Genomic DNA, 57671 nt, shown 5'->3' with positions numbered 1-57671 from the left:
TCTGTGGCGGCGAGATCCGCACCGCCGATCTCGCCGCCCGCAACCTCTTCTGGTGCCCGACCTGCCAGCCGCAGCGCCACCGGCCGTAGCGAGAACCGGGCTCCGGCCGAGACAAGTACAAGAACAGCAAGAACAGCAAGAACAGCAAGAACAGCAAGAACAGCAAGAACAAGGAAAAGAAGAGGTACCACCAACGTGTTCGACGACCTGGGCGCGCTGTTCGCCGTAGCCGCCGCTCTGGCGTTCCTCGTCCTCTACCTCCTCCCCGCGCTCCTCGCCTTCTGGCGGAACGCGGAGAACCGCTGGCTGGTTCTGGTCGTCAACGTCCTCTTCGGCGCCAGCGTCCTCGGCTGGTTCCTCGCCCTGTACCTGGCGACCCGTAAGCCGAAGGAGCCCCGCGGGGCGCGGGCGGGCGGTCCGGAGCCGGTCTAGAAGCCGTGCGACAGCCACGGTGCGAGGGCCGAGCCGAACGCCAGGCCCGCCTCCGCCGCCGCGCCCTGGCGCAGTTCACGGACCCGGCCCGCCGCGGTGAGCTGGGTGAGGGGGACGCCGCCCAGGTAGAGGGAGCCCAGCTCGCGGGTGGAGAGGGCGAGGTCGGCCGGGGTGTCGTCGTCGACGCGCTTGCAGGAGGCGCCCTTGGGGTCGCCGGTCAGGCGCCAACGGCCCTGGTTCCAGGGGCAGAAGGTGTCCGCCACGTCCAGGACGACGTCGATCGGGGTCTGGTACGTGCGGGCTTCGAGGGCGGCTCCGAGGTCCACCAGGCGTACGTACAGCGAATCCCGGGTCCGCAGATCGCAGCGGCGCACGTCCGTGACGAGCTGGGCCAGCGGGTCGTCCACCGGCCGGTTCAGGGCCAGGACCGTCGACGTCAGGTCGATGCCGAACAGGAAGCGCCACAGCGCCGCGTACGCCGCCGGGTCCAGGGCCTCCACGTCCTGCACCTTGACCGTGCCCTTGGGGCCCCGGGCGTCCCACTCGGGCTTGACCGCGTAGAACGCGAAACCGACGACCTCGCCGTCGCGCTCGGCGAGCACGCACTGCTGCGGCGACGCGCCGTTGCGGTCGGACGGCGGGTCCAGGGTGATCAGGCGCTCCCAGCCGGGCCGCCGCGCCATCATGCCGGGGCGGCCGGGCACCCGCTGCGCGTACACCGCCTCACAGGCGGGCAGGGCCTTGGCGGGCGTCTCGTAGCGCAGCCGTACGTCGTCGGTGCCCGGCGGGACGGACAGGCCGACCCTGGCCTTGTCGATCTCCATGCGGTGCTGGAACGAACCCGCCCCGTACCCGAACCGGCCGTAGATCTCGGGCTCCGACGCCGTCAGGACCGCCACCGCCTCGCCGCGCTCCCGCACGTCGTCCAGCTGGCGCCGCATCATCGCCGTGAGCAGGCCGCGCCGCCGGTGCGTGGCCGCCACGCTCACCATCGTCACGCCCGCCGTGTGCACCACGGCGCCGCCCGGCACGGACATGCGGAAGCTGAACGCGCCGGCCGTGCCCACGCAGGCCTCGCCGTCCCAGGCGCCGATCGAGCGCTCGCACTCGGTGAGGTCGCGCCACAGCTCGCGCTCCTCAGGAGCCTCGGGCACGCCGCCGAAGGCCACGTCCAACGTTTTGTACCACTGCTCCCAGTCGCCCTGGCTCAACTCCCGCAATTCTGCTGTCATATGCCATGCCTACCAGGGCTCCAAGGGCGCGGCGAATTGTTTTCCGCGTACCGGAACGCGCGTGTGGACGCTGGGTGTGGAGATACGGGTGAGGTGCCCCTGAAGGGGGACAAGAGGTACCTCCCGTGCGAAGTGCCTGGCCCGGTGGATAGGGTCCACGAGCAATGGCGGTAAGACGAGAAGGGCGCGAGCGGCGCGAGCAGCGTGCGCGGCGTGCCGAAGCCGAGACGTTCCCGGCCCGCATGAAGAAGCGGCTGCACCGGGCGCGCATAGGGCTGCGCAAATCCGGTGTCGACTACTTCCGGGGCGACGGCTCCGACTGGGTGGCGCTCGCCGCACTCCTCTTGACCGTCCCTGTCATCACCGCGTGCACGATCGTCAACCCGGTGTGGTTCTCGCCCGCCGCGCTCGTGCTGCCCATCGTCGCGGGCGGGCTGCTCCTGCGGCCCTCCAGCCTCCTCGGTCTGTACGCCGCCTCCGCGGCCGCCCTCATCGTGGAGTCCGTGCAGCTCGGCCCCTACACGGAAGGGCCCGCCCGGGTCACCCCCGGCACCGTCCTCGCCGTCGCCGCCTGCGGCTTCTTCGGGCTCCTCATCGCCCAGTTCCGCAGCCGCGTCGGGGTGCCCTGGCGGGGCGGCGGAACCATGCTCTTCGACCTGCGCGAGCGGATCCGGGTGCAGAGCAAGCTCCCCAAGCTGCCGCGCGGCTGGCACCGCGAGATGGCCCTGCGGCCCGCCGGGGGCCAGTCCTTCTCCGGCGACTTCGTCGTCGCCGCCCGCACCAACGGCGGGCGCACCCTCGAAGTCGTCCTCACCGACGTCTCCGGCAAGGGCATGGACGCCGGGTCGCGGGCGCTGCTCCTCTCCGGCGCCTTCGGGGGCCTCCTCGGCTCCCTGCCGCCGCACGCCTTCCTGCCCGCCGCCAACGGGTACCTGCTGCGGCAGGACTGGGACGAGGGCTTCGCCACCTCCATCCACCTCGTCCTCGACCTGGAGACCGGCGACTACGAACTGCTCTCCGCCGGGCATCTGCCCGCCCTCCAGCTCAGCGCCGGGACCGGGCGCTGGGAGGAGAAGTCCGGCGAGGGGCCCCTCCTCGGCGTCTACGACGGCGCCCAGTTCGACCCCGTCAAGGGGTCACTGCGGCCCGGCGACGTCCTCATGCTCTTCACCGACGGCATCGTCGAGGCCGCCGACCGCGACATCGCCGAAGGCATCGACCGGCTCACCGGCGAGGCCGACCGCTACGTCCCCGGCGGCTTCCACGGTGCCGCGTGGCACCTCATCGAGGCGGTCGCCAAGGACGTCAACGACGATCGGGCGCTGCTGTTGATCTGCCGCGACGCGTGACCTGGCCGGGGGCCTTGGGAGGGTCCCCGTGCGGGTGGGCCTGGGGCGCCCCCGTTATCGGCGCTGCGCGCCTCGTCCTCAGTCGCCGGACGGGCTCTCTCCCACCCACCCGCCCAACCTTCCCCGGGGCCACCCGAAAGCCCGGCACCCCCTGGACATTTCAGCCCGTCATGGGGGTACCCCCCGCTCCTCAAGAGCTTGGGGGAGTTTGAGGACGAGGCGCGGAGCGCCGATTCGAGGGAGGACCGTCCCACCCGGAGGGGACGTCTGCCCCCGGGGTCCAGGGGCGGAGCCCCGGTTTCGTGAAGGGGCGGGGTGGGGGAAACCCCACCCATATTCGGCGGGCCGCCTCATGGTCGCGGACACCCCGCACTCCGTACGTTCAATGCATCGACCACGCAGGAACGACGGAAAGGCCACACGCCATGGGGCTGCGCAAGAAGAAGCAGCGGCAGCGACACGAGTCCACCAAGGACCAGCCCGCGGCCACGGACCGCACGGCGTCCGACTGGGCCGTGGAGCTGCGCGCGGTGCGCCGCCAGTACGGCCGAGGCTCCGCCGCCGTGCACGCCCTGCGCGGCATAGACCTGGCCCTGCCGCGGGGCAGTTTCACCGCGGTGATGGGCCCGTCGGGCTCGGGCAAGTCCACGTTCCTGCAGTGCGCGGCGGGCCTCGACCGCCCGACGGACGGCAGCGTCCGCCTCGGCGGCACGGAGATCACGGGGATGAGCGAGAACAAGCTGACGGCCCTGCGCCGCACCCGCCTGGGCTTCGTGTTCCAGGCGTTCAACCTGCTCCCGTCGCTCACGGTCGAGCAGAACGTCCTGCTCCCGATGCGCCTCGCCGGCCACCGCCCGGACCGCCGCAGGGCGGCCGAGATGCTGTCCCGGGTGGGCCTGGGCGACAAGGCCGGGCGCCGCCCGGGCCAGCTCTCCGGCGGCCAGCAGCAGCGCGTGGCCATCGCCCGCGCCCTGGTGACCGCACCGGACGTGATCTTCGCGGACGAGCCGACCGGCGCCCTGGACACGACCACGGCGGGCGAGATCCTGAACCTGCTGCGCTCGGCCGTGGACGGCATGGGTGCCACGGTGGTCATGGTCACGCACGACCCGGCCGCGGCGGCGCACGCCGACCGCACCCTGTTCCTCGCGGACGGCGCCATCGTCGACCATCTGGAGAGCGCGTCGGCGGCGCGGATCGCGGACCGGATGACGACGCTGACGAGGGCCGCGGCCCCCGCGTACGCGGGAGTGGCGGCGTGAGCTTCGTACCCAACGGGCTCGCCCGCGCGGCCGTCCGTTTCAAGCCCGCCGCGTTCGTGGGGACGTTCGTCGCCCTCGCGATGGCCGCCTTCATCGTGTCCGCGTGCGGCATCCTCCTGGAGACCGGCCTGCGCGCCTCCGTACCACCGGTGCGCTACAAGGACGCGCCCGTGGTGGCCGCCGCCGACCAGAAGTCCCACTTCGAGACCGGCAGCGGCGACAGCCGCAGCGACAACGGCGCCCCGGTCACCGACCGCGCCCGCCTCGCCGACTCCCTGGTGGCGAAGGCGGCTTCGGCGCCCGGCGCGCGTACCGCCGTCGCCGACGTCACCTTCCCCGTCAAGCAGGGGAACAAGGAACTGACCGCGCACGGCTGGGGCGCCACCGCCTTCACCGGCGAGAAGCTGACCGCGGGCCGCGCGCCCGGCGCCGGGGACGTGGTGCTCGCGGGCACCGGGGCCCGCGTCGGCGACCGCGTCACGCTCACCACGGCGGACGGCCCGCGGGACTTCCGGGTCTCCGGCGTCGGCGGCGGCGAGGCCCCGACGGCGTGGTTCACGGACTCCGAGGCGATCCAGGTCTCCGGGCACCCCGGCCGCGTCGACGCCATCGCCGTGCTGCCCAAGGACGGCGTCACGGACGCCACGCTGAAGTCCCAGGTCGCCAAGGCCCTCGGCGACAAGGCCGAGGTGCACACCGGTGACGGCCGCGGCGGCGCCGAGGACCCGGGCCTCACCGAGGCCGAGGAACTCCTCACCGGCCTCGGCGGCTCCTTCGGCGGCATCGCCGCGATGGTCGCCGTGTTCACCGCGGCCGGCACCGTCGCCCTCTCCGTGGGCCAGCGGGCCCGCGAGTTCGCGCTGCTGCGCGCCATCGGGACGACCCCGCGCCAGATCCGCCGCACCGTCGCCACGGAGACGCTCCTGGTGGCCCCGCTCGCGGGCGCCCTCGGCTGCCTGCCGGGCATCGCCCTGGCGAGCTGGTGGTTCGGGCAGCTCAAGGACAAGGACGCGGTCCCCGAGGCCGTCGACCTGTCCGTGTCGTACATCCCGATGGTCGCCGCCGTCGGCACCGCCATCATCACCGCCCTGTTCGCCGGAATGATGGCCGCGCGCCGCCCGGCCCGCATCAAGCCGGGCCAGGCCCTGAGCGAGGCCTCCGTGGAGCGGCTGCGGCCCGGCTGGATCCGTACGCCCCTCGGGGCCGCGGCGGCCGTCGGCGGCGTGGTCCTCGCGGGCGTCGCCGCCAACACCAGCGGCGACGACGCGGCGAACGCGGCGCTCGGCGTCGTCATGCTCTTCATGCTCGCGGTGGCGCTGCTCGGGCCGCTGGTGGCGCGGGCCTGCGCGGGCCTGTTCGGCCTGCCGCTGCGCGGCGCGAGCGCCTCCGCCGCGCTCGCCGCGGCCAACTCCCGCAGCAACGCCCGCAGGATGGCGTCCGCGATCACGCCCATCGTGCTCGCGATGGCGTTCGCCTCCACGCTCGTCTTCATGCACACCTCCGAGGAGAAGGTGGCGGAGAACCAGCAGCGCGACGGCATCACGGCGGACCACATCGTGGCGTCGAGGACGGGCTTCGACGCGGCGACGGTACGCGAGGCCACCGGACCCGGCGGCGGCTCCGCCGTCGGCCTCCTGAAGACCTCCGTGCTGCTGCCCATGGGCTCGGGCGGCGACCGCTATCTGCAGTCGGCCAGCACACAGGCCGTCACCGGCACGGCCGCGAACCTCGCCAAGGTGCAGGACCTCAACGTCGAGTCCGGCCGGATCGACCTCGGCAAGGGGAAGGTCGCCCTGGACGCGAACCTCGCCCACAACGCCGACCTGAACGTCGGCGACCGCGTCGAACTGCGGCTGCCCGACGGCACGAAGAGCCGGCCCGAGGTCGTCGCGACGTACGAGCGCGGGCTCGGTCTGTCCCAAGTGACCCTGGGCGGCGCCGAGATGAAGCGTCACGTCACGTCGGCGTTCGACACGGAGATCTGGACGAAGGGCTCCTCCGCCGCGGCGCTGAAGCACCTGACGTCCCAGGGCACGGTCCTCGACCGCGACGACTACACCACCGCCCAGTCCAAGGACCGCGCGGTGCAGGCCTGGGCCAACACCACCATGGCGGCCGTCCTCGGCGGCTTCGCGGCCGTCGCCGCCGCCAACACCCTGGTCATGACGGTCCTCGACCGGCGGCGCGAGCTGGGCACGCTGCGGCTCATCGGCTCCACCCGGCGCCAGGTCCTGCGGATGGTGCGCTGGGAGGCGCTGCTCGTGACCTGCGCGGGCGTCGTCATCGGCACCGCCATCGCGCTGGCCACGCTGGTCCCGATGATGAAGGGCCTCACCGGTGAGGGCCCCTACATCCCGCCGCTCCTCTACGCGGCCTTCGCCGGGTCGGCCGTGGTGCTCGGCCTGGTGGCCACGGCGGTGCCCGCGCGGGCGGCGCTAGGGTCCTCGACATGACGCTGATGACCCTGGCCGAGGTGGAGGCGGTGGCCCGGCGGGCGCACGCCGGGCAGACGGACAAGGCGGGGCGGCCCTACGCCGAACACCTGGCGGCGGTCGCCGCCGGGACGCGGGCGCGGGGCGGCTCGCGGGAGCAGATCGCGGCGGCGTGGCTGCACGACGCGATCGAGGACGACGCGCTGACGCCGGACTGGCTGGACGCGGCGGCCCTCGCCCCGGCCACGAAGGCCATCGTGCTGGCCCTCACCAAGCGGCCCGGCGAGGCCCCGGAGGCGTACGCCGCCCGGATCCGCGCGACTCCCGGCGCCGTCCTGGTCAAGGAGGCCGACCTGGCCCACAACGCGGATCCGGGCCGTCTCGCCGTACTGGACGAGACGACCCGGGACCGCCTGACGGCGAAGTACGCGCACATGCGGGCGCTGCTGTCGGGGCGCTGAGGAGCGAGGGAGCCCACGGGCCCGGCGGTGAGGACCTCACCGCCGGGCCCGTGGGCGTCAGCGTGCGGAACCCCGCTCGCGGGCCAGCGCGGCGGCGTCGCGGCGGAAGGCCCACTCCATCCTGGGCTCCATCGCGAAGCGGAACATCCGCTGGACCGGTGGCGTGCACAGGAGCGTCACCACGGCGCCCGCGATCACCGTCACGACCACCTCGCCGGCGGGCTCGTGCAGCCACGGGTTGGCGTCGAACCAGCCCCAGAAGCGGGATCCCTTGGCGAGGAAGCCGTGCAGCAGATAGCCGTACAGCGTCCCGGCGCCGAGCACCGTGAACCACATCTTGCGGCGCGGCACCCAGGCGAAGAAGCACGCCGTGAGCAGCACCGAGCAGCCGAACAGGGCCAGCGTCATGACCACGCCGACCCACCACGGGACGCCGAGCTCCTGGGCGCTGTCGCGCCGGTAGAACCACACGGACGTCATCTTCGGGGCGGCCCAGTAGGCGAGCGCCACCGCGCACGCGAACACCGGCACCGACAGGACGCGCACCTCGCGGCGGCGCACCAGTTGGAAGTGCTCGGGCTTGATGAACAGGCCGAGCACGAAGAACGGCATGAACTGCAGGACCCGCTGGAGGTCCAGGTCGTCGCCGATGTCGGGCGAGACCACGGCGAGCACGGCGATGGCCAGGGCCAGCGGCACCGGCCAGCGCACGATCTTCCACAGCGGGGTGGTCAGCCGCCACACGAACAGGGCGATCAGGAACCAGGTCAGGTACCAGGGGTCGAGCAGGCTGATCGGCTGCGTCGGATCGTCGTCGGCCCACCGCTTGAAGAAGGTGTACGCCACTTCGAAGATCACGTACGGCACGGCGACGCCGGTCACGAGCCGCTTGAGCCGGTCGGGGCGCATGTCGAAGCTGCGTGAGAAGTAGCCGGAGATCAGGATGAACGCCGGCATGTGGAAGGTGTAGACGGTCATGTACAGCGCTTCGGCGGTGCGGCTGTGATCTGTCAGCGGCTCCCACGCGTGGGCCATCGCGACCAGCACGATCGCCAGGTACTTGGCGTTGTCGAAGAACGCGTCGCGCTGCTTGGCGGGCTTCCCGGCCGTGTCGGCGGGGCGGGCGGTGGCGGGAACCGCGCGAGTGGGGGAGTGGGGGGTTCGGTACGCGGGGGGAACGGGTGGGGCGGAGTGGCGGCCGGCCTGGCGGGGGGTGGCCGTGGCCGCGGCGGACTGGGGGACGCGGGGGCCCGGCATTCCGGGGACCGGCTCCTGCCCAGCGGACTGCAGGGGAGGCAGCGGCGCCCGGTGCCGCCCGTGCGGCTGAGCGGAGTTCGTCACAGGCCCTCCCACCAGGAGCTCGGTGAGACGATCCGGGACCGCACTGCGCCTGCGGGGGTCATGGCAGCGTGGAACATCTGAGGCACCCTAGCGTCGCCCCGGTGTTCCCGTAAAACCCTCAACTCATTCATCCCGTTCATCGCTCCGTGTTCCCGTCGCGTCTTCTGTCTCGTTTCCGGCGCCACGCCCGCCGGTTGTTCATCAACACCGTTCATCACATCCATCGGAACGCCATCCGGGCTCCATCGGACTTTCCATATTGGTGGCGCGGATACCCGCGTTGCACGATGGCTAACTGTCCGATAGGTCAGCATTCACACCGCTTAAATCGTGCATAACGCCCGCGGGCGACTCTGGTGAAATGTCCGGTTGATCGGTGCGTGGCGGGTTATGAGGCCTCGCCCGATGTGCTCTCGGCAACAATTCGAATTCCTGTGACCTGCTTGTGCGTACGCGGCCGGGCGCGCGGCGCCGGAAGATGCCGCGCCGACGTCCCCGCGGTGACTGGCCATGGAAACGATCAAGTCGAAATTCGCCGTCCGGTGGACGCGTCGAATTCCCGTACGCATGGCCCGGGTTGGCGCGCGCCGCGCGCGCCCGGGGCCCTCCCGGCACTCGCGGAACACCCGCGCCACTGGTCAAGGCTTGGCCGACGATGTGTCACCGGCCGCATAGCGGGGTCCTGTTGGTGGCACGATGGTTCTGGCGGGGGAGTGCGGGTCGTACCCCCCGGGCGGGAGAGCGACCGACCTAGGGTGTGATCTGTGTGGCCATTTCGCTGTCAGTGGTGCTGCTGTTGGCGATCGTCCTTGTCATGATGGTGCGTCAGGGAAACATCAAGGTTTGGCCCGCCATCGTCGCGGCACTCTTCGGCTTCGTGCTCGCCTCGACGGGAATGGCCGACGACATCCAGGAACTCCTCGACTCGCTGGCCGAGACCATCGGGGACATACAGTTCTGACGGTGCGCGGCGGACGGGGGGTCCTGATCGGATGGCGATACGGGAAACCGATCCACCACGGATCGGCGGCTATCCGGTCGAGGACCGGCTCGGCTCGGGCGGAATGGGCGTCGTCTACCTCGCCCGCTCCGCCTCCGGGCGCCGCCTCGCGGTCAAGGTCGTCCACGGGCAGTACGCCGACGACCCGGAGTTCCGCGCCCGCTTCCGCCGCGAGGTGGCGGCCGCCCGCCAGGTCAGCGGTGCCTTCACCGCACCCGTCGTGGACGCCGGCGCCGACGCCGCGCGCCCCTGGATGGCCACGCTCTACATACCCGGTGAGGACCTCGGCACCCACGTCCGCCGCGAGGGCCCGCTGCCCCCGGACCGCCTCCTGGAACTCGCCGCCGGACTCACCGAGGCCCTGCGCGACATCCACCGCGTAGGCGTCGTCCACCGCGACCTCAAACCGGCCAACGTCATGCTGGCCGAGGACGGCCCCCGGGTCATCGACTTCGGCGTCTCCCGCGCCGCCGAGGCCCTGGCGGCCGACGCCCTCACCCAGACCGGCCGCGTCATGGGCACCCCGCCCTACATGTCCCCGGAACAACTCACGTCCCCCCGCGACGTGGGCCCCGCCTCGGACATCTTCTCCCTCGGCTCGGTCCTCACCTACGCGGCCACGGGCCGGGGGCCGTTCGACTCCGCGTCCCCGTACGAGACCGCGACCGGCGTCGTCGAGTCCGCCCCCGAACTCGACCGCGTCCCCGCCGAGTTGCGCCCCTTCGTCACCCAGTGCCTGGCCAAGCACCCGAAGGAACGCCCCACGCCGGACGAGCTGTTGGCGCTGCTGCGGGGCGAGCCGGTTCCGCCCCGACCGCCGCAGACACCGGACGCGGCCCGCCCCCGCAGGCGCCGAAGGCTCCTGCTCGCGGCGTCGGTGGGCGGTCTGTTGCTCGCGGTGCTCGGGGCCTGGACGGGCGTCCGCCTGCTCGACGGCGGTACGCCGTCCAGCGACCTTCCGGCCGGGTGGCAGTCCTGGCAGGCCAGGGTCGAGCTGGCGCCGGAGAGCATGGCCTCCGCGTCCTTCACGCGCTGTGTCGCCGCGGGCGGAGGGCTGGTGTGCGCGGGGGACGACGTTCAGGCCGCGCGCTTCTCGCTGGCCACGGGCAAGGTGGGGTGGAAGCAACCCGTCAACGGCACGGACCCGGAAGGAATGTGGAGCGGCCTCGGCAACATCATCGGCATGTCGGCCGACCGCCGACAGGTGTACGTCTACCGGAGCTACGAAACCAAGAAGCCCTCGGACACCGTCGTCGCCCGGTACGAGATCCAGGCGCGCGACGTCCGTACCGGCGAACTGCGGTGGAAGCACACCACCACGCACGGCGAGAGCGCCCTGGCCCCTGACCCTGCTCCCGACATCGGGGGCGCGGCGGCCACGAAGCACGGCATCCTCGCCCTCCACGGCGTCGAGAACAGCGCCTACGCCCTCATCGTCCCCGGCCGTGACAAGCCTGTCTGGCGGCGCGAGCTGCCCGCGGAACAGGGCTGCAGCGTGCGGGCGGCCGGAGGCCAGGGCTACTTGGTCTGCGTCCCCGCAGGACCGGATGGCGCCGCCGTCACGACCCGCGTCTCGCCCGTCGATCCGCGTGACGGCAAGCCGCTGTGGACCGCCGAGGCCCGCGGGGAGCTGTACTTCGTCGGCCGGGCGGGCAACGACCTCGTGTTCGTCCGCGAGCCTCAGGGGAAGAAGCGGCAGCACCACTCCGTCGTCGTTGTCGAGCCGTCCTCCCGCCGTGCCCACACCGTCCGCCTGTCCCGCCCCCAGGGTGCGGACACGCGCCTCCACCTCGTGAGCGGCACGCTCTACTTCGTCTCCGACAACGGCAGCGTCAGCGCCTTCGACCCGGGCACGGGTCGCAGGCTGTGGAGCCGCACCTCCTCCGTGGATTTCCCCGGCCCGCCCCTGGCCGCTGGCTCCCGTCTCTACATCGCCTCCCCGACCGGCCGGCTCGCGGCCCTGGACCGCTCCAGCGGCGAGGAGATCTGGGCCCGCTCCGGCCGCCGCCTGCCCCCGGGAGAGTTCGACCACGACCCCAAAGGGGGCGGGGCTCCCCTGACCCTCGTGGGCGATGCCCTGTACGTCCCCTACGGCGTCCGCTCCGTGTACACCGTCGACGTACGCGACCCGTGACCCGCGCCCTCGTGGCGCACGGCACGAAAAGGCCCCCGGCCCGGCGCGCAGGCGAGAACCTGCACACCGGGCCGGAGGCCACAGAGCGGGCGACGGGAATCGAACCCGCGTAGCTAGTTTGGAAGACTAGGGCTCTACCATTGAGCTACGCCCGCACAGCTCGCGCAGCGACCTCTCGCAGGTCAGCGTGCGCGGCACGGACAGCATCGTAGCGGGTCCGGGCGGTGCGCCGCACACCCCCATTCACTCCCGTTCAAGCGGGCGCCGCACTGCCTGCGGGCATGTACCCTACGTGTCGCACCGACGGGGTGTGGCGCAGCTTGGTAGCGCGTCCGCTTTGGGAGCGGAAGGCCGTGGGTTCAAATCCCGCCACCCCGACCAACTGGTTCCCCCGCATCCGGTGGCCTGTTTCCCGGCGGGGGCCGAACTCCGCACGGCCCCGGTGGTCCGTTGTCCAAGATCGCATTGTGGGTCGGCTCCCGCGTGCCGTTACTATGCAAGCTGCGTGCCCGTGTGTCTCTCAACCGGGCAGAATCCAAGAAGTCAGCCCACAAGGAGACCGAACCGTGAAGAGCGCCGTGGAGACCCTGAACCCGACCCGGGTTCGGCTCACTGTCGAGGTGCCCTTCGAGGAGCTCAAGGACAGCCTCGACGCGGCGTACAAGAAGATCAACCAGCAGGTCACGGTGAAGGGCTTCCGCAAGGGCAAGATCCCGGCCCGCGTCATCGACCAGCGGTTCGGCCGCGGTGCGGTGCTGGAGGAGGCCGTCAACGACGCCCTCCCGAAGTTCTACACCGAGGCGGTCAACGAGGCCGAGCTCAACGTCCTGGGCCAGCCCGAGGTGGACATCACCGAGCTGAAGGACAACGAGACCCTCAACTTCACCGCTGAGGTCGACGTCCGTCCGACCATCGAGATCCCGGACTACTCCGGCATCGAGGTCGAGGTCGACGCCGTCGAGATCGCCGACGAGGACGTCGACAAGGCCGTCGAGGAGCTGCGCGAGCGCTTCGCCTCCACGTCCCCGGTCGAGCGTGCCGCCGAGGACGGCGACGTCGTGACGATCGACCTGGAGGCCAAGGTCGAGGGCGAGGTCCTGGAGGACGGCGTCGCGTCCGGCGTCTCCTACACGATCGGCTCCGGCGAGCTCCTCGAGGGCATCGACGACGCCGTGAAGGGCCTGGAGGCCGGGGCTGAGGCCACCTTCACCTCCGAGCTCAAGGGCGGCTCCGCGGCCGGCAAGGAGTCCGAGGTCACCGTCAAGGTCACCCAGGTCGCCAAGCGTGAACTGCCGGAGCTGGACGACGACTTCGCGCAGCTGGCGTCGGAGTTCGACACCCTCGACGAGCTGAAGGCCGACAGCCGCAAGCGCCTGGAGACGGCCCGTCAGTTCGACCAGGCCACCCAGGCCCAGGAGCGCGTCCTGGAGAAGCTCCTCGAGCTGGTCGAGGTGCCCGTCCCCGAGAAGCTGCTCGAGGACGAGATCCGCACCCGCAAGCACAACCTGGAGCACCACCAGCTCGGTCAGATGGGCCTCGACCTCGCGAAGTACCTGGAGATCCAGGGCAAGACCGAGGAAGAGTTCGACGCCGAGACCCGTGAGCAGGCGGTCAAGGGCATCAAGACGCAGTTCGTCCTCGACGAGCTCGTCAACAAGGAGAAGCTGAACGTGAACCAGGAGGAGCTCACCGAGCACCTCATGCGTCGCGCGCAGTCCTCCGGCATGAGCCCCGACCAGTTCGCCCAGGCCGTCGTCGAGGGTGGCCAGGTGCCGATGCTCGTCGGCGAGGTCGCCCGCGGCAAGGCGCTTGCCGTCGTCGTCGAGGCCGCGACGGTCAAGGACACCAACGGCGAGGTCGTCGACCTCGACGACGAGGACGAGGAGGCCCCCGCCGCCGAGTCCGCCGAGGCCCCGGCCGAGGCCGCCGCCGAGTCCACCGAGGACGAGGCCAAGGCCTGATCCCCGGAGATCGAGCCTGACTCCTCCGCTGTACTTCCTGTACGCCGGAAGGCCCCCGCACCGCGTCACCGCGCGCTGCGGGGGCCTTCGGCGTACCCGGGCCGCGTCCCCCGCCCTCCGAAGCGTTGCCTCACTGCGGGCTGCGGGTGCTTGGGGTGGAGGCGGGGCTGGGCCGGGAGGTCACCCGAAATGGTGGGGCCCCGAGGGTGCCCCGGGGACGGCGGAAACGGGCGGGCGGGTGGGAGAACCGCCGCGGAGCGGCGGGGACGGTTGCCGCCCCCGGCCAGGGCCGCCCAGGCCCCTCCGCCCCCCGGACTAGGGGCGATCACCGCGCCCGCCCAAGGCGCCCCCGCCAGACCTTGCGCTGCCAGCGAACAGTTCAGGAACCGGGATGGCGTTGTCCCACCTGCGCGTTAGGGTCCATGAATACGGGGGCAGTGGAGTCCTTGCCCCCGGGACGAAGATGCGAGACGGCCGGAGCCGTCAGAGACGAGCAGGTGGATACGTGACGAATCTGATGCCTTACGCAGCCGGTGAGCCGTCCATCGGTGGTGGCCTCGGCGACCATGTGTACAACCGACTGCTCGGCGAGCGCATCGTCTTCCTCGGCCAGCAGGTCGACGACGACATCGCGAACAAGATCACGGCGCAGATGCTCCTCCTCGCGGCCGACCCGTCGAAGGACATCTACCTCTACATCAACAGCCCCGGCGGCTCGGTGACCGCCGGCATGGCGATCTACGACACCATGCAGTACATCCCGAACGACGTGGTGACCATCGGCATGGGCATGGCCGCCTCCATGGGCCAGTTCCTGCTCACCGGCGGCACCGCGGGCAAGCGCTTCGCCCTGCCGCACACGGACATCCTGATGCACCAGGGCTCCGCCGGCATCGGCGGCACCGCCTCGGACGTCAAGATCCAGGCCGAGTACCTGCTGCGCACCAAGCAGCGCATGGCCGAGATCACCGCCCGCCACTCCGGCCAGACGGTCGAGGCGATCATCCGCGACGGTGACCGCGACCGCTGGTTCACCACCGAGGAGGCCAAGGAGTACGGCCTCATCGACGAGATCATCAGCGCCGCTTCGGGTGTTCCGGGCGGCGGCGGCACGGGGGCCTGACCAAGGCACCCCCGGGCCCCCGGCACCGGCCCCGCGCAGCGGCGGCCACCGGGAGCGGCCCCAGCCGACCAAGCCACGCTCACACCAGGACGGAACGCCTCAGATGAACACCTTTCCCGTCAGCGGTCAGCCCTCGGGCCTGCACACCGGCCCGCAGGTGGACAACCGCTATGTGATCCCGCGCTTCGTCGAGCGCACCTCGCAGGGCGTGCGCGAGTACGACCCGTACGCGAAGCTCTTCGAGGAGCGCGTGATCTTCCTCGGCGTCCAGATCGACGACGCCTCCGCCAACGACGTCATGGCGCAGCTCCTGTGCCTGGAGTCGATGGACCCCGACCGGGACATCTCGGTCTACATCAACAGCCCGGGCGGCTCCTTCACGGCGCTCACCGCGATCTACGACACGATGCAGTTCGTGAAGCCCGACATCCAGACGGTCTGCATGGGCCAGGCGTCCTCCGCGGCCGCCGTGCTCCTCGCCGCGGGCACGCCGGGCAAGCGCATGGCCCTGCCGAACGCCCGGGTCCTCATCCACCAGCCGTCCGGCGGCACCGGCCGCGAGCAGCTCTCCGACCTGGAGATCGCGGCCAACGAGATCCTCCGGATGCGTACGCAGCTCGAGGAGATGCTGGCCAAGCACTCCACGACGCCGATCGAGAAGATCCGCGACGACATCGAGCGCGACAAGATCCTCACCGCCGAGGACGCGCTGGCGTACGGCCTGATCGACCAGATCATCTCCACCCGGAAGATGAACAACGACTCGGTTCTCTAAAGTCTCGTCCGAGCCCCGGGCGAGGCCGCCTGCCGGCCTCGCCCGGGGCGTCGCAGCACCATCCGCCCACCCCTCGACGCGGCCCATGCGGAAGCGAACCGCGCCAAGGGGGGCCCGAACGGGGGGCCAGGCAAGGTACCGTCGGATACAAGGCACCAGGAGCCGCTGCACCAACGGCGTCTCCCAGGCGAAGGGGAAGCACACCGTGGCACGCATCGGTGACGGCGGCGATCTGCTCAAGTGCTCGTTCTGCGGAAAGAGTCAGAAGCAGGTCAAAAAGCTCATCGCAGGCCCCGGCGTGTACATCTGCGATGAGTGCATCGATCTCTGTAACGAGATCATCGAGGAAGAACTCGCCGAGACGAGCGAGGTCCGCTGGGAGGAACTGCCCAAGCCCCGCGAGATCTACGAGTTCCTCGAGGGGTACGTGGTCGGTCAGGAGCCCGCCAAGAAGGCGCTCTCCGTCGCCGTCTACAACCACTACAAGCGCGTCCAGGCCGGGGAGAACGGCGGCGCGCAGGGCCGCGAGGACGCCATCGAGCTGGCGAAGTCCAACATCCTGCTGCTCGGCCCCACCGGCTCCGGCAAGACGCTGCTCGCGCAGACGCTCGCCCGCATGCTGAACGTCCCCTTCGCCATCGCGGACGCGACGGCGCTCACGGAGGCGGGCTATGTCGGCGAGGACGTCGAGAACATCCTCCTGAAGCTCATCCAGGCCGCCGACTACGACGTCAAGAAGGCCGAGACGGGCATCATCTACATCGACGAGATCGACAAGGTCGCCCGCAAGAGCGAAAACCCCTCGATCACGCGCGACGTATCGGGTGAAGGCGTCCAGCAGGCCCTGCTCAAGATCCTTGAGGGCACGACGGCCTCCGTCCCGCCGCAGGGCGGCCGCAAGCACCCGCACCAGGAGTTCATCCAGATCGACACGACGAACGTGCTGTTCATCGTGGGCGGCGCCTTCGCGGGCCTGGAGAAGATCATCGAGTCGCGGGCGGGTGCCAAGGGCATCGGCTTCGGCGCGACCATCCGCTCCAAGCGGGAGCTGGAGGAGAAGGACCAGTTCGAGGACATCATGCCGGAGGACCTGGTGAAGTTCGGGATGATCCCCGAGTTCATCGGCCGCCTCCCGGTCATCACGTCCGTGCACAACCTGGACCGTGAAGCGCTCCTCCAGATCCTGGTCGAGCCGCGCAACGCCCTCGTGAAGCAGTACCAGCGCCTCTTCGAACTCGACGGCGTGGAGCTGGACTTCGAGCGCGAGGCTCTCGAAGCCATCGCGGACCAGGCGATCCTGCGCCAGACCGGCGCGCGCGGCCTGCGCGCCATCATGGAGGAGGTCCTCCAGTCGGTGATGTACGAGGTGCCGTCCCGCAAGGACGTCGCCCGTGTCGTCATCACGGCGGACGTCGTCCACTCGAACGTGAACCCGACGCTGGTGCCGCGCGAGGTGCGGGGCCCCGGGGCGGGCGAGCAGAAGTCCGCGTAGCGGATACGGACAACGCCCGAGGGCGCCCGGCGAGTTGACCTCGCCGGGCGCCCTCGTGTCGTACCGCCCGCTGCTCCTTCTCGACTACTTCTCGACGCGTACGTCGCGCAGCAGCCGCGCGGTGACGTCCAACGGAAGGCCCTTGCCGCCGAAGCCGTCGGGTGTGAACTCCCATGGCTCGCCGACGAGTTCGACAGGCGCGTCAGCGCTCGACGCGGACTTCCCCGCGGAGCTTCTTCGTCGTGGCGGCGGCGTCGTCGAGGGACACGGCCTCGCCCGCCTTGGTGTCGCGGGCGTCCATGGGCATGACGAGGGCGGCCGTGCTGCGGTCGGCCCAGGCGCACACGGGGGCGCGGAGCACCGTGCGGCCGCCGGGGGCGGCGGTGGCGCGGCCCTCGGTCCGGGTCTCCTGGCACTTGACGACCACGCCGCCCGCGCCGAACTCCTGAGGCTCGCCGATCATCGTGCTCTTCTCGCCGCCCTTGCCCGGCTTCCTCGCCTTGGCCGCGAGGTCCGCGAACAGCGCGTCGACGGTCTTCTCCGGATCGTCGATCGTCCCGTACACGCCGGTGTACTGGATCAACCCGGCGCTCAACGCCTCGGCCCTCCTGCCGGAGCCGTACACCGCCTGAACCGTCTTCCCACCCCGCACCCCGAAGCCCGCGGGGTCTTCGAGGGGAGCCGAGGTAATGCCCTTGACCTGCGCGTACCCGTCCAGCACGGCCTTCGGCGCGATCAGCTTGTGCGGCCCGTCGCCCGTGACGGCCGCCGAACCCCCGCCCCCACCCGAGCCGCTGTCCCCGCCGAAGCCGACGCACGCACCGACGCCGAGCAGGGCGACGACGCCGATCCCGGCGACGGCGGCCACGGTCTTCCCGCTGCTCACTTCCGGTCCTCCCCCTGAGGCATGCGAAGGGCCCGGCCGGAGCGACCGGGCCCTCGCTGGTGTCCGAACGGACGGATCAGAGCTTGACGCGCGCGTCCTTGCGGAGCTTCGCGGTCTTCTCCGCGGCGTCCTCCAGGTCGGCGGACTTGCCTGCCATGGCGCTGGCCACGTCGATGTTCACGGTGAAGCCGATCGTGCTCTTGTCGCCCCAGATGCAGACGGCCGCGGACACCTCCTTGGGTGCCGAGGCCTCGGTCGACCCGCTGGTGTCGGCCTTCATCTCCTGGCACTTCATGACCGCGCCGTCGAGCGAGGACGGGTTGTACGACTTCGGGTCACCGACCACCTTCGCCTTCGGCCCGCCGCTGCCGCCCTTGCCCTGCTCCTTCTTGGCGTTGGCGAACATCTTGTCCACGACGCTCTCGGGGTCGTCGATCTCGCCGTACACGCCTCCGAAGTTGAGGGACTTGAGTGAAAGCGGGTTGTCCTCGGCCCCGGACTGGTAGTCCGCCCCGACGTCCTTGGCGTTCTTGACCCCGGCCTTCTCGGCCTTGTCGGTGTTGATGCCGCCGAGTCCGCCGCCGGAGCCGGCCTTCTTCTTGAACTCGCCGTCGATGACGGTCTCGGGCGTCGTCAGCTTGTGCGGGCCGTCGTCCTTGACCTTCGCGGAGCCGCTGTCGTCGCCGCCGAGGACGAAGTAGGCGCCGACGCCGATGGCGGCGACGACTGCGACCGCGCCGATGATCATGCCCGTCTTCTTGCCGCCGCCTCCGCCGGGCGGGGGCGGCGGCATCTGGCCGTAGGGGGCCTGGGGCTGCTGGCCGTAGGGGCCGGGCTGCTGCGGCTGGCCGTAGGGCGGCTGCTGGGGCGGGACGCCCTGCGGGGCCTGCTGGGGGTAGCCGTAGCCGGGCTGCTGGGGCTGCTGCTGCGGATAGCCGTAGCCGGGGCCCTGGGGGCCGGGCTGCTGGCCGTAGGGGCCTGGCTGCTGCGGCTGGCCGCCGCCGTAGGGATCGGGCTGTCCGCCGTACGGGCCCGGCTGGTTGTGGCTCATGCGTGGGTTCCCCCTTCGTGATGCGGTGCTGCGCGCACCATCGTGACGGAAGCGGGCCCCGGCCGCGACGGCCGGGGCCCTTGCCGGTGCGCGGTGCGCGCCTCGGCGTCAGCGCTTGACGCGGACTTCCTTGCGGAACTTGGCCGTCTTCTCCGCGGCCTCGTCCAGGTCGGCGGCCTTGCCGCCCATGGCGCTCGCCACGTCCGCGGTGACCACGACGCCGATCGTGCTGTTGTCGCCCCAGATGCAGGTCGCCATCGACATCTCCTTCGGGGCATCGCTGCTGCCCGTCGATGCGCCCGAGCCCATGGCGTACTTCATCTCCTGGCACTTCATCATCGCGCCGTCGAGGTCGGACGGGTTGTACGACTTCGGGTCGCCGATGACCGTGACCTTCCGGCCGGTGCCGCTGTCGCCGCTCTTCTCGGACTTCTCCTTGGCCGAGGAGAACATCTTGTCGACGACCGCCTCGGGGTCCTCGATGTCGCCGTAGACGCCGTTCAGCTGGAGGATCTTCTGCCCGAGGGGGTTCTCCTGGGTGCCCGCCATGTACTGGGCCTTGACCTCGGTGGGGTTCTTCACCCCGTACTCCTCGGCCTTGGCGATCTCGTCGGACGACATGTCGCTGCCGGAGTCGCTGTTCGGCTTCTTGTTGTAGTCCGAGAGGACCGTCGCGGGCGTGGTCAGCTTGTGCGGCCCGTCGTCCTTGACCGTGCCGGAGCCGCTGTCGCTGCCGCCGAGGACGAAGTAGGCGCCGACGCCGATGGCGGCGACGACTGCGACCGCGCCGATGATCATGCCCGTCTTCTTGCCGCCGCCTCCGCCGGGCGGGGGCGGCGGCATCTGGCCGTAGGGGGCCTGGGGCTGCTGGCCGTAGGGGCCGGGCTGCTGCGGCTGGCCGTAGGGCGGCTGCTGGGGCGGGACGCCCTGCGGCGCCTGCTGGGGGTAGCCGTAGCCGGGCTGCGGCGCCTGCTGGGGGTAGCCGTAGCCGGGCTGCGGGGCCTGCGGCGGCTGGCCGTAGGGGCCAGGCTGCTGCGGCTGGCCGCCGTACGGCCCGGGCTGCTGCGGCTGCTGCCCGCCGTACGGGCCCGGCTGGTTGTAGCTCATTACTGGGGTTCCCCTCGAACGCCTGAGCGCGCCCACATTTTCCCGCGCGCTTATGTGTTCCCAACATCCTCACCGACGCGAGGACCCTAGTGAGCCCCGGGGAGCCAACCGTTACTGAAGATTCTGGTTTCGGGACCACTCTGTGACACCCCTAAACTGGGCGCGTGACCGAGAACGCTCAGCAGCAGCCCCCAGCGACCGTCCCCGAGCTCCCGACGCAGTACGCGCCGTCCGAGGTAGAAGGGGCGCTGTACGAGCGCTGGGTAGAGCGCGGTTACTTCGACGCGGACGCGAGCAGCGAGAAGCCGCCGTACACCGTCGTCATCCCGCCGCCGAACGTGACCGGCAGCCTGCACCTGGGCCACGCCTTCGAGCACACCCTCATCGACGCCCTGACCCGCCGCAAGCGCATGCAGGGGTATGAGGTGCTGTGGCAGCCGGGCATGGACCACGCGGGCATCGCCACCCAGAACGTCGTCGAGCGCGAGCTCGCCAAGGAGGGCAAGTCCCGCCACGACCTCGGCCGCGAGGCCTTCGTCGAGCGCGTCTGGCAGTGGAAGGGCGAGTCCGGCGGGCAGATCAGCGGGCAGATGCGCCGCCTCGGCGACGGTGTCGCCTGGTCGCGTGAGCGCTTCACCATGGACGAGGGCCTCTCCAAGGCCGTCCAGACGATCTTCAAGCGGCTCTACGACGACGAGCTGATCTACCGCGCCGAGCGCATCATCAACTGGTGCCCCCGCTGCCTGACGGCGATCTCCGACATCGAGGTCGAGTACCAGGACGACGACGGCGAGCTCGTCTCGATGAAGTACGGCGAGGGCGACGAGACCATCGTCGTCGCCACCACCCGCGCCGAGACCATGCTCGGTGACACCGCCGTCGCCGTGCACCCCGACGACGAGCGGTACAAGCACCTCGTCGGCAAGCTCATCAAGCTCCCGCTCACCGACCGCTCCATCCCGGTCGTCGCGGACGAGCACGTCGACCCGGAGTTCGGCACCGGCGCCGTCAAGGTGACGCCCGCCCACGACCCGAACGACTTCGAGATCGGCCAGCGCCACTCGCTGCCGAACATCGCGGTGATGGACGAGCACGCCATCATCACCGTCCCCGGCCCCTTCCAGGGCCTGGACCGCCTGGAGGCCCGCTCCGCGATCGTCGGCGCGCTGCGCGCCGAGGGCCGCATCGTCGCCGAGAAGCGGCCCTACTCCCACTCGGTCGGCCACTGCTCGCGCTGCAAGACCACCGTCGAGCCGCGCCTCTCCATGCAGTGGTGGGTCAAGGTCGGCCCGCTCGCCAAGGCCGCCGGTGACGCGGTCCGCGACGGCCAGGTCAAGATCCACCCGCAGGAGATGGAGAAGCGCTACTTCGACTGGGTCGACAACCTCCACGACTGGTGCATCTCGCGGCAGTTGTGGTGGGGACACCGCATCCCCGTCTGGTACGGCCCGAACGGCGAGATCGTCTGCGTCGGCCCCGATGAGGAGCCGCCCACCGGCGAGGGCTGGACGCAGGACACCGACGTCCTCGACACCTGGTTCTCCTCCGGCCTGTGGCCGTTCTCCACCCTCGGCTGGCCCGAGAAGACCGACAGCCTCGCGAAGTTCTACCCGAACTCCGTCCTGGTCACCGGCTACGACATCCTCTTCTTCTGGGTCGCCCGGATGATGATGTTCGGCCTGTACGCGATGGACGGCACCCCGCCGTTCCACACCATCGCCCTGCACGGCATGGTCCGCGACCAGTTCGGCAAGAAGATGTCGAAGTCCTTCGGGAACGCGGTCAACCCGCTGGACTGGATGGACAAGTACGGCTCGGACGCCCTGCGCTTCACGCTCGCCCGCGGCGCCAACCCGGGCGTGGACGTGCCGATCGGCGAGGACTGGGTGCAGGGCTCCCGGAACTTCGCCAACAAGATCTGGAACGCCACCCGCTTCGCCCTCATGAACGGCGCCACGGTCGAGGGCCCGCTGCCCGACGCCGCCGAGATGTCGGCCACCGACCGCTGGATCCTCTCCCGCCTGAACACGGTGGTCGCCGAGGTCGACGGGCTCTACGAGGACTACCAGTTCGCGAAGCTCTCCGACGCCCTCTTCCACTTCGCCTGGGACGAGGTCTTCGACTGGTACGTGGAGCTGTCCAAGACCACGTTCATGGCGGGCGGCCCGGCGGCCGAGGTCAGCAAGCGCGTCCTCGGCGAGGTCCTCGACGTCACGCTGCGCCTCCTGCACCCGGTCGTGCCGTTCGTGACGGAGACGCTGTGGACGACGCTCACCGGTGGTGAGTCGGTGGTCGTCGCCGACTGGCCCAAGGACAGCGGCTTCCGGGACGCGGGCGCCGAGAAGGAGATCCTCTCCCTCCAGGACCTCGTCACCGAGGTCCGCCGGTTCCGCGCCGACCAGGGCCTCCAGCCCGGCCAGAAGGTCCCCGCCCGCCTCACCCTGGACGGCACGCCGTTCGCCCCGCACGAGGCCGCCGTCCGCCAGCTCCTGCGCCTCCAGCCGGAGGGCGAGTCCTTCGCGGCGACGGCGACGCTGCCGGTCGCGGGCGCGAGCGTCGCCCTCGACCTGTCCGGCACGATCGACGTGGCGGCGGAGCGCAAGCGGCTCGCCAAGGATCTGGCGGCCGCGCAGAAGGAGCGCCAGCAGGCCGAGGCCAAGCTCGGCAACGAGGCATTCTTGGCGAAGGCTCCGGACCAGGTGGTGGAGAAGATCCGTACGCGGCTGAGCAAGGCGATGGAGGACATCGCGCGACTGGAAGACCAGCTGGCGAAGCTGCCGGTAGCCTGACGCAGCGGCCTCTCCGCTCACGCGGAGGTGATCCGGACCTGGCGGCCGCCGAGAGGGACAAGGCTCAGTGTTCCCCGCCGACGCGGGGGTCAGAGGGCGCCCGGAACCACTTCGGTTCCGGGCGCCTTCGTCTTCGAACCGCCGCCGTCCGCGTGCCCCGCCCGGTCAGGCCTCCGTGGCCACCGGCCCCGTCCCCACGGACTCCGCGTTGCGCCGCGTCTTCGCCCAGCCGTTGCGGCCCCGCAGCAGGCGCAGGAACCCGCGCGCCGACACGATGAACACGTGGTACGCGTACACCCACAGGGCAAGACCCCACAGCAGGCCGGTGAGGCGGGAGCGGTCCGGGGCGAAGTCGCGGCGGTAGAGCGGGCCCCAGGCCACGAACGGCAGCACCGACAGGGCGCACAGGACCAGGATCAGCGGCCAGTTGCCGAGGAACGCGTCCCGCATCGAGCCGCCCGCGACGACCGCGCCGAGCAGCAGCACGCTCAGGACGAGCGTCGCCACGTGCGCGAGGGGCTGCATGAACGTGTACAGGGTCTCCAGGACGCCGCGGCCCGAGTAGTGCCGGGAGCCGACGATGCGGGGCGCGTAGCGCACGCACTGCAGGTTGCCCTGGGCCCAGCGGGTGCGCTGGGTGAGGAAGCGGCGGGCGCGCGGCAGGCCCTCCTGCGAGACGTGGGTGTCCGCGATGTGGGCGACCCGGTAGCCGCCGAGGATCATGTGCAGGCCCAGCTCGTAGTCCTCCAGGAGCGCGTCGCGCTGCCAGGGGCGGCGCTCGGCGGCGGCGATGCGGTCGAGCGCGGTCAGCCGCGTGAACTGGCCGTTGCCGCCGAGACCGACGGAGCCCGTGCGGCCGCGCAGGAGCTGCATGCCCGCGTTGGACACCGCGAACTCCATGTCCTGCATCCGCACCAGCAGCCGCGCGAAGGCGTTGGCGACGCGCCCGTGCTCCGGCAGCGGACGCCGCTCGGTGACATTGCGCATCCGTACGCTTACCTGCACACCGCCGGTCTCCGGGTCGCCGAAGCCGGTGTCGCCGCTGACCCGCGCGAGCGCGTCGGGGGCGAGGCGGCCGTCGGCGTCGACGACGCACACGACGGCCCGGGAGCGGTCGGCGGTCGCGGGCAGGAAGTCGTTCAGGGCCGCGTACGCCGAGTTGAGGGCCGCGCCCTTGCCGACGCGGGCGTCGGGGCGGCGGCGCGAGACCAGGTGGACGTGGCTGTCGCCGTCGGCGAGCGCGGTCACGACGGCCGCGGTGGTGTCGTCGCTGTCGTCGTCGACCACCCACACGTGCGCGGCAGGGAAGTCGGTGCGCAACTGGGTGACGGTCGCGCCGATCACGGTCTCCTCGTCACGGCACGGCACGAAGAAGTGCCAGTCGAAAGCCGCGGGGTCGCCGTCCGGGGCGGGCCTGCGGCGCGTGTAGGCGTGCCGGGCCCCGGCCCAGTACAGGAGGAAGCAGGCGAGGAGGAAGAAGGGCAGGGCGTAGAGCAGGTGGTGGGGGGTGAGCACGGGGTCCTCGGGGGTGTTGTGTGTGGGGGCGTGGCGGACGGCGAGGGGGCTGGGGTCTGTCTGATGGGTCGGCCCGCGTCGCGCCATCAGGCGGGCTCCGGTCTGTCCCGGCGAGCGGGGGTTCCTGTCCGGCCGGGGGAGGATTGTGAGCCCGTCCGGCGATTGAGGACGAGGCCCGGAGGGCCGAAGAGGCGGGGGGGAGAGGGGGCGCAGCCCCCAGTCGAGCGGTCGGTCAGGCGGCGGCGGAGAGGTGGCCCGCGGAGTGGTCGGGCCGCTGCCCCGCGGCCACCGCGCCCAGGAGGGCCACGATGCGCTGGGACGCGAGGCCGTCGCCGAAGGGCGAGGGAGTCTCGGCCAGACGGCCGAGGCCGGCGTGGCCCTCGGCGAGCCACCGCCGGACGCCCCGGCCGATGCCCCGCCCGGGGGCGACCAACTCGGCGAAGCCGGAGTCCATCGCCTCGGGCCGCTCCGTGGAGCGGCGTACGACCACGAGCGGGCGGCCGAGCACGGTGGTCTCCTCCTGGACGCCCCCGGAGTCGGAGACGAGCACGGCCGCGTGCCGGGCGAGCGCCAGGAACTCCCCGTACCCGAGCGGCGGCAGCACCGTGAGCGCGGCCAGGAGGTGCCCGAGCCCCGCGGCCTCCAGACGGGCCTTCGTGCGGGGGTGGACGGCGAAGAGGACCGGCAGGTCGGCGGCGAGCGCCGCCAGCTCGGTGAGGATCGCGCGCAGCGCGGCCGGGTCGTCGGTGTTCTCGGGCCGGTGCACGGTGGCGAGGAGGTAGCGGTCGGGGGTGACGCCGTGCGCGGCGAGCAGCGCGGCGCGCTCGTCCTCGGCGGGCAGGTGCTCCTGTACGGCCTCGACGACGGTGTTGCCCGTGACGGCGACGCGTCCGGCCGGGACGCCCTCGGCGCGCAGCAGCTCCCGGTTGTCCTCCGTGGCCGCGCACAGCACGTCCGCGAGCTGGTCGATCACGACGCGGTTGTGCTCCTCGGGCATGGCCCGGTCGTGGCTGCGCAGGCCCGCCTCCACGTGCACCAGCGGGATGCCGCGGGAGTTCGCCGCGAGCGCCCCGGACAGGGAGGCGTTCGTGTCGCCCTGCACCACCACGGCCAGCGGGGGCTCGGCCGCGAACAGCGCGTCGAGCTGCGTGAGGGCGGTGGAGATCTGTACGGCTCGGGGCTTGCCGCCGACGCCTTCGAGGAGGGTCGGCTCGGGCAGGCCCAGCTCGGTCAGGAAGCGGCCCGAGAGGTCGGCGTCGTAGTGCTGGCCCGTGTGGACCAGGTGGGCGGCGGGGCCGAGGAGGCGGACCAGGTGGGCGAGCTTGACCAGTTCGGGGCGGGTGCCGAGGACGATCGCCACGGAGCGGTGGGGGAGGGGAGGGGTGGGCAGGTGGGTCACCGGGGTGGCGGGCGTCACGGGGTGGGCTCCTGGCGGGTGTGGGGTGCGGCGGACTTCAGGAGCGTGGGGGGTGTGGGTTGCCGGGGTGGGGTGTCTTCGGTTGCTCTCCGGTTGCGAGCCTTCGGCCGAGGCCGGTTCGGGGCGAAGGCCCTGGCCTGTTGGTCCCGGTGGGGTGGGACTTTCGGCCCCTGGGCCCTGCCGGGGGCTCCCCAACCCCGCCCCTTCCCGAAACCGGGGGCTGCGCCCCCGGACCCCCGCTTGTCGGCGCTCCGCGCCTCGTCCTCAAACGCCGGACGGGCTCAGAAGATGTGCCAGGGCGGGCTCAAAGGATGCGCCACCGGGCTCAGGAGGCGGGCTCGGCGGGCTCAGGCGGTGGGCTTGGCGGGCCCGGAAGATGCGCCAGAGCGGGCCCAGAGGATCGGCTCGGTGGGCTCAGAGGATCGGCTCGGTGCGCTCAGGATTCCTCGCCGCGGTAGCGGTAGCCCAGGCCCCGTACCGACTCCAGGGGGTCCTCGTTGTCGCCGACGGCGAGCTTTCTGCGCAGGCGCAGCACCGCGAACTTCACGCGTTCGCGGCCCGTCGCGTCGGGGTCGTCCCAGACGAGGTCGAGGAGCTGTTCGGTGGTGACCACGCGGCCGCGGTTGCGGACGAGCACTTCCAGGAGGCGGTACTCGATGGCGCTCAGGCGGGTCTCGTGGCCCTGCCAGACGGCCGAACGGCGTTCGGGGACCAGACGGAGGCCCGCTTCGACGTAGTCGCCGCGCCACTGCTCCGGGTTGCTGCGGCGAAGCAGCGCCTCGACGCGGGCGAGGAGCTCCAGGTGGTCGAAGGGAGAGGTAGTCGTCGGCGCCGGAGCGCAGGCCGCGAACCCGTTCGGCGGGGCTGGTGCGGCCGGACAGGATGAGGACGGGCAGGTCGGTGAGGTCGCGGGTGCGGTCGAGGACCTCCCAGCCGTCGAGGCTCGGCAGGACCAGGTCGAGGACCATCAGGGCGGGCCGCCGGGCGAACAGGAGCCGCAGCGCCGACTGGCCGTCGTCGGCGGTCACGACCTCGTACCCGGCGCGGGTGAACAGGACCCGCAGCGCGAGCCCGAGGTCGGGGTCGTCCTCGACGAGCAGCAGACAGGTCACGCCGGGGTGTTCCCGGGCGGCCCGGCGGCGGGCAGCCGCACCTCGACGGCGGTGCCGTGGCCCTCGGCGCTGTGCAGGGTGACGGTGCCCGCGTGCATCCTGACCGCGTCGCGCACGACGCTGAGGCCGAGGCCGGTGCCGGGGTAGGGGCCGCGGCGGGCGTTGGGGGCGCGCACGAACTCGGTGAAGACCTCCTCGTGGAACTCCTTGGGGATGCCGATGCCGTCGTCGCGCACGGTGAACTCCCAGCCGGGGGAGTCGGGAGCGCCGTCGTCGTACGGGCGCGCGGTGACGGTGACGCCGCCGCCCGCGGGGGTGAACTTCACGGCGTTGTCGAGCAACGCGGCCAGCGCCCGCTCCAACTGGTCGGTGTCGGCGACGAGCGGGGGACGGGCCGCGGGCAGGTCGAGGCTGACGAAGACGCCGCCGCGGGTGGCCAGGGGAGTGGTGTCGGCGACGAGGCGGGCCAGGAGGGGGCCGGGGTCGAGCGGGGCGTAGGCGGGCGGGGCGGCGCCGGCGGCCTGGGCGTACCGGTGCAGAAGGCCGTCGGCCATGTCGTGCATGCGCTGGGCGCCGCGCCGGATGGTGTCGATGTACTCGCGCTGGGCGGCGGTCAGGGTGCCGCCGTCCGGGCCGGCGAGGAGCTCGCAGAAGGTGAGCACGGTGGCCAGCGGAGTGCGCAGCTCGTGGGAGGTGCGGGCGGCGAACTCGGCGCGGTCGCGGGCCAGTTCGCCGAGGGTGTCGATGTGCCGGTGCAGGTCGTCCTCGTACCGGAGCTGGTCGGTGACGTCCTCGACCAGCCACAGGACGCCGAGGCGGGTGTCGCCGGCCTCGATCGGCTGGCGGCTGCGGCGCAGGGTGCGGCCGTCGACGAGGCGCAGCTCCGCCTTGCGGACGAACTGGCTGCGCAGCGCGCCCACCTTCTCGACGTCCACGTCCGGGAGGAGCCGCGCCATCGCCTCGGCGATGGGCTCGGCCGACGCGCCCGTCGACAGGTCGACGCCCTCGATCCCGCATACCGTCGCGAACTGCGGATTGGCCGCGACCACCCGGCCGTCCTCGTCGACGAGCAGCGCGCCGAGCGGGATCGCGCGGAGCACCGCGTCGCTGTACGGGGCGTGCAGGCCCCGCGGCTCAGCCGTCATGCGGCGGGCTCGGCCACCGGCAGCCCCGCCGGTTCCGTGCCCGGTCCGGGCGCGAGGCCCAGGCGCTCCAGCTCGGCGTCCGCGAGCGCGTCGAGCACGCGCGGGTCGGCGGCGCGCCAGCCCTCGGCGAGGCTGCCGGGCGTGGCGTCCGGCAGGCCGGGGGTGTCGGCGAGGGCGGCGGCGGTCGCGGCCACCTCGTCGAGGGGGCGCAGCAGGGAACGCAGGGCGAGGAGTTCGCGGCCGTCGTCGGACTCGGCGAGGTCCCGCGCGGCGGCGGCCTGCCGGACCCAGCGCAGACGGCGCGGCAGCCAGCGGGCGAGAACCAGGCCGACCGGCACCAGGAACAGGGCGACCGCGCTCACCACGAGCCCGGCGCGCATCGTCACCGGGTCGATGTCGTCCACGACGCCCACCACGGAGCGCAGCGCGGCGCCGACGTCGTCGCCGACGAGGGGCAGGCGCGCGGCGGGCGAGCCGGAGGAGGCGACGCCCGAGTCCGGCCCCGGGCGGGTGAGCAGGACGGCGAGGCGGTACGCGACGACCGCGGCGGCGGTCCAGGCCGCGGTCCACAGCAGGACCGCGGCGTCACCGGCTAGCTGACGGGTCCGTCGACCCGGATTCTGGGCGTACCACATGGTCCGATTGGAACTCCGGTCCTCGCGGGGGCGCGTCAGCCGCGCCGTGGGTACACCCGATTCGCCGGGTGACCCCGGGCCCCGTTCGACGGCCCGACGGCCCGACGGCCCGACGGCCCGACGGCCCGACGGCCCGACGGCCCGACGGCCCGACGGCCCGACGGCCCGACGGCACGTGGCAGCGGTGCGGGCGCGGCGCCCTGGGGACATCAAGGCCAAAAGTCCGATGTGTCGCGGACGGGCGTCCATGGATGATGGGAGGGCTATGTACGACCTGCCCGCCGCCGAGGCGCTACGCAAGGCGGCGGCCGCGGCCCGTCGCCTCGCTCGGCGTTGCGCACGCGAACCCCGGGCCCTGGACGTGCTCACGGCCCTCGCCTGCCTCGCCCTGATGGCCCTCGACGTCCCGGGCCTCGCGGCCGAGGACAACTCCCTCAACGGCGTCATGGCGGCCCTCGTCCTCGCGGCGGGCGCGTCGACGCTGCTGCTGCGGCGGGTCGAGCCCTGGGTTCCGTTCCTCGTCGCGCTGGTGCTGCTCGGCTGGCTGCACGAGCTGACGCTCGCGCAGTTCGCGCTCTACTCGCTGGGGCGGTACCGGGGGCGGCTCGCCGGGGCCGTGGGCGTCGTCGGGTACGTCTCGTTCGCGTACGTGATGTTCACGCTGCCCGGTTGGCCGGTGCACCGCGGGGACACCCTCAGTGAATTCCTCAGCCTCGTCGTGCCCATCGGGGCGCTCGCGGCGGGTGTCGGGGTCGCGGCCAACCGGCAGGACCTGGTGCGGGAGCTTCAGGCCCAGCGGGCCGCGACGCAGGCCCTCGAAGCCGTCCAGCAGGAGCGGCTGCGGATCGCGCGGGACGTCCACGACTTCGTCGGGCGCGAGCTGACGCTGCTGAGCGTGCGCTCACAGGTCCTCGCCCGGCGGGCCGGGGCGACGCCGTACGCGGCCGGGTTCGACGAGTTGTCGGAGACCGCGCGGTCGGCGCACCGGATGCTCAACGAGATCATCGTCCAGCGCGGGGTCGACGGGGCACCCACTCCTGGTCTGGAGGCCCTGCCCGAGCTCGCCGCCGCGAGCGGGCGTGCGGGCAGTCCCGTGGAGCTGCTCGTCGACGGCGCCGCGTACCGGCTCTCGCCGCTGCGGCAGGCCGCGGTGCACCGGGTGGTGCAGGAGTGCCTCACGAACGCGGCGAAGCACGCGCCGGGCGAGGTGGTCGAGGTCCGGGTGCGGGTGGCCGGGGGGCGCCTTCGGGTGGGGGTGCGCAACGCGTTGTCGCCTGGGGCGGCCGGGGCGGGGAGGTCGGCCGGGGCGGCTGGGGCAACCGGGTCGGCCGGGGCGGAGTCCGGGGCGGTGGGGGCTGGCCCGGCGGGTGCCGGGCGTTCGGGTGCCGGGCTTTCCGGTGCCGGTGCCGGTGCCGGTGCCGCGGGGGTCGCGCCCGTGTCGGCCGGGATCGGGACGGCCGGGATGGCGGAGCGGGTCCGTGCGGTGGGCGGGACCTTCACGGCAGGACCTCGTGCGGGCGCGTATGTGGTCGAGGCCGACCTTCCCACCGGCGATCTCGCCTGAGCCCCGGCCGGGGCGGGCGCCGGTCGCGCTGCGCGCTCGTCCTCAGGCGCCGGACGGGCTGGTGTGTCGCCCACCGGCCCCGCGACTGGCCCACCAGCCCCGAAACGCGCCCACCGGCCCCTGGACGAGCACCTCGGCCGCGGGCCTCTGCGCGCGCAGCGCTGCGAGAAGGGCGGGTGGGTGGGGAAAAAGCCCGTCCGGCGCTTGAGGACGAGCGCGCAGCGCGATGCGGCGCACACCCCGGCCCAGGAACACCCGGCACGCACCCCCGGCCGGAGGCCTACGCCGCAGACATCACCCGCTCCAGACCGTCGAAGTCCTCCACGCACTTCCCGCAGCCGAGGGCCACGCTGTCCAGCGGGTCGTCGGCGACGAAGACGGGGATGCCGGTGGCGGAGGCGAGGCGGAGGTCGAGGCCGGGGAGGAGTGCGCCGCCGCCGGTGAGGACGATGCCGTGCTCCATGACGTCGCCGGACAGCTCCGGCGGGCACTCCTCCAGGGTGGCGCGCACGGCGGCGATGATCGCCTCGACGGGCTCGTCGAGCGCGGCCCGCACCTCCCGCACGGTCAGTTCCACCGTCTTGGGCAGCCCCCCGACCTTCTCCCGCCCCCGCACGGTGAACGTCCGCTCCTCGAAGTCCTCCGCGCCGGGCACGGGCCACGCCGACCCGATGGCGACCTTGACGTCCTCGGCGGTCCGCTCGCCGATGAGGAGCGAGTGCTCCCGGCGTACGTAGTCCGTGATGGCCGTGTCGAGCCGGTCCCCGCCGACCCGCAGGGACTGCGCCGTCACGATCCCGCCGAGGGAGATGACGGCGACCTCGGACGTGCCCCCGCCGATGTCCACGATCATCGACCCGCGCGGCTCGGCCACCGGGAGCCTCGCCCCGATCGCCGCCGCCATCGGCTCCTCGACGAGGTGGACGGCCCGCGCCCCGGCCCGCTGCGAGGCGTGCACGATGGCGCGCCGCTCGACCTGCGTGACGCCGCTGGGCACGCAGATCACCATCCGCGTACGCGGCCTGCGCCCGGGCACGGCCTTGCGCACGAAGTGCCGGATCATCTCCTCGGCGGCTTCGAAGTCGCTGATCACGCCGTCCTTGAGGGGCCGGATCGCGGTGATGGAGCCCGGGGTGCGCCCGATGGTCTCCTTGGCCTCCGTACCGACGGCCAGCGCGTTGCGCGCGCCCGCCTTGACGGCGACCACGGACGGCTCGTTGAGCACGATGCCCTGACCGCGTACGTAGAGAAGGGTGTTGGCCGTGCCGAGGTCGATGCCTATGTCCATGATCGCCAAGTTTGCCCGGCGGGAAGGGGGCGCGGAGGGACCAAGGTCCCGAATCGGACGGGTCCAAGGTCCTGAGGGGCCCGCGCGGCCCCGCGGACCCCTTGCGGGACCGGTCCCCACGGCCGCTGTCGGCACTCCTCCGTAGACTGGCGTACGTGAGCGACCTCCCTCCGAACGACAGCCAGCGCGACGACGACGAGTTCGACCGACTCGTCGGGGCCGAGACCGAGCGCGATCCCGACCTCGCCGTCATCGAGGCCGGCAGCCGCACCCTGCGCACCCAGGCGGGCCCGCCCGAGACCGACGTCCCGGCCCGCCCCGCCGACCCCGAGGTCGACAGGGCCCTGCGCGAGGTCGAGACGGAGCTCATGGCCCGCTGGCCCGAGACCAAGCTGGACCCGTCCCTGCGGCGCATCGCCATGCTGATGGACGTCCTCGGCGAGCCCCAGCGGGCGTACCCCTCGATCCACATCACGGGGACGAACGGCAAGACGTCCACGGCCCGCATGGTCGAGGCCCTCCTCGGCGCCTTCGAACTGCGCACGGGCCGGTACACGTCCCCGCACGTCCAGTCGATCACCGAGCGCATCAGCCTGGACGGCGCCCCCATCAGCGCCGAGCGCTTCATCGAGGCGTACGAGGACATCAAGCCGTACGTGGAGATGGTCGACGCCAAGGAGGAGTTCCGGCTCTCCTTCTTCGAGGTCATGACCGGCATGGCGTACGCCGCCTTCGCGGACGCCCCCGTGGACGTCGCCGTCGTCGAGGTCGGCATGGGCGGCACCTGGGACGCGACGAACGTCATCGACGCCTCCGTCGCCGTCGTCACCCCCATCGACCTGGACCACACCGACCGCCTCGGCACCACGGCCGCCGAGATCGCCGTCGAGAAGTCCGGCATCATCAAGCCGGACGCCACGGCCATCCTGGCCCAGCAGCCCGTCGAGGCCGCCCAGGTGCTCCTGAAGAAGGCCGTCGAGGTGGACGCGACGGTCGCCCGCGCGGGCCTGGAGTTCGGCGTCGTCCAGCGCCAGATCGCCGTCGGCGGCCAGCTGCTCACCCTGCGCGGCCTCGGCGGGGAGTACGAAGAGGTGTTCCTGCCCCTGCACGGCGAGCACCAGGCGCACAACGCCGCGGTGGCCCTCGCCGCCGTGGAGGCGTTCTTCGGCATCGGCGCCCAGCACGCCCGGCCGCTGGACATCGAGACCGTCCGCAAGGCCTTCGCCACGGTCTCCTCGCCCGGCCGCCTCGAAGTCGTCCGGCGCTCGCCCACCGTCGTCCTGGACGCCGCGCACAACCCCGCGGGCGCCCGCGCCGCGGCCGGGGCCATCGGCGAGGTCTTCGACTTCAGCCGTCTCATCGGCGTGGTCGGCGTCAGCGACGGCAAGAACGCCCGCGGCATCCTGGAGGCCTTCGAGCCGATCTTCGCCGAGGTCGTCGTCACGCAGAACTCCAGCCACCGCGCCCAGGACGTCGACGAGCTCGCCGGGCTCGCCGTCGAGGTCTTCGGCGAGGACCGCGTGCAGGTCGAGCCGCGCCTCCCGGACGCCCTCGAGGCCGCGATCACCCTGGCCGAGGAGGAGGGGGAGTTCGCCGGCGGCGGCGTCCTCGTCACCGGCTCCGTCGTCACCGTCGGCGAGGCCCGACTGCTCCTGGGGAGGGGCTGACAGCTGTGCGTACGCTCTGTTCGTCGACCTTGATCGGCGAGTTCTTCGTCATCGGCTTCGCCGGTCTCGTCGCCATGAAGGACCCGGACCTGGAGATGAGCACGGTCTGGACGGTCTGCGGCATCGCCATGGGGCTTTCCGTGCTGCTGTGCGGCATGGTCACCCGGCCCGGTGGTGTCCAGCTCGGCTGGGCGCTGCAGATCGCGCTGATCGCCAGCGGCGTCGTGGTCCCGATGATGTTCTTCATGGGCGCGATGTTCGCCGCCCTGTGGTGGGCGTCCGTGCACTTCGGCCGGAAGATCGACGAGGCCAAGGCCCGGTTCGCGGCGATGGCGGAGGCGGACGGCGCGGACGCGGCCCCGGCGTCCGGCGGCTGAGCGTCCCGCCGTCCCCTTTCCGGCCGCCCCTGGCTTATGCCCGGCCGGTGGCCACACTGCGTAGCCGCCCCGGTATCGTGCGGGCATTCCCACGTGACGTCATGAACACCTCTTGGAGCCGCACACCATGAGCGAGCGCACTCTCGTCCTCCTCAAGCCCGACGCCGTCCGCCGAGGCCTGATCGGCGAGATCATCGGCCGCATCGAGCGCAAGGCGGGCTGGACCATCTCCGCGCTCGAACTGCGCTCGCTCGACCAGGCGACCCTGGAGCAGCACTACGGCGAGCACCAGGGCAAGCCGTTCTACGAGCCGCTGGTGGCCTTCATGTCCTCCGGCCCCGTCGTCGCCCTCGTGGTCGAGGGCGAGCGGGTCATCGAGGGCGTGCGCGCCCTCGCCGGGCCGACCGACCCGATCGCCGCCGCCCCCGGCTCCATCCGCGGCGACTTCGGCGTGATCGTGCGCGAGAACCTGATCCACGCCTCCGACTCCGCGGAGTCCGCCGAGCGCGAGCTGAAGATCTTCTTCCCGGCCGCCGTCTGAGCGGTGGCCGAAGGCGCCGTACGAGCGGTTGCCGAGGCGTCAGGAATCCCGCCGTACTCCATCAGGATTCCTTGACGCGGCCGTGGACACGCGGCCGACAAAACAGCCCCTGACGGGCTGGGGACAAGGCCGGGACGGCCGGAGAAATCCGGCCGTCCCTTGGCATATGCGGCCCGATTGGGGGAACCCGTGCCCCTGATGGCACGTCTCCAGAAGCGGGGCGGCTCATCATCTGCTGACAATGGCGCAGACCCTCGCGCCGTGTCCGTGCGGGCGAGACTACGATGGAAGCCTCCACGCCACTCAGCACCCACCTCGCCTACCTAACAAGCCATCACACGCTCCACTAGGGAAGGCCAGACGCATCCTCATGGGGAACAACATGTCGTTCATCGGCCGTGACATGGCTGTCGACCTCGGGACCGCCAACACGCTGGTGTACGTCAGGGGTCGGGGGATCGTGCTCAACGAACCGTCCGTCGTCGCGATCAACACCAACACCGGCGGCATCCTCGCGGTCGGCGCCGAAGCGAAGAAGATGATCGGGCGCACGCCCGGCAACATCGTCGCGGTGCGCCCGCTGAAGGACGGCGTCATCGCCGACTTCGAGATCACCGAGCGGATGCTGCGCTACTTCATCCTGAAGATCCACAAGCGCCGCTATCTGGCCCGCCCGCGCGTCGTGGTCTGTGTGCCCTCCGGCATCACCGGCGTCGAGCGCCGCGCGGTCATCGAGGCCTCCTCGCAGGCCGGTGCCCGTCAGGTGCACATCATCGAGGAGCCCATGGCCGCCGCGATCGGCTCGGGCCTGCCGGTCCACGAGGCCACCGGCAACATGGTGGTGGACATCGGCGGCGGCACCACCGAGGTCGCCGTCATCTCCCTCGGCGGAATCGTCACGGCACAGTCCATCCGGGTGGCCGGCGACGAGCTGGACAACGCGATCATCCAGCACATCAAGAAGGAGTACTCCCTCCTCCTCGGCGAGCGCACCGCCGAGCAGATCAAGATCACCATCGGCTCCGCGTACGACATGGACGCCGACGAGCACACCGAGATCCGCGGCCGCGACCTGGTCTCCGGCCTGCCCAAGACCGTCGTGATCTCCGCCGCCGAGGTCCGCAAGGCCATCGAGGAGCCGGTCAACGCGATCGTCGACGCGGTCAAGACGACCCTCGACAAGTGCCCGCCCGAGCTCTCCGGCGACGTCATGGACCGCGGCATCGTCCTCACCGGCGGCGGCGCCCTGCTCCGCGGCCTGGACGAGCGCCTGCGCCGTGAGACCGGCATGCCGATCCACATCGCCGAGGACCCGCTGGACAGCGTGGCGCTCGGCTCCGGCAAGTGCGTCGAGGAGTTCGAGGCCCTGCAGCAGGTTCTGGACGCCCAGCCGCGCAGATGATGTGACACGACGATGTCCGCCGTACGAGTGCTGCCACCTCGTGCGGCGGATCGTTGATATAGACGCAACACTGAGAGAACCCACAATTCCGCGAGCACTCGCCTGCTCGCGGTTTCATAGATTTCTGTTCAGTAGATTTCCGTTCTGTTCAGTAGATCTCCGCAGATTCCTACTTGAGGAAGGCACGGCCGCCGCACGTGAGGGACACACGAGAGAGCCGGCTGCTCCTGGTGCTGCTGATCGCCATCGCGTTCGCTCTGATCACGGTGGACATCCGCGGCGGCGAGGACTCGCCGGTCGACGGTGCCCGCCAGGCCGCCGCCACGGTCTTCGGCCCGGTCGAGGACGGCATGTCCTCCGCCGTCGACCCGATCGGCAACGCCATCGGAGCGGTCCGCGACTCCGGCGACCGGCACGACCGCATCGCCGAACTGGAGCGCCAGAACGCCGCGTTGAAGGCCAAACTCGGCAGCGACGACCGCAACCGCAGCCGCGTCGCCCAGCTCGACTCGATGCTGAAGAAGGCCGGCGCCGGACAGTACGGCATCAAGGGCGCGGAGGTCATCGGCATAGGAGCGGCCCAGGGCTTCTCCTGGACCGTCACCATCGACGCCGGTGCCAACGACGGCCTGAAGCGCGACATGACGGTGCTCAACGGCGACGGCCTGGTCGGCCGCGTCACCACCGTCGGCCCCTCCACCGCCACCGTGCTGCTCGCCAACGACCCCGACTTCACCGTCGGCACCCGCATGGAGAAGACCGACGAGCTCGGCTTCGCCTCCGGCCAGGGCGACCGCCCGCTGCGGGTCCAACTGCTCAACGGCAAGGCCAAGGTCAAGAAGGGCGACCGCCTGGTGACCTTCGGCTCCCAGGCCGACAAGCCGTTCGTACCGGGCGTCCCGGTCGGCGAGGTCGTCCGCGTCGACCCCTCCGGCGGCGACCTCACCCGCAACGTCTTCGTCCGCCCCTACGTCGGCTTCACCAAGCTCGACGTCGTCGGCGTCGTCGTCGAGGCCCCCCGCGAGGACCCCCGCGACACGGTCCTGCCGCCCAAGCCCGCCAAGCCGAAACCCGCGCCCACGGTGACGGTCACGGCCACGCCGTCCGGGCAGCCCCCGGCCGACGGCGCAGACAACGGCAACGAGCAGTAGGAGCACTGACACCCCATGCGCTTCAACCGGATCCTGCTCTCCAGCACCCTCGTGGTCGTCGCCCTCGTCATCCAGGTCAGCGTCCTGGCCCGGCTCCAGTTGCCCGGCGCCGTCCCCGACCTGGTGCTGCTCACCGTCCTCGCCCTGGCCCTCGTCTACGGCCACACGGGCGGCGCCCTGATCGGCTTCGGCGCGGGCCTGCTCACCGACCTCGCCCCGCCCGCCGACCACGCCGCCGGGCGCTACGCCCTGGTCCTGTGCGTCATCGGCTATCTGGCAGGACTCGCCAAGCCCGAGACCGGCCGGCTGCGCTCGGCCAGCGGCCCGCTCGTCGTCGTGGTCAGCTCCGCCGTCGGCTCCACGCTCCTGTACGCGGGCGTCGGCGCCCTCGTCGGCGACGACGCGGCCCGCCACGTGGGCCTCGGCGGACTGCTCTTCACGGCCGCGCTCTACGACCTGCTGCTCGCGCCGTTCACCATCCCGCTGATCATCGCGCTCGCCCGGCGCGCCGAGAACGACCCGCTCGGGGAGACCGGCGCCAACGCCAAGGCCGCCGACGTCTCCTCCGGCTGGCTCTCCTCCGGCACCGGCCTGAGCATCGGCAACCAGCGCGGCAGCGGACTGCGCATGAAGGCGGCCAAGGCCCGGGTGGCCCGCGCCGGACGCATCAAGGGGGTCAAGCGCCTGTGAGCGCAAGCACATCGACGTACGGAAGGGGAGGGGCGCGGCAGTGACCAACGCCCACCCGTCACCCACCACCACCCTTACAGAGAATGGGCTTCGCCCATGACCAACATTCCTGAGACCGGGCGTACCCCGCGCGTCCAGATCCGCCTCGTCATCATCCAGATCCTCGTCGTCTCACTGCTCCTCACCCTCGGCGGCCGCCTGTGGTACCTCCAGGTCCGCAACGGCGCCGAGTACGCCGAGGAGGCCTCCGGCAACCACGTCCAGCAGGTCGTCCAGCCCGCCGTGCGCGGCGCGATCCTCGACGCCCGCGGCGTGCCCATCGCCGACAACCAGACCCGCCTCGTCGTCTCCGCGTCCCGCACGGACCTGATGAAGATGAAGGACGACGGCAAGGGCGTCCTCGACAAGCTCGCCGGTGTCCTCGACATGCCCCCCAAGGACGTCGCCGACAAGGTCCGCCTCTGCGACTCCAAGACGCCCCAGCCCTGCTGGAACGGCTCGCCGTACCAGCCCATCCCGATCACCGACGAGGCCACGCCCAAGCAGGCCCTGCAGATCCGGGAGCGCTCCGAGGACTTCCCCGGCATCACCGCCGAGCCCACCGCCGTGCGCCGCTACCCCGCGCCCGGCAAGGCCAACACCGCGCAGGTCCTCGGCTACCTCTCGCCCGTCACCGACGAAGAGATCAACAAGGCCAAGGACAGCGACTCGCCCTACCTGCGCTCCGACCAGGTCGGCCGCTCCGGTCTTGAGCGCACCTACGACAAGCAGCTGCGCGGCAAGGCCGGCGTCACCCGCTACGAGGTCGACAACCTCGGCCGGGTGATAGGGAAGGCCGACTCCGACCGCGCCGAGCCCGGCTCCAACGTCGTCACCAGCATCGACGCCCGCGTCCAGGCCGTGTCCGAGTACTGGCTGAACGACGCGATGAAGAAGGCCCGCGACGAGTTCGACGACAACACCGGCGAGAACTACAAGGCCGACGCGGGCGCCGTCGTCGTCATGGAGAACAAGACCGGCCGCATCGTCTCCATGGCCTCCAACCCCAACTACGACCCGAACGCCTGGGTCGGCGGCATCTCCGGCAAGGACTACGCCCGCCTCACCGGCAAGAAGTCCAACTACCCGCTCCTGAACCGGGCCATCCAGGGCCAGGCCGCCCCCGGCTCGATCTTCAAGGTCATCCCGACCACCGCCGCCGTCAACGCGGGCTACGAGTTCAACGGCCGCTACCCCTGCCCCAGCTCGTACTCGATCGGCGGGCAGGTCTTCAAGAACTTCGAGTCCCAGGGCCACGGCTCCATCTCCCTCGGCCAGGCCCTTGAGGTGTCCTGCGACACCGTCTACTACAAGCTGTCGCACGACGAGTGGCGCAAGGACGGCGGCAACAAGCCGAAGAAGGACCCCAAGGACTGGTTCTACAAGACCGCCCACCAGTTCGGCCTCGGCAAGGAGACCGGCGTCGACCTGCCCAACGAGGTCAGCGGCCGCGTCCCCGACCGGCAGTGGAAGAAGGACTACTGGGGCGCCAACAAGGACGCCTGGTGCAAGCAGGGCAAGAAGGACGGCGAGTACGCCGAGCGCATCGCGTACGAGAACTGCCTCGAAGGCATGAAGATGCGCGCCGGTGACTCCGTCAACTACTCCATCGGCCAGGGCGACACCCTCGTCACGCCGATCCAGATGGCCACCATCTACTCGGCCATCGCCAACGGCGGCACCCTCTACAACCCGACCGTCGGCAAGGCGATCATCAGCGGCGACGGCAAGCGCGTCGAGGAGATCAAGCCCAAGTCCCACGGCAAGCTGCCCATGGACGCGGCGCTGCGCAAGGACATAGACGGTGCCCTCGCGGACGTCGCGACCAAGGGCACCGCCGCCTGGCGCTTCGGCGGCTGGCCCCAGGACAAGATCCCGATGCACGCAAAGACGGGTACCGCCGAGGTCTACGGCAAGCAGACGACGTCGTGGTTCGCGACGTACACCAAGGACTACTCGATCGTGATGACGATCTCCCAGGGCGGTACGGGCTCCGGCGCCTCCGGGCCCGCCGTGCGCCAGATCTACAACGCGATCTACGGCCTCGACGACAGCGGCAATCAGGACCTGAAGAAGGCCCTGCTGCCCGAGCCGCAGAAGTCCCTGCCCAAGATCGAGCCCGACGGCTCCATCGACGCCCCGAAGATCAAGCCGTTCAAGCCCGGCAAGCCCAAGCCGCCATCCGAGCAGACCCAACTGGCCGGGCCCCCGGCGACGGGGAGGCGTGACTAGTCCATGACCGGCACCGGTGGCTTCTCCGTCTCGGGCTACGGCCCCGAGCGCTCCACGCTCTCCCGTCTGCTCGCCCGCGACTCGATACTGCGCAGGCTCGACTGGGTGATGCTGCTCGCCGCCCTCGCGCTCTCCGTGATCGGCTCCGCGCTCGTCTACTCGGCGACCCGCAACCGCACGGAACTCGTCGGCGACGACCCGTACTCCTTCCTGATCAAGCACGTCGTGAACATCGGCATCGGCTTCGCCCTGATGACCGCCACGGTCTGGCTCGGCCACCGCAACCTGCGCACGGCCGTGCCGATCCTCTACGGCGTCTCGGTCTTCCTGATCCTGCTGGTCCTCACCCCGCTCGGCGCGACCATCAACGGCGCCCACGCCTGGATCGTCATCGCGGGCCAGTCGCTCCAGCCCTCCGAGTTCTGCAAGATCACCATCATCCTGGGGATGGCGATGATGCTCGCCGCCCGCGTCGACGCGGGCGACAAGGAGCACCCCGACCACCGCACCGTCGTCCAGGCCCTCGGCCTCGCCGCCGTCCCGATCATGATCATCATGCTGATGCCCGACCTCGGCTCGGTCATGGTCATAGTGATGATCGTGCTCGGCGTACTGCTCGCCTCCGGCGCCTCCAACCGCTGGGTCTTCGGTCTGATCGGCGCGGGCGCGCTCGGCGGCGTCGCCATATGGCAACTGCACGTCCTGGACGACTACCAGATCGCCCGCTTCGCCGCCTTCGCCAACCCCGCGCTCGACCCGGCGGGCGTCGGCTACAACACCAACCAGGCCCGCATCGCCATCGGTTCCGGCGGCCTCACCGGCACCGGCCTCACCAACGGCACCCAGACCACCGGCCAGTTCGTGCCCGAGCAGCAGACCGACTTCGTCTTCACCGTCGCGGGCGAGGAACTGGGCTTCGTCGGCGCGGGCGCCATCCTGGTCCTGCTCGGCGTCATCCTCTGGCGCGCCTGCCGCATCGCCCGCGAGACGACCGAGCTGTACGGCACGGTCGTCGCCGCCGGGATCATCGCCTGGTTCGCCTTCCAGGCCTTCGAGAACATCGGCATGACCCTCGGCATCATGCCGGTCGCCGGTCTGCCCCTGCCGTTCGTGTCGTACGGAGGGACATCCATGTTCGCGGTCTGGCTCGCCGTGGGCCTGCTCCAGTCGATCAAGGTGGAACGGCCGCTGTCGGCATAGCGGCCGGGGTCTGCCCAAGTCGGCCGATCGCGTCTAGATTCGGTTCATGGCGGACACGAAGCGCGAACGCGAGATCGAGCGGAAGTACGACGCCGACGCCCCCGGTGGGCTCCCCGACCTCAAGGGAGTCGCCGGGGTGGCCGACGTCATCGACAAGGGCGTCGTCGACCTGGACGCGGTGTACTACGACACCGCCGACCAGCGCCTCGCCACGGCCTCCATCACGCTGCGCCGCCGCACCGGCGGCCACGACGCGGGCTGGCACCTGAAACTGCCCGTGCCCGAGATCGAGGGCGCCCGCGACGAGGTGCACGCCCCCCTGTCGGACGACGTGCCGCGCGCCCTCCTCGGCCTGGTCCGCTCCCGCGTCCGCGAGGCCGACCTCACCCCCGTCGTCCGCCTCCGCTCGGCCCGTGACCTGCGCCACCTCGTCGACGCCGACGGCACCCTCCTCGCCGAGGTCAGCGTCGACGGCGTCCACGCCGACCGCCTCGACGGCACCACGGCCACCGCGTCCTGGACGGAGATCGAGGTGGAACTGGCCCCGAACGGCGACCCCCACCTCCTGGACAAGGTGGAGAAGAAACTCCGCAAGGCGGGCGTACAGAGGTCGACGTCCAAGTCGAAACTGGCACGGGCCCTGGCCGAGACGGTGGAGAACGAGACCGCTCCCGCTGTGGGCCATCGTCCCGCAGGGCAAGCCGACCTGAACCCCGACGCGGCGGGCGCCCAAGTCCTCACGTACCTCCGCGAGCAGCGAGACGCCCTGGTCGACCTGGACCCCGCGGTCCGCCAGGACCTCCCCGACTCCGTCCACCAGATGCGCGTGGCGACCCGCCGCACCCGCAGCGCCTTCAAGACGTACGCGAAGATCCTCGACCGCACGGTCACGGACCCGGTCGGCGAGGAGCTGAAGTGGCTGGCCGCGGAGCTGGGTGTGGACCGCGACCGCGAGGTCCTCGCGGAGCGCCTCACGGAGGCCATCGCGGCGGTCCCGAGGACCCTCCTCCTGGGCCCCGTCCGCGGCCGCCTGAAGATCTGGAAGGTCGCGGGCCGCGCGGGCTCACGCCGCAAGACGGTCGCCGTCCTGGACAGCAAGCGCTACCTCGCGCTGCTCGACCGCCTGGACGCCCTCCTGGCCGACCCCCCGCTCCGCAAGGGCGCCGAGAGCCCCGCGGCGGAGGCCCTGCCCAAGGCGATGCTCAAGGACTACGGCCGCCTGGCCACCCGAGTCGACCACGCCCTCGCCCTGGCCCCCGGCACGGACCGGGACCTGGCGATGCACGAGGCCCGCAAGGCCGCGAAGCGCGCCCGGTACGCGGGCGAGGCGGCGACCTTGGCCCTCGGCAAGCCCGCGGCCCGCTTCGCCAAGCGGATGAAGGGCGTGCAGAAGGTGCTCGGCGACCACCAGGACAGCGTGGTGGCCCGCGAGGCCCTGCGGGCCCTGGCCGTCCAGGCGCACGCGGCGGGGGAGTCCGTGTTCGTGTGGGGCCTGCTGTACGGCCGCGAGGAGGCGGCCGCGGCCGCACGGGAGCGGGAGCTGCCGGGGGTGTGGGAGCGGGCGTCGCGGCCGAAGGTGCGCGCGGTGCTCGGCGGCTAGGCGCCCGCGCGGGGGTCGGCCGTTCGAGGTACGGGGCGGGGCCCGGGCCACGTTAGGCTTGAGGGTCACCCCTGTCAGCTCACGAAGGTCCAGCGATGTCTGTCGAGTCGGTTTTCCCGCAGCTCGAAGCCCTGCTCCCGCATGTGCAGAAGCCGATCCAGTACGTGGGCGGTGAGCTCAACTCCACCGTCAAGCCCTGGGACGACTGCGATGTCCGCTGGGCCCTCATGTACCCGGACGCGTACGAGGTCGGTCTGCCCAACCAGGGCGTCATGATCCTCTACGAGGTCCTGAACGAGCGCGACGGCGTCCTCGCCGAGCGCACGTACAGCGTCTGGCCGGACCTCGAAGAGCTGATGCGCGAGCACAAGGTCCCGCAGTTCACGGTGGACAGCCACCGCCCGGTGAAGGCCTTCGACGTGTTCGGCCTGTCCTTCTCCACGGAGCTGGGCTACACGAACATGCTGACCGCCCTGGACCTCGCGGGCATCCCGCTGGAGTCCAAGGACCGCGGCCTCGACGACCCGATCGTCCTCGCGGGCGGCCACGCCGCGTTCAACCCCGAGCCGATCGCCGAGTTCATCGACGCGGCGATCATCGGCGACGGCGAGCAGGCCGTGCTCGACATGACGGAGATCATCCGCGCCTGGAAGGCCGAGGGTCGCCCCGGTGGCCGCGAGGAGGTCCTGTTCCGCCTCGCGAGGACCGGCAGCGTGTACATCCCGGCGTTCTACGACGTGGAGTACCTCCCGGACGGCCGCATCGGCCGTGTCGTACCGAACAAGTCCGGTGTCCCGTGGCGCGTGTCCAAGCACACCGTCATGGACCTCGACGAGTGGCCCTACCCGAAGCAGCCGCTGGTGCCGCTCGCCGAGACCGTGCACGAGCGCATGTCCGTGGAGATCTTCCGCGGCTGCACGCGCGGCTGCCGCTTCTGCCAGGCGGGCATGATCACGCGCCCGGTGCGCGAGCGCTCCATCACGGGCATCGGCGAGATGGTCGAGAAGGGCCTGAAGGCGACCGGCTTCGAGGAGGTCGGCCTGCTGTCCCTGTCCTCCGCCGACCACACCGAGATCGCGGACGTCGCCAAGGGCCTCGCCGACCGGTACGAGGAGGACAAGATCGGCCTGTCCCTCCCCTCCACCCGCGTGGACGCCTTCAACGTCGACCTCGCCAACGAACTGACCCGCAACGGCCGCCGCTCCGGCCTCACCTTCGCCCCCGAGGGCGGCAGTGAGCGCATGCGCAAGGTCATCAACAAGATGGTCTCCGAAGAGGACCTGATCCGCACCGTCGCCACCGCCTACGGCAACGGCTGGCGCCAGGTGAAGCTCTACTTCATGTGCGGTCTGCCCACCGAGACCGACGAGGACGTCCTGCAGATCGCCGACATGGCGATGAACGTCATCCAGAAGGGCCGCGAGGTCTCCGGCTCCAACGACATCCGCTGCACGGTCTCCATCGGCGGCTTCGTGCCCAAGCCGCACACGCCGTTCCAGTGGGCCCCGCAGCTCTCCGCCGCGGAGACCGACGCCCGTCTGGAGAAGCTCCGCGACAAGATCCGCGGCGACAAGAAGTACGGCCGCTCCATCGGCTTCCGCTACCACGACGGCAAGCCCGGCATCGTCGAGGGCCTGCTCTCCCGCGGCGACCGCCGCCTCGGCGCCGTCATCCGCGCCGTCTACGAGGACGGCGGCCGCTTCGACGGCTGGCGCGAGCACTTCAGCTACGAACGCTGGATGCGGTGCGCCGACAAGACGCTGCCCGAGGTGGGCCTCGACGTCGACTGGTACACCACCCGTGAGCGCACCTACGAAGAGGTGCTGCCCTGGGACCACCTGGACTCCGGCCTCGACAAGGACTGGCTCTGGGAGGACTGGCAGGACGCGCTCGACGAGACCGAGGTCGACGACTGCCGCTGGACGCCGTGCTTCGACTGCGGGGTGTGCCCCGCCATGCAGACGGAGATCCAAGTGGGTCCGACGGGCAAGAAGTTGCTGCCGCTGTCGGTGAAGACGCCTGCCGCGAAGTGAGCCCCCCGGCGCCGTGGGCGCGGCGCCGGATGCTGGCTAAAGTCATCTCATAACCGCTGGTTGGAGGGCCGGTCGGCGGTTGTGGGAGAGGTCGGCGTCCTGGGGAGGGCCTGCACGCATGAGTCGTCGCTCGAGTGGTCTTGTCGGTGTCTGGGCCGAGGTCCAGCGGCAGCAGCAACGCCAGCTGGAGGCCGAGGCCCGCAGGCGCCGGGAACAGGAGCGGCAGGCCCGTGCCGAGCAGCGCCGGATGGAGCGGGACTACCGCGAGTACCGCCAGGCGGAGGCCCGGCGCCGGACCCAGGAACTCGACGCGCGCGTGGAGGCCCTGCAGGGGCTGTTAGCGGTCGGCTGCCGCGCCCCCGCCTTCCGGGCCGAGGCCCTGACGCGGACCGAGGACGTGCTGCCGTTCTCGGCCGGACAGCTCGCGGTGCCGGTGCCGATGCCGGACGCGAACCTCTATCAGGCGCAGGGCGGTTGGACGCCGGGCCGTCGCGCGCAGGCGCAGGCGGAGGCGCGGGCCCGCTTCGAGTACGACTGGCGGGCGGCGCAGGCCGCGGAGGCCCAGCGGCAGCGGCAACTGGCGGAGCTGCGGCGCCAGTACGACGCGTGGGTCACCGGTCACCTGGCGGAGGTGCGCCGCCACAACGCGGGCATCGCCGAGGTCACCGCGGGGGTCAGGAGCGGCGACGCGGAGGCCGTCGTCGAGTACTTCACCGCCGCCCTGTACGCCTCGACGGCCTGGCCCGAGGGCTTTCCCCGGCAGGTCGCCGCGGCCTACGACCCGGCGTCGCGCCAACTGGTGCTCGACTGGGAACTCCCCGGACACGACGTCGTTCCCGAGGCGAAGTCGGTGCGCTACCTGATCAACGCCGACGAGGACAAGGAAGCGCCGCGCCCGGTGACCCAGCGCCGGGCGCTGTACCGCGGCGTCATCGCCCAGTGCGTGCTGCTCGTGCTGCACGACCTGTTCGCGGCGGACGAGTACGGCGCCCTCGAATCGGTGGCGCTGAACGGGTTCGTCGACGACCACGATCCGGCGACGGGCGTACGGACGCACATCTTCCTCGCCTCGGTCATGGCCGTGCGCGCCCCCTTCGCCGCCCTCCGCCTGGAGCAGGTGGACCCGGTCAGCTGCCTGGTCGACGGCCTCCGGGGCCAGTTGGCGGCGCGGCCCGACCAGCTCTCGCCGGTGCGGCCCGTGCGCAGGCCGGACGACGTGGGCCAGCACGTGGCCAGCCACGGCGGCGCCGGGGCGGGCGACGAGCCGGACCTGCGGGAGATGGACCCGATCGTGTTCGAGTCCCTGGTCGCCGAGTTGTTCCGGGCCATGGGCATGCAGGCGGTGATGACGCAGCGCTCGAACGACGGCGGCGTCGACGTCGACGCCCTCGACCCCACCCCGATCCGCGGCGGCAAGATCGTCGTCCAGGTGAAGCGCTACCGCAACACCGTCCCGCCGACGGCCGTCCGCGACCTGTACGGCACCGTGCAGGACCGCGGCGCCAACAAGGGCGTCCTCGTCACCACGTCGGGCTTCGGCCCCGGCTCGTACACCTTCGCCAACGGCAAGCCGCTGGAGCTGATATCGGGCCCCGAACTGGTCGACCTGCTGCACCGGCACGGACTCTCCGGCCGCCTCGGGGAGCGCGCGGGCGCGGCCCCCGCGCCGCCCCCGGCCCCCGCGCCCCGGCAGGACGATGTCGCGGACTACAACGTCCTCGGCATGTCCTGGTCCGGCAGCGTCGCCGTGGACGTCTGCGCCCTCGTCTGCGCGGGCGACCGGGTCCTGAGCGACGACCACTTCGTGTTCTTCAACAACTCACGGACCCCGGACGGTTCGGTGCGCGCGGAGTCCGCGAGCCCGCCGGACAAGGCCGCGGTGCGGGTCGCCTTCGAGTCGCTGCCCGCGGCCGCCGACCGGCTCGCGCTCGTCGCCGCGGTCGACCCCGAGGCCAACCCGCACGCGGACCTGTCGGGCTTCACCGACGCCCGCATCCGGCTCCTCGACCCGTCCCTGACGGAACTGGGCACGCTCGACGTCTCCGAGGGCCGCGCGGGTGAGACCGCCCTGGTCCTCGGCTCGTTCCGGCGCAGAGCGAGCGGCGACTGGGACTTCGTGCTCGGCGGCAAGGGCTACACGGGCGGCCTGGAGCAACTCCTGCCGGACTACGGGATCGCCGTCGAGTAAACGGCCTTCGCCGTCCGGCCGACCCACCCGCGGGGAAATCCGGAGGCGGCCGTCGAAATCGGGAGCCGCGACGGTCCCCTGCGCGTCTAGCACCACATGGACCTGGAGAAACGGCCCGCGACACCCCCGGTGGAGCAGGCCGCGCAGCACCCGGCGGCCCCCGCGCCGCAGCCCGCACCGAGACAGCCCCCCGCACAGGCGGAGGGCTGTCTCGTGGTGGCCATCCGGCTCCCGGTGCGGATCGTGGCCCTGGTGGTCGTCCTGCCGGTGCGCCTGGTGTGGGACGCGCTGGTGGTGGCCGGGCGGTTCCTGCTCGACACCGCGCTGCGGCCCGGCGGGCGCGCGCTCGCCTGGCTGGGGCGCACCCTCGTGCTGCGGCCGCTCGGCGCGGTGTGGACGTACGTCCTCGCTCCGGTGGGCCGGGGGCTCGCGGCGGCCGGTCTGTTCCTCGGCAAGTGTCTGTTCGTCTGGCCCTGGGTGGGCCTGTGGCGGTACGTGGTCGTGCCGGTCGGCCACGGGCTGGGCCGGCTCCTGCACGTCCTGCTCGTCGTGCCCGCCGGCTGGCTGTACCGGTACGTTCTGACGCCCGTGGGGCACGCGCTCGCCTGGGCCGCGCGGGGCGTCGGGGCCGGGGCGTCGGCGGTCGGGCGCGGCGTGCGGTGGCTGCTGCGGATCCTGTTCGTGGTGCCCGCGGTGTGGACGTACGCCAGGGTGCTCACGCCGATCGGGCACGCCATCGCCTGGGCGGCGGTCGGGGTGGCCGCCGGCATCCTGTGGCTGTTGCGGGGCATCGGGCTCGTCGTGTGGACGCTGCTGCGGTGGGTCTTCGTGGTGCCCGCCGTGACGGTGTGGCGGTGGGTGCTCGCGCCGGTCGGGCGGGGCGTCGCCTTCTTGGCGCGCGAGATCGGGGACGCGCTCGGGCACGCGTGGCGGGTCGCCGGGCATCTGTCGCGGGCCGTGTGGCGGTTCCTCGGGCAGCTCCTTCGGTGGATCTTCGTGAGCCCCGCGCGCTGGGTGTACCGGACCGTCCTCACCCCGGCCGGGCACGCCGTCCGCGACCTGGTGTGGCGCCCCGCCGCCGCGGCGGTGCGGGCCGCCGGACGCGCCACGCGGCAGGCACTCGGATCGGTGCGCGACAGCGTGCGCGCGGCCCGCGCCGACGTCCGGCGGCTGCTCTTCGGCGGGCCCCGTGAGAAGGTGCCCGTCACACAGGGCCACGAGGCCGACGGAAACCTGCGGACGTGAAGCGCGTATTCTGAGGCGAAGGGTCCGGCGTGAAATGTCCCCGCAGCCGCAGGGACGATCCGGACCACGACACACGGCAGCGCCAGCCCGGACGCGCTCCCCGCTGATACGGGGACGGCGTCACGGGCCGCGTACACGAGGAGAAGTTCCCCTGGGCAAGCGACAGCCCGAAGGCCCGCCGCCCGCACCCGCGGTGCAGCGCATCCGACTGCGCTACACCAAGCGCGGCCGCCTCCGGTTCACCAGCCACCGTGACTTCCAGCGCGCCTTCGAGCGGGCGCTGCGCCGCGCCGAGGTGCCCATGGCGTACTCGGCCGGCTTCACCCCGCACCCGAAGGTGTCGTACGCCAATGCCGCACCCACCGGCACGGGCAGCGAGGCCGAGTATCTGGAGATCGCCCTCACCGAGCACCGCGACCCGCGCACCCTGTGGGCGCTGCTCGACGAGTCACTGCCCGACGGACTCGACATCACCGACGCCGTCGAGGCCCGCACCTCGGGCCTCGCCGACCGGCTCACCGCCTCCGTGTGGGAGCTGCGTCTGGACGGCGTGGAGCCCGAGGCGGCCGAGCGCGCCGCCGCCGCCTTCCGCGCCGCGGAGACCGTCGAGGTCCAGCGCCGCACGAAGAACGGCATGCGGACCTTCGACGCCCGCGCGGCCGTCGTCAGCCTCGACGGTCTCGGTCCGGAGGCGCTCGCCTCCCGCGCCGATAGGCCGACCGACAAGCCCTGTGCGATACTGCGGCTGGTTGTACGGCACGTGACACCTGCCGTCCGACCCGACGACGTCCTGTCCGGTCTCCGAGCTGTGGCCGACCTGGCGCCGCCGGTCCCCGCAGCGGTGACCAGGCTGGCGCAGGGGCTTTTCGATGAAGAGACCGGCACGGTGACCGACCCGCTCGCGCCCGACCGCGAGGCAGACATGGCCGCCCCGGCCGATCGTCCCGATCGTTCAGGGGACGCCGCACCTGCCGCCGCGACGGCGCCGGAGTAGGGACGGTCCCGCGCAGGGGCGTTCGCCGAGAACACCGCAGCGCCGCCCTCGTACTCGGGAGCCACCTGGGTCGGGCGGCGCACTGACCAGAAGACTTTCGCCAGGCCGTCCGCACAAAGGGGCGTACGGAACCGGCGAGACAAGACACAGAGAGCTCCCGTGCGGCGCCCACGCCCCCGGATGGCGGCCCCGCGCAGCAAGCGAGAGCCGCGGATACGTCCGGTAAAGGCGCGGCGCCCGGGAGCGTGACGGGAGAACCGCCCGCATGCTTGAGCCGAACGACCCCACTGAGGGTTCGAACAACAACACACCCAGCGACACCCTGCCCCCGCGCCGTCGGCGCCGGGCCGCGTCGCGTCCCGCGGGACCGCCCGCCGGCACCACCGCGGACGCCGGGCCGGCCATACCGGCCACCCCCGCCACCGCCGTGGACACCGCTCCCGCCGCCGTGACCGACGTCGACGACGAGGCCGAGGCCCTGGAGACGGACGAGAACGCCGAGGCCGGCGCGGTCGAGGCCGCTGAGGCCGCGCCCGTTGTGGAAGAGGCCGCCCCCGCTCGTACGCGTCGTCGCGCCACCCGCCGTGCCTCCGCGCCCGCCGGTGCCCCGCAGGCCGCCGCGTCGGCCGACGCCCCGGCCGAGGCCGACGCCGCGCCCGCCGCCGAGCCGGTGACCGCCGCTGAGGCCGCGCCCGCCGTGGAAGAGGCCGCCCCCGCTCGTACGCGTCGCCGTGCCACCCGTCGTGCCTCCGCGCCCGCCGGTGCCCCGCAGGCCGCCGAGGCGGAGCAGCCGTCGGCCGCCGTCGCCGAGAGCCCGGCCGCACCCGCCGCCGAGACCACCGAGGCCGCCGCGCCCGAGGCCGAGGCCGCCCCGCGCCGCGCCCGCCGCCGTGCCACGCGCACCGCGTCCGCGCCCGCCGCCGAGGCGCAGGCCGCCCCGGCCGCGGAGCCCGCCACGACCACGGAGGCCACCGCGTCCGCCGAGACCGCTGAGGCCACCGAGGCCCCGGAAGCCGCCGCGCCCGAGGCCGACGCCGCGCCGCGCCGCGCCCGCCGCCGTGCCACGCGCACCGCGTCCGCGCCCGCCGCCGAGGCGCAGGCCGCCCCGGCCACGGAGACCGCCGAGGCCGCAGCGCCGAAGGCCGTCGAGACCCCCGAGGCCGTCGAAGCCCCGGCCGCCGAGGACGCCGCCCCGCGCCGCACCCGCCGCCGCGCCACCCGCGCCGCCGCCTCCGCCGTCGACGCGCAGCCCGCCGAGGCCCCGGCCGCGAACGACACCCCGGCCGAGGCGCCGGAGCAGGCCGAGGCCGCCCCGCGTGGCCGCAACGGCCGCGAGGCCGAGGCCGCCGCCGAGCAGGCCGACGCGGACGCCCCGCGCGGCCGCGGCCGCCGCCGCGCCACCCGCAAGGCCGCCGCCGGATTCACCGCGCCCGCAGCCACGGGCACGCGCTCCGACGACGACAACGAGCGCCGCCCGGCGCGGCCCGCCGTGGCCGTGTTCCAGGCGCCCGTCTTCGCCGAGCCGATGTTCCAGACCCCGGAGCGCGCCGCCGCCGCTGCCGCCGCCGAGGCGGCCGAGCAGCCCGTCGAGGCGGCCGCGCCCGCGCCCGTCGCCGAGGAGGAGACGGCCCCGCGCCGTCGCCGCCGTCGTCGCGCCGCGGACGAGCAGCCCGCCGCCCCCGTCGCGGCGGAGCCCGAGGAGACCGTCGAGGCCGAGCCCGCCGAGGCGGAGACCGACATCGACAACGAAGGCGCCGACGAGGCCGCCGACGGCGAGGACGCCGGTGAGCGGCACGGCCGCCGTCGCCGCCGCGGTGGCCGTCGCCGCCGTCGTGGCGAGTCCGCCGACGCCGACGGCGCCGAGCAGTCGGACGACGCCGCCGAGCGCTCCGACGAGGCCGCCGAGTCCGCCGATGACACCGACGACTCCGACGAGGCCGCGGCCGACCGGTCCGACGACGACTCCGACGACGCCGAGGCCGCAGGCGGCTCCAGCAGCAGCAGCCGTCGCCGTCGGCGCCGTCGCCGCCGCGCCGGTGACTCCGCCGAGACCGAGCCGGGCGACGGCGACCCGGAGCGCACGGTCGTCAAGGTCCGCGAGCCGCGCAAGAAGGGCGACGACTCGCCCTCGGACGAGGTGCAGTCCATCAAGGGCTCGACCCGTCTGGAGGCCAAGAAGCAGCGTCGCCGCGAGGGCCGTGAGCAGGGCCGGCGCCGGGTGCCGATCATCACCGAGGCCGAGTTCCTGGCCCGCCGCGAGGCGGTCAACCGGGAGATGATCGTCCGTCAGAACGGCGACCGCACCCAGATCGGCGTCCTCGAGGACAACATCCTCGTCGAGCACTACGTCAACAAGGAGCAGTCGACGAGTTACGTCGGCAACGTCTACCTGGGCAAGGTGCAGAACGTCCTGCCGTCGATGGAGGCCGCCTTCATCGACATCGGCAAGGGCCGCAACGCCGTCCTGTACGCCGGTGAGGTCAACTTCGAGGCGCTCGGCATGGCCAACGGGCCGCGCCGCATCGAGTCCGCCCTGAAGTCCGGCCAGTCCGTCCTCGTGCAGGTCACCAAGGACCCGATCGGCCACAAGGGCGCCCGCCTGACCAGCCAGGTCTCGCTGCCCGGCCGCTACCTGGTCTACGTACCCGAAGGGTCGATGACCGGCATCAGCCGCAAGCTGCCCGACACCGAGCGCGCGCGTCTGAAGACCATCCTCAAGAAGATCGTCCCCGAGGACGCGGGCGTCATCGTGCGCACCGCCGCCGAGGGCGCGAGCGAGGACGAGCTGCGCCGTGACGTCGAGCGGCTGCAGGCGCAGTGGGAGGACATCCTCAAGAAGTCGAAGATGACCACCACCAGCTCGCCGAGCCTGCTCTACGGCGAGCCGGACATGACCGTCCGCGTGGTCCGCGACATCTTCAACGAGGACTTCTCGAAGGTCATCATCAGCGGCGACGAGGCCTGGGAGACCATCCACGGCTACGTCTCGCACGTCGCGCCCGACCTCGCCGACCGCCTCTCGCGGTGGACGTCCGAGGTGGACGTCTTCGCGACGTACCGGATCGACGAGCAGCTCGCCAAGGCCCTCGACCGCAAGGTGTGGCTGCCGAGCGGCGGTTCGCTGGTGATCGACAAGACCGAGGCCATGGTCGTCATCGACGTCAACACCGGCAAGTTCACCGGTCAGGGCGGCAACCTCGAAGAGACCGTGACGAGGAACAACCTCGAGGCGGCCGAGGAGATCGTGCGCCAGCTGCGGCTTCGTGACCTCGGCGGCATCGTCGTCATCGACTTCATCGACATGGTCCTGGAGTCCAACCGGGACCTGGTCCTGCGCCGGATGCTGGAGTGCCTGGGCCGGGACCGGACCAAGCACCAGGTGGCCGAGGTCACCTCGCTGGGTCTCGTGCAGATGACCCGCAAGCGCGTCGGCCAGGGGCTCCTGGAGTCCTTCTCCGAGACCTGCGTGCACTGCAACGGCCGCGGCCTCATCGTGCACATGGACCAGGCGACGACCGCCGGTGGCGGCGGCAAGCGCAAGAAGCGCGGCCGCGGCGGTGCCGACCAGGGCGCGCACGACCACACGCACGAGGGTGCCGAGGCCGTCGAGACGGCGGCCGAGGTCGCCGCCGAGGTCGCCGAGCCGGTGGCGCTGCCCGAGCCCGCGTTCGTCCCCGACGAGGAGCTGTACAGCAGCCCGGCCGAGGCCGAGGCCGCCGCTTCCCGCGGCCGTTCGCGGCGCCGGGCCACGCGGCGGGCGTCCGCTCCTGCGGGCGCGCCGAAGTCGGAGACGGCTGAGGTCGAGGCGTCCGAGAGCGCGGAGAGTGCCGAACAGCCCGAGAAGGCTGAGAAGGCTGAGAAGTCCGGGCGTGCGGCCAAGGCCGACAAGGCCGGGCGCGCCGAGAAGAAGGCCAAGTCCCGTGCGGGCAGGGCCAAGGCGGAGCCGGTCGAGGAGGCCGCCGAGGCGGTCGCCCCGGCTGCCGAGGTCGCGGAGGCCCCGGTCGCCGAGGTCGTCGAGGCCCCCGTGGCCGCCGTCGAGGCTCCCGCCGAGGACGACGCGGCTCCCAAGGGGCGTACGCGGCGTCGGGCGACCCGCAAGGCGACGGCTCCGGCCGGTTCGCCGAAGGCGGCGGCCGACAGCGGTGAGGTGATCATCGCGGAGACGGCCAAGCCGGAGCCGGTCGCCGAGGCCCCGGCCGCCGAGCCGGTCGCCCCGGCCGAGCCGGTCGCGGAGGCGGCCCCCGAGGCCCCGGCGCGCCCGCGCCGCCGTGCCGTGCGCAAGGCCACCGCGCCGACCGCGCCCGAGGAGACGGCCGTCGTGGTCGTCCCCGCGGCGGACAAGCCGTCCGACGCGGCCGCGGACCAGGCGCCCGAGGCGCCCGCCGCCGACGCCGAGGAAGCCGCTCCGGCCGCCAAGAAGGCGGCGCGCAAGACGGCCAAGAAGGCCACCGCCAAGAAGGCCGCGACGAAGAAGACCGCGGCCAAGAAGACGGCGGCGAAGAAGACGGCCGCCAAGAAGACGACGGCCAAGAAGGCGGCGAAGACCACCAAGAAGGCCGCGGCCGCCGAGCAGTCGGGCGCCGCGGTCACGGCCCCGGCCGACGCGGGCTGAGGCCGGCCCGGCGCGTCCGGCCGTGACTCGGCCGGGCGCACCGGCCGACCCTCACGGGCGTCACCACAGCAACGGTGCCCCCGGCACGGCGAGTTCGCCGTGCCGGGGGCACCGGCGCGTCGGCGCGCATGGTGCCAGGTCGGCGTCCTCAATGCACGGTTTTCGTCCGTCACTTGGATCGTCGAGGCTTTGCCTGTAAGACTCATGCGGTTTGTTGTCGTGAAGAGTTGACGAAGAGTCGACCGTGAGGAAGGACACCGACGCGCCGTGGGGAGACCGCGCGCGGGGTCAGGGGAGGGATGCACCATGGCGCAGCTGCGCCTCAGAGGCACGGGCCGCCACCGCGCCGCGAAACAGGTCAAGGGCGGGCGTCAGGCGGCGGCGCTCGCCACGGTGCTCTCGGCGGCGAGCCTGCAGGCCACCGGCGTCGCCGGGGCCGCGCCCGCCGAAGGGCCCACCGGGACGACACCGACCTGGACCGAGGGCCCGGTCTTCAACGACCCGCTCGGCACGGACGAGGCACAGCACGCGATCCGTACCCGTCTGATCCAGCTCACCGACGCGGCCGTGCCCGGCTCGACCATCAAGGTCGCCGTCTACCACGTGTGGGAGGCCCCGGTCGTCGACGCGCTCCTGAACGCCCGCGAGCGCGGCGTCAACGTACAGATCCTGCTGGACTCGACGAGCCGCACGGACCGCCCGGACAACCCCTCCTACGCCAAGCTCGCGACGTCGCTCGGCACGAACCGCGCCGAGTCGTCGTTCGTCGCGCTGTGCCCCACGGACAAGTCCTGCCTGGGCGACCCGCGCCACGGCAAGTCGATCATGCACAACAAGTTCTGGCTGTTCTCCGAGGTCAAGGGCGCCCGCGACGTCGTCGTGGAGACCACGTCGAACTCGACGCCGTCCGCGCACACCAAGTTCTTCAACGACGCGCTGCAGCTCCCGAACAACCCGACGATGTACGACGCGTTCGCCGAGTACTTCGACGACATGGTCCGCATGGACTGGCGGCACTGGGACTACCGCACGGTCAGCAACGGCCTCTACAAGGCGTACTTCTTCCCGCGCGAGGGCACGGTCAACGAGACCGACACCATGTACTCGGTCCTCAACAACGTCGCGTGCAGCTACAAGGACGCCAACGGAGTGAAGCGGCAGACCAAGGTCCGCGCCTCCATCTTCAAGATCACGCGCAAGCAGATCGCCGAGAAGCTGGTCTCCCTGAAGAAGGCGGGCTGCGCGGTGGACCTGGTGTACGCCGAGACGGACAGCGCCAAGAGCCAGGGCGGCACCCCCGGCACCTGGGAGGCCCTGCACAAGCCCGGTGGCCCGGCCCTGCGCTGCTACAACGACGACCGGGACCCGCTCGTGCCCGGCCAGAAGCTGACCACGCCGTACATCATCCACAGCAAGTACGTCCTCATCGACGGCGTGTACGACGGCAAGCGGAACAAGGTCTCCTTCACCGGTTCGCAGAACTACACGGCGCCCGCGCTGCGCGAGAACGACGAGGTGATCGTGAAGGTCGACGACGACTCGGTGCACGACACCTACCGCAGGCACTTCGACCGGGTGAAGAAGGTGGCCTGGCCGGGGACCAGCGACAAGACCGATCTGTGCCGTGGTGTGAAGCCGCTGCCGCCGGACGGCGAGAAGCCCACCCGCTAGGGCGGCGGGGGCCCGGTTTGACCCGTCCGGGCGAGCCCCGTAATCTTGACCGTCGGCGTGTTCGTATGCACGCCCAACCCCTGTAAACCTCATTCCTCCCGGACATCGCGCGGAGTTCCGCGTGACATCGGGGAGAGGCCGTCCGTGCCATCGGCGCGGGGCGGCTGGACTGCGGGGGTCCCGTTCCGAGCGAAAGAGAGATCCGCGTGTACGCCATCGTGCGCAGCGGTGGTCGCCAGCACAAGGTTGCTGTCGGCGACATCGTTGAGGTTGACAAGATTTCCACCGCCAAGGTTGGCGACACGGTCGAGCTCTCGACCCTGCTCGTTGTCGACGGCGAAGCCGTGACCAGCGACCCGTGGGTCCTGGCCGGCATCAAGGTCACCGCCGAGGTCGTGGACCACCACAAGGGCGCGAAGATCGACATCCTTCGCTACAAGAACAAGACCGGCTACCGCCGTCGCCAGGGTCACCGCCAGCAGTACACGGCGATCAAGGTCACCGGCATCCCCACGGCTGCGAAGTAAGGGACTGAGACAAGATGGCACACAAGAAGGGCGCATCGTCCACTCGGAACGGGCGCGATTCCAATGCTCAGCGGCTCGGTGTGAAGCGCTTCGGCGGTCAGACCGTCAACGCCGGTGAGATCCTGGTCCGCCAGCGCGGCACCCACTTCCACCCGGGCACGGGCGTCGGCCGCGGCAAGGACGACACCCTGTTCGCGCTGGACGCCGGTGCGGTGGAGTTCGGTACCCACCGTGGCCGCAAGGTCGTGAACATCGTTCCGGTCGCCTGATCCCTTTCCCAGGGCTCAAGGCTCCGTAGAGCGGTTTTCTTCGCGAGGGCGGACCTCACTTCCCGGTTTCCGGGAAGCGGGTCCGCCCTTCGCGTGTTGCAGTTGAGACATTTAGTACCTACGTATGCGGCGCTCGCGCCGTTCGTCACTGGAGGCACCCACCATGACCACCTTCGTGGACCGCGTCGAGCTGCATGTCGCCGCGGGTAGCGGGGGCCACGGCTGTGCCTCCGTCCACCGTGAGAAGTTCAAGCCGCTCGGCGGCCCGGACGGCGGCAACGGCGGCCGGGGCGGCGACGTCATCCTGGTCGTCGACCAGTCCGTGACCACGCTGCTCGACTACCACCACAGCCCGCACCGCAAGGCCACCAACGGCAAGCCCGGCGAGGGCGGCAACCGCTCCGGCAAGGACGGCCAGGACCTGGTCCTGCCCGTGCCGGACGGCACCGTCGTCCTCGACAAGCAGGGCAACGTCCTCGCCGACCTCGTCGGCCACGGCACCACGTACGTGGCCGCCCAGGGCGGCCGCGGCGGCCTCGGCAACGCGGCGCTCGCCTCCGCCCGCCGCAAGGCGCCCGGCTTCGCGCTGCTCGGCGAGCCCGGTGACGGCGGCGACGTCGTCCTGGAGCTCAAGACGGTCGCGGACGTCGCGCTCGTCGGCTACCCGAGCGCGGGCAAGTCCTCGCTGATCTCGGTGCTCAGCGCCGCCAAGCCGAAGATCGCGGACTACCCGTTCACGACGCTGGTGCCCAACCTCGGCGTCGTCACCGCGGGCTCCACCGTCTACACCATCGCCGACGTGCCCGGCCTCATCCCCGGCGCCAGCCAGGGCCGCGGCCTCGGCCTCGAGTTCCTGCGCCACGTCGAGCGGTGCAGCGTCCTCGTGCACGTCCTGGACACGGCCACCCTGGAGTCCGACCGCGACCCCGTCTCCGACCTCGACGTGATCGAGGCGGAGCTGCGGGAGTACGGCGCGGGCCTGGAGAACCGGCCGCGTCTGGTCGTCCTCAACAAGGTCGACATCCCCGACGGCCAGGACCTGGCCGACCTGGTGCGGCCCGACCTGGAGGAGCGCGGCTACCGCGTCTTCGAGGTCTCCGCGGTCGCCCACAAGGGCCTCAAGGAGCTGTCCTTCGCGCTCGCCGAGTTCGTCGCCGAGGCGCGGGCCGCCAAGCCCAAGGAAGAGGCCACGCGCATCGTCATCCGGCCCAAGGCCGTCGACGACGCCGGCTTCACCGTCACCCGCGAGGACGACGAGGGCGAGGCCGTGTTCCGCGTGCGCGGCGAGAAGCCGGAGCGCTGGGTGCGCCAGACCGACTTCAACAACGACGAGGCCGTCGGCTACCTCGCGGACCGGCTCAACCGCCTCGGCGTCGAGGACGAGCTGATGAAGGCCGGGGCCCGCGCGGGCGACGGCGTGGCCATCGGCCCCGAGGACAACGCGGTCGTCTTCGACTGGGAGCCCTCGATGTCCGCGGGCGCGGAGATGCTCGGACGACGCGGCGAGGACCACCGCTTCGAGGCGCCCCGCCCGGCCGCACAGCGCCGCAGGGACCGCGACGCGGAGCGGGACGAGGCGGAGAAGGCGTACGACGACTTCGAGCCGTTCTAGGCAGCTTCTGGCCGGGGGCCCTGGGCGGGGCGGCAGCCCTCCCCGCCGCTCCGCGGCGGGGTCTCCCACCCGCCCACCCGTGACTTGCCGGACCCGGCTTGCCGCCGAGGGCAGTGAC

The 57671-nt window shown here is 72.0% G+C and carries 43 protein-coding genes, 2 tRNA genes and 1 pseudogene (1 of these 46 cut by a window edge); 33 read left to right on the top strand and 13 right to left on the bottom strand.

What is annotated here, in order from left to right:
* Positions 1-89, top strand: the 3' portion of a protein-coding gene (locus tag ACZ6BG_RS04670) for an Fpg/Nei family DNA glycosylase (protein WP_468996826.1). 742 nt of this gene lie to the left of the window's left edge; the window shows 89 of its 831 coding nt (coding positions 743-831); the start codon falls outside the window, past its left edge; the stop codon is at positions 87-89.
* Between the two features lie 106 nt (positions 90-195).
* Positions 196-432 carry a superinfection immunity protein gene (locus ACZ6BG_RS04665; RefSeq protein WP_468449733.1) on the top strand — a complete coding sequence of 79 codons (237 nt, stop codon included), beginning with the start codon at positions 196-198 and terminating at the stop codon, positions 430-432.
* Here ACZ6BG_RS04665 and ACZ6BG_RS04660 read toward each other — a convergent pair.
* Positions 429-1664 carry a GNAT family N-acetyltransferase gene (locus ACZ6BG_RS04660; RefSeq protein ID WP_468996824.1) on the bottom strand — a complete coding sequence of 412 codons (1236 nt, stop codon included), beginning with the start codon at positions 1662-1664 and terminating at the stop codon, positions 429-431. The genes ACZ6BG_RS04665 and ACZ6BG_RS04660 overlap by 4 nt on opposite strands.
* A 164-nt stretch (positions 1665-1828) precedes the next feature.
* Here ACZ6BG_RS04660 and ACZ6BG_RS04655 point away from each other — a divergent pair, with 164 nt between their 5' ends.
* From ACZ6BG_RS04655 to ACZ6BG_RS04640, 4 genes are all read left to right on the top strand, one after another.
* On the top strand, positions 1829-3013 hold the full coding sequence (locus tag ACZ6BG_RS04655) for a PP2C family protein-serine/threonine phosphatase (protein WP_190113731.1): 1185 nt from the start codon (positions 1829-1831) through the stop codon (positions 3011-3013).
* A 425-nt stretch (positions 3014-3438) separates the two neighbouring features.
* Complete coding sequence (locus ACZ6BG_RS04650) at positions 3439-4275, top strand: ABC transporter ATP-binding protein (RefSeq protein ID WP_468996819.1); 837 nt, start codon at positions 3439-3441, stop codon at positions 4273-4275.
* Positions 4272-6728, top strand: a complete 2457-nt coding sequence (locus ACZ6BG_RS04645; protein ID WP_468996817.1) for an ABC transporter permease — start codon at positions 4272-4274, stop codon at positions 6726-6728. Before ACZ6BG_RS04650 ends, ACZ6BG_RS04645 begins: the two co-directional genes overlap by 4 nt.
* Positions 6725-7168, top strand: a complete 444-nt coding sequence (locus ACZ6BG_RS04640) for an HD domain-containing protein (protein ID WP_468996814.1) — start codon at positions 6725-6727, stop codon at positions 7166-7168. The genes ACZ6BG_RS04645 and ACZ6BG_RS04640 overlap by 4 nt, the downstream gene beginning before the upstream one ends.
* Positions 7169-7225: 57 nt before the next feature.
* Here the strand turns inward: ACZ6BG_RS04640 and ACZ6BG_RS04635 are convergent, their stop codons facing one another.
* On the bottom strand, positions 7226-8509 hold the full coding sequence (locus ACZ6BG_RS04635) for an acyltransferase family protein (protein ID WP_468996811.1): 1284 nt from the start codon (positions 8507-8509) through the stop codon (positions 7226-7228).
* 766 nt (positions 8510-9275) lie between these two features.
* Between ACZ6BG_RS04635 and ACZ6BG_RS04630 the strand changes: the two genes are divergently transcribed.
* A complete protein-coding gene (locus ACZ6BG_RS04630; RefSeq protein ID WP_030362531.1) occupies positions 9276-9470 on the top strand; it encodes a hypothetical protein in 195 nt (64 codons plus the stop codon).
* Positions 9471-9501: 31 nt separating this feature from the next.
* On the top strand, positions 9502-11643 hold the full coding sequence (locus ACZ6BG_RS04625; protein ID WP_468996808.1) for a serine/threonine-protein kinase: 2142 nt from the start codon (positions 9502-9504) through the stop codon (positions 11641-11643).
* An 84-nt stretch (positions 11644-11727) separates the two neighbouring features.
* Here ACZ6BG_RS04625 and ACZ6BG_RS04620 read toward each other — a convergent pair.
* Positions 11728-11798: transfer RNA gene (locus tag ACZ6BG_RS04620), tRNA-Gly, on the bottom strand.
* A 149-nt stretch (positions 11799-11947) separates the two neighbouring features.
* Between ACZ6BG_RS04620 and ACZ6BG_RS04615 the strand changes: the two genes are divergently transcribed.
* The 5 genes from ACZ6BG_RS04615 to clpX all read left to right on the top strand — a co-directional run bounded on the left by ACZ6BG_RS04615 (position 11948) and on the right by clpX (position 16994).
* A tRNA-Pro gene (locus tag ACZ6BG_RS04615) sits at positions 11948-12024 on the top strand.
* Between the two features lie 185 nt (positions 12025-12209).
* The gene (gene tig / locus ACZ6BG_RS04610; RefSeq protein ID WP_468996806.1) at positions 12210-13604 is read left to right on the top strand and encodes a trigger factor; all 1395 of its coding nucleotides are present in this window, start codon (positions 12210-12212) and stop codon (positions 13602-13604) included.
* A gap of 517 nt (positions 13605-14121) precedes the next feature.
* Positions 14122-14727, top strand: coding sequence for an ATP-dependent Clp protease proteolytic subunit (locus ACZ6BG_RS04605; RefSeq protein WP_030362534.1), 606 nt, complete (start codon positions 14122-14124; stop codon positions 14725-14727).
* 103 nt (positions 14728-14830) lie between these two features.
* Positions 14831-15502 carry an ATP-dependent Clp protease proteolytic subunit gene (locus tag ACZ6BG_RS04600; protein WP_468449725.1) on the top strand — a complete coding sequence of 224 codons (672 nt, stop codon included), beginning with the start codon at positions 14831-14833 and terminating at the stop codon, positions 15500-15502.
* 205 nt (positions 15503-15707) lie between these two features.
* Positions 15708-16994 carry an ATP-dependent Clp protease ATP-binding subunit ClpX gene (clpX, locus tag ACZ6BG_RS04595; RefSeq protein WP_164325049.1) on the top strand — a complete coding sequence of 429 codons (1287 nt, stop codon included), beginning with the start codon at positions 15708-15710 and terminating at the stop codon, positions 16992-16994.
* Between the two features lie 202 nt (positions 16995-17196).
* Here the strand turns inward: clpX and ACZ6BG_RS04590 are convergent, their stop codons facing one another.
* From ACZ6BG_RS04590 to ACZ6BG_RS04580, 3 genes are all read right to left on the bottom strand, one after another.
* Positions 17197-17880: a hypothetical protein gene (locus ACZ6BG_RS04590; protein WP_468996804.1), complete on the bottom strand. Its 684-nt coding sequence runs from the start codon at positions 17878-17880 to the stop codon at positions 17197-17199.
* 76 nt (positions 17881-17956) lie between these two features.
* A complete protein-coding gene (locus tag ACZ6BG_RS04585) occupies positions 17957-18931 on the bottom strand; it encodes a hypothetical protein (protein WP_468996801.1) in 975 nt (324 codons plus the stop codon).
* Positions 18932-19039: 108 nt separating this feature from the next.
* Entirely contained in the window at positions 19040-20038 is a 999-nt protein-coding gene (locus tag ACZ6BG_RS04580) for a hypothetical protein (protein WP_468996799.1), read from the bottom strand.
* A 164-nt stretch (positions 20039-20202) separates the two neighbouring features.
* Between ACZ6BG_RS04580 and ACZ6BG_RS04575 the strand changes: the two genes are divergently transcribed.
* Positions 20203-22827: a valine--tRNA ligase gene (locus ACZ6BG_RS04575; protein WP_468996795.1), complete on the top strand. Its 2625-nt coding sequence runs from the start codon at positions 20203-20205 to the stop codon at positions 22825-22827.
* A gap of 165 nt (positions 22828-22992) precedes the next feature.
* Here the strand turns inward: ACZ6BG_RS04575 and ACZ6BG_RS04570 are convergent, their stop codons facing one another.
* The 6 genes and pseudogenes from ACZ6BG_RS04570 to ACZ6BG_RS04545 all read right to left on the bottom strand — a co-directional run bounded on the left by ACZ6BG_RS04570 (position 22993) and on the right by ACZ6BG_RS04545 (position 28651).
* A complete protein-coding gene (locus tag ACZ6BG_RS04570) occupies positions 22993-24429 on the bottom strand; it encodes a glycosyltransferase family 2 protein (RefSeq protein WP_468996793.1) in 1437 nt (478 codons plus the stop codon).
* A gap of 145 nt (positions 24430-24574) precedes the next feature.
* Positions 24575-25759: a non-hydrolyzing UDP-N-acetylglucosamine 2-epimerase gene (wecB, locus tag ACZ6BG_RS04565; RefSeq protein ID WP_468996790.1), complete on the bottom strand. Its 1185-nt coding sequence runs from the start codon at positions 25757-25759 to the stop codon at positions 24575-24577.
* Between the two features lie 436 nt (positions 25760-26195).
* Complete coding sequence (locus tag ACZ6BG_RS04560; protein ID WP_468996788.1) at positions 26196-26396, bottom strand: helix-turn-helix domain-containing protein; 201 nt, start codon at positions 26394-26396, stop codon at positions 26196-26198.
* A gap of 235 nt (positions 26397-26631) precedes the next feature.
* A pseudogene (locus ACZ6BG_RS04555) lies at positions 26632-26871 on the bottom strand (response regulator); the annotation flags it as partial.
* The gene (locus tag ACZ6BG_RS04550) at positions 26868-28016 is read right to left on the bottom strand and encodes a PAS domain-containing sensor histidine kinase (protein WP_468996786.1); all 1149 of its coding nucleotides are present in this window, start codon (positions 28014-28016) and stop codon (positions 26868-26870) included. The pseudogene ACZ6BG_RS04555 and the gene ACZ6BG_RS04550, both read right to left, overlap by 4 nt.
* Positions 28013-28651, bottom strand: coding sequence for a hypothetical protein (locus ACZ6BG_RS04545; protein ID WP_468996784.1), 639 nt, complete (start codon positions 28649-28651; stop codon positions 28013-28015). The genes ACZ6BG_RS04550 and ACZ6BG_RS04545 overlap by 4 nt, the downstream gene beginning before the upstream one ends.
* A gap of 265 nt (positions 28652-28916) precedes the next feature.
* Between ACZ6BG_RS04545 and ACZ6BG_RS04540 the strand changes: the two genes are divergently transcribed.
* Complete coding sequence (locus ACZ6BG_RS04540) at positions 28917-30215, top strand: sensor histidine kinase (protein WP_468996782.1); 1299 nt, start codon at positions 28917-28919, stop codon at positions 30213-30215.
* 280 nt (positions 30216-30495) lie between these two features.
* Here ACZ6BG_RS04540 and ACZ6BG_RS04535 read toward each other — a convergent pair whose 3' ends face one another.
* The gene (locus ACZ6BG_RS04535) at positions 30496-31503 is read right to left on the bottom strand and encodes a rod shape-determining protein (RefSeq protein WP_468996780.1); all 1008 of its coding nucleotides are present in this window, start codon (positions 31501-31503) and stop codon (positions 30496-30498) included.
* 155 nt (positions 31504-31658) lie between these two features.
* On the opposite strand from ACZ6BG_RS04535, the gene folC reads away from it, so the two are divergent.
* The 18 genes from folC (at position 31659) to obgE (ending at position 57553) form a co-directional block, all read left to right on the top strand.
* A complete protein-coding gene (gene folC, locus ACZ6BG_RS04530) occupies positions 31659-33170 on the top strand; it encodes a bifunctional tetrahydrofolate synthase/dihydrofolate synthase (RefSeq protein ID WP_468996778.1) in 1512 nt (503 codons plus the stop codon).
* Positions 33171-33175: 5 nt separating this feature from the next.
* Positions 33176-33547: a DUF4233 domain-containing protein gene (locus tag ACZ6BG_RS04525; RefSeq protein ID WP_468449711.1), complete on the top strand. Its 372-nt coding sequence runs from the start codon at positions 33176-33178 to the stop codon at positions 33545-33547.
* 127 nt (positions 33548-33674) lie between these two features.
* Positions 33675-34088 (top strand): nucleoside-diphosphate kinase, encoded by a 414-nt coding sequence (gene ndk / locus ACZ6BG_RS04520; RefSeq protein ID WP_030362601.1) that lies wholly within the window; start codon positions 33675-33677, stop codon positions 34086-34088.
* A gap of 382 nt (positions 34089-34470) precedes the next feature.
* A complete protein-coding gene (locus tag ACZ6BG_RS04515; protein ID WP_030362602.1) occupies positions 34471-35490 on the top strand; it encodes a rod shape-determining protein in 1020 nt (339 codons plus the stop codon).
* 197 nt (positions 35491-35687) lie between these two features.
* Entirely contained in the window at positions 35688-36641 is a 954-nt protein-coding gene (gene mreC, locus ACZ6BG_RS04510) for a rod shape-determining protein MreC (protein ID WP_385724969.1), read from the top strand.
* Positions 36642-36656: 15 nt separating this feature from the next.
* Entirely contained in the window at positions 36657-37331 is a 675-nt protein-coding gene (gene mreD, locus ACZ6BG_RS04505) for a rod shape-determining protein MreD (RefSeq protein ID WP_030362604.1), read from the top strand.
* A 96-nt stretch (positions 37332-37427) separates the two neighbouring features.
* Entirely contained in the window at positions 37428-39602 is a 2175-nt protein-coding gene (mrdA, locus tag ACZ6BG_RS04500) for a penicillin-binding protein 2 (protein WP_468996775.1), read from the top strand.
* Positions 39603-39605: 3 nt separating this feature from the next.
* Entirely contained in the window at positions 39606-40802 is a 1197-nt protein-coding gene (gene rodA / locus ACZ6BG_RS04495; protein WP_468996773.1) for a rod shape-determining protein RodA, read from the top strand.
* 46 nt (positions 40803-40848) lie between these two features.
* Entirely contained in the window at positions 40849-42402 is a 1554-nt protein-coding gene (locus tag ACZ6BG_RS04490; RefSeq protein ID WP_468996771.1) for a CYTH and CHAD domain-containing protein, read from the top strand.
* A 95-nt stretch (positions 42403-42497) separates the two neighbouring features.
* Positions 42498-44435 carry a TIGR03960 family B12-binding radical SAM protein gene (locus ACZ6BG_RS04485; protein WP_468996769.1) on the top strand — a complete coding sequence of 646 codons (1938 nt, stop codon included), beginning with the start codon at positions 42498-42500 and terminating at the stop codon, positions 44433-44435.
* 118 nt (positions 44436-44553) lie between these two features.
* A complete protein-coding gene (locus ACZ6BG_RS04480) occupies positions 44554-46623 on the top strand; it encodes a restriction endonuclease (protein WP_468996767.1) in 2070 nt (689 codons plus the stop codon).
* 96 nt (positions 46624-46719) lie between these two features.
* A complete protein-coding gene (locus ACZ6BG_RS04475; RefSeq protein ID WP_468996765.1) occupies positions 46720-47868 on the top strand; it encodes a hypothetical protein in 1149 nt (382 codons plus the stop codon).
* A 193-nt stretch (positions 47869-48061) separates the two neighbouring features.
* Positions 48062-48862, top strand: coding sequence for a TIGR03936 family radical SAM-associated protein (locus tag ACZ6BG_RS04470; RefSeq protein ID WP_468996762.1), 801 nt, complete (start codon positions 48062-48064; stop codon positions 48860-48862).
* 265 nt (positions 48863-49127) lie between these two features.
* Entirely contained in the window at positions 49128-53474 is a 4347-nt protein-coding gene (locus ACZ6BG_RS04465; protein ID WP_468996760.1) for an Rne/Rng family ribonuclease, read from the top strand.
* 306 nt (positions 53475-53780) lie between these two features.
* Positions 53781-55145, top strand: coding sequence for a phospholipase D-like domain-containing protein (locus ACZ6BG_RS04460; RefSeq protein WP_468996757.1), 1365 nt, complete (start codon positions 53781-53783; stop codon positions 55143-55145).
* A 206-nt stretch (positions 55146-55351) separates the two neighbouring features.
* Entirely contained in the window at positions 55352-55672 is a 321-nt protein-coding gene (rplU, locus tag ACZ6BG_RS04455) for a 50S ribosomal protein L21 (RefSeq protein ID WP_016643790.1), read from the top strand.
* 14 nt (positions 55673-55686) lie between these two features.
* Complete coding sequence (gene rpmA / locus ACZ6BG_RS04450) at positions 55687-55941, top strand: 50S ribosomal protein L27 (RefSeq protein WP_030362615.1); 255 nt, start codon at positions 55687-55689, stop codon at positions 55939-55941.
* 163 nt (positions 55942-56104) lie between these two features.
* Positions 56105-57553 carry a GTPase ObgE gene (gene obgE / locus ACZ6BG_RS04445; protein ID WP_468449701.1) on the top strand — a complete coding sequence of 483 codons (1449 nt, stop codon included), beginning with the start codon at positions 56105-56107 and terminating at the stop codon, positions 57551-57553.
* Positions 57554-57671: the final 118 nt, after the last annotated feature.

The sequence above is a fragment of the Streptomyces sp. NPDC041205 genome, assembly GCF_055591765.1.
Note: the sequence above shows the minus strand (reverse complement) of the source record. Positions and strands in the feature narration are given on the sequence as shown.

Excerpts from the sequence above, each read along its gene's own strand:
- ACZ6BG_RS04605 (WP_030362534.1), top strand. The coding sequence starts at position 14,122 with ATGCCTTACGCAGCCGGTGAGCCGTCCATCGGTGGTGGCCTCGGCGAC.
- rodA (WP_468996773.1), top strand. The coding sequence starts at position 39,606 with ATGACCGGCACCGGTGGCTTCTCCGTCTCGGGCTACGGCCCCGAGCGC.
- ACZ6BG_RS04650 (WP_468996819.1), top strand. The coding sequence starts at position 3,439 with ATGGGGCTGCGCAAGAAGAAGCAGCGGCAGCGACACGAGTCCACCAAG.
- ACZ6BG_RS04490 (WP_468996771.1), top strand. The coding sequence starts at position 40,849 with ATGGCGGACACGAAGCGCGAACGCGAGATCGAGCGGAAGTACGACGCC.
- ACZ6BG_RS04570 (WP_468996793.1), bottom strand. The coding sequence starts at position 24,429 with ATGGCGCGACGCGGGCCGACCCATCAGACAGACCCCAGCCCCCTCGCC.
- rpmA (WP_030362615.1), top strand. The coding sequence starts at position 55,687 with ATGGCACACAAGAAGGGCGCATCGTCCACTCGGAACGGGCGCGATTCC.
- ACZ6BG_RS04545 (WP_468996784.1), bottom strand. The coding sequence starts at position 28,651 with ATGTGGTACGCCCAGAATCCGGGTCGACGGACCCGTCAGCTAGCCGGT.
- ACZ6BG_RS04485 (WP_468996769.1), top strand. The coding sequence starts at position 42,498 with ATGTCTGTCGAGTCGGTTTTCCCGCAGCTCGAAGCCCTGCTCCCGCAT.
- ACZ6BG_RS04515 (WP_030362602.1), top strand. The coding sequence starts at position 34,471 with ATGTCGTTCATCGGCCGTGACATGGCTGTCGACCTCGGGACCGCCAAC.
- ndk (WP_030362601.1), top strand. The coding sequence starts at position 33,675 with ATGAGCGAGCGCACTCTCGTCCTCCTCAAGCCCGACGCCGTCCGCCGA.
- obgE (WP_468449701.1), top strand. The coding sequence starts at position 56,105 with ATGACCACCTTCGTGGACCGCGTCGAGCTGCATGTCGCCGCGGGTAGC.
- ACZ6BG_RS04625 (WP_468996808.1), top strand. The coding sequence starts at position 9,502 with ATGGCGATACGGGAAACCGATCCACCACGGATCGGCGGCTATCCGGTC.
- ACZ6BG_RS04540 (WP_468996782.1), top strand. The coding sequence starts at position 28,917 with ATGTACGACCTGCCCGCCGCCGAGGCGCTACGCAAGGCGGCGGCCGCG.
- mreD (WP_030362604.1), top strand. The coding sequence starts at position 36,657 with ATGCGCTTCAACCGGATCCTGCTCTCCAGCACCCTCGTGGTCGTCGCC.
- ACZ6BG_RS04585 (WP_468996801.1), bottom strand. The coding sequence starts at position 18,931 with ATGAGCCACAACCAGCCGGGCCCGTACGGCGGACAGCCCGATCCCTAC.
- ACZ6BG_RS04640 (WP_468996814.1), top strand. The coding sequence starts at position 6,725 with ATGACGCTGATGACCCTGGCCGAGGTGGAGGCGGTGGCCCGGCGGGCG.
- ACZ6BG_RS04550 (WP_468996786.1), bottom strand. The coding sequence starts at position 28,016 with ATGACGGCTGAGCCGCGGGGCCTGCACGCCCCGTACAGCGACGCGGTG.
- ACZ6BG_RS04460 (WP_468996757.1), top strand. The coding sequence starts at position 53,781 with ATGGCGCAGCTGCGCCTCAGAGGCACGGGCCGCCACCGCGCCGCGAAA.
- mrdA (WP_468996775.1), top strand. The coding sequence starts at position 37,428 with ATGACCAACATTCCTGAGACCGGGCGTACCCCGCGCGTCCAGATCCGC.
- ACZ6BG_RS04535 (WP_468996780.1), bottom strand. The coding sequence starts at position 31,503 with ATGGACATAGGCATCGACCTCGGCACGGCCAACACCCTTCTCTACGTA.
- ACZ6BG_RS04480 (WP_468996767.1), top strand. The coding sequence starts at position 44,554 with ATGAGTCGTCGCTCGAGTGGTCTTGTCGGTGTCTGGGCCGAGGTCCAG.
- ACZ6BG_RS04580 (WP_468996799.1), bottom strand. The coding sequence starts at position 20,038 with ATGAGCTACAACCAGCCGGGCCCGTACGGCGGGCAGCAGCCGCAGCAG.
- ACZ6BG_RS04655 (WP_190113731.1), top strand. The coding sequence starts at position 1,829 with ATGGCGGTAAGACGAGAAGGGCGCGAGCGGCGCGAGCAGCGTGCGCGG.
- ACZ6BG_RS04475 (WP_468996765.1), top strand. The coding sequence starts at position 46,720 with ATGGACCTGGAGAAACGGCCCGCGACACCCCCGGTGGAGCAGGCCGCG.
- ACZ6BG_RS04600 (WP_468449725.1), top strand. The coding sequence starts at position 14,831 with ATGAACACCTTTCCCGTCAGCGGTCAGCCCTCGGGCCTGCACACCGGC.
- ACZ6BG_RS04465 (WP_468996760.1), top strand. The coding sequence starts at position 49,128 with ATGCTTGAGCCGAACGACCCCACTGAGGGTTCGAACAACAACACACCC.
- ACZ6BG_RS04660 (WP_468996824.1), bottom strand. The coding sequence starts at position 1,664 with ATGACAGCAGAATTGCGGGAGTTGAGCCAGGGCGACTGGGAGCAGTGG.